The organism is Vibrio harveyi NBRC 15634 = ATCC 14126 = KCTC 12724 (genome assembly GCF_001591145.1).
Classification (GTDB): domain Bacteria; phylum Pseudomonadota; class Gammaproteobacteria; order Enterobacterales; family Vibrionaceae; genus Vibrio; species Vibrio harveyi.
In genome coordinates, this window is sequence record NZ_BCUF01000004.1 from 115,344 (window position 1) to 170,662 (window position 55,319).

The 55,319-nt window shown below is 45.8% G+C and carries 65 protein-coding genes (2 of these 65 cut by a window edge); 21 read left to right on the forward strand and 44 right to left on the reverse strand.

Annotated features, from left to right (window positions below):
• The 3 genes from cgtA to rplU form a co-directional block, all read right to left on the reverse strand.
• On the reverse strand, window positions 1-776 hold the 5' portion of the coding sequence (gene cgtA, locus VHA02S_RS03510; RefSeq protein WP_005450476.1) for an Obg family GTPase CgtA. Its footprint begins 397 nt before the window's first position; 776 of the gene's 1,173 nt are visible here — the first part of the coding sequence; its start codon is at window positions 774-776; the stop codon falls past the left edge of the window.
• A gap of 211 nt (window positions 777-987) precedes the next feature.
• Entirely contained in the window at window positions 988-1,245 is a 258-nt protein-coding gene (gene rpmA, locus VHA02S_RS03515; RefSeq protein WP_005383095.1) for a 50S ribosomal protein L27, read from the reverse strand.
• Between the two features lie 20 nt (window positions 1,246-1,265).
• The gene (gene rplU / locus VHA02S_RS03520; protein ID WP_000271393.1) at window positions 1,266-1,577 is read right to left on the reverse strand and encodes a 50S ribosomal protein L21; all 312 of its coding nucleotides are present in this window, start codon (window positions 1,575-1,577) and stop codon (window positions 1,266-1,268) included.
• 257 nt (window positions 1,578-1,834) lie between these two features.
• Here rplU and ispB point away from each other — a divergent pair, with 257 nt between their 5' ends.
• Complete coding sequence (gene ispB / locus VHA02S_RS03525) at window positions 1,835-2,806, forward strand: octaprenyl diphosphate synthase (protein ID WP_038897762.1); 972 nt, start codon at window positions 1,835-1,837, stop codon at window positions 2,804-2,806.
• Window positions 2,807-2,880: 74 nt separating this feature from the next.
• On the opposite strand, the gene VHA02S_RS03530 is transcribed toward ispB, so the two are convergent.
• A complete protein-coding gene (locus VHA02S_RS03530; RefSeq protein WP_005430528.1) occupies window positions 2,881-3,072 on the reverse strand; it encodes a hypothetical protein in 192 nt (63 codons plus the stop codon).
• Window positions 3,073-3,205: 133 nt separating this feature from the next.
• Window positions 3,206-4,141, reverse strand: coding sequence for a malate dehydrogenase (gene mdh / locus VHA02S_RS03535; protein ID WP_005450494.1), 936 nt, complete (start codon window positions 4,139-4,141; stop codon window positions 3,206-3,208).
• 358 nt (window positions 4,142-4,499) lie between these two features.
• Here mdh and argR point away from each other — a divergent pair, with 358 nt between their 5' ends.
• From argR to VHA02S_RS03555, 4 genes are all read left to right on the forward strand, one after another.
• Window positions 4,500-4,970: a transcriptional regulator ArgR gene (gene argR / locus VHA02S_RS03540; protein WP_005430583.1), complete on the forward strand. Its 471-nt coding sequence runs from the start codon at window positions 4,500-4,502 to the stop codon at window positions 4,968-4,970.
• A gap of 384 nt (window positions 4,971-5,354) precedes the next feature.
• Complete coding sequence (locus VHA02S_RS03545) at window positions 5,355-6,323, forward strand: TAXI family TRAP transporter solute-binding subunit (protein ID WP_009698854.1); 969 nt, start codon at window positions 5,355-5,357, stop codon at window positions 6,321-6,323.
• Window positions 6,324-6,629: 306 nt separating this feature from the next.
• Window positions 6,630-9,209, forward strand: a complete 2,580-nt coding sequence (locus VHA02S_RS03550; protein WP_038897761.1) for a TRAP transporter permease — start codon at window positions 6,630-6,632, stop codon at window positions 9,207-9,209.
• Window positions 9,210-9,253: 44 nt separating this feature from the next.
• Window positions 9,254-9,691 carry a universal stress protein gene (locus VHA02S_RS03555; RefSeq protein ID WP_005450497.1) on the forward strand — a complete coding sequence of 146 codons (438 nt, stop codon included), beginning with the start codon at window positions 9,254-9,256 and terminating at the stop codon, window positions 9,689-9,691.
• Between the two features lie 94 nt (window positions 9,692-9,785).
• Here the strand turns inward: VHA02S_RS03555 and thiQ are convergent, their stop codons facing one another.
• The 5 genes from thiQ to mpl all read right to left on the reverse strand — a co-directional run bounded on the left by thiQ (window position 9,786) and on the right by mpl (window position 15,331).
• On the reverse strand, window positions 9,786-10,490 hold the full coding sequence (gene thiQ / locus VHA02S_RS03560) for a thiamine ABC transporter ATP-binding protein (RefSeq protein ID WP_038897760.1): 705 nt from the start codon (window positions 10,488-10,490) through the stop codon (window positions 9,786-9,788).
• A complete protein-coding gene (gene thiP, locus VHA02S_RS03565) occupies window positions 10,490-12,076 on the reverse strand; it encodes a thiamine/thiamine pyrophosphate ABC transporter permease ThiP (RefSeq protein WP_080640353.1) in 1,587 nt (528 codons plus the stop codon). Before thiP ends, thiQ begins: the two co-directional genes overlap by 1 nt.
• A 14-nt stretch (window positions 12,077-12,090) precedes the next feature.
• A complete protein-coding gene (gene thiB / locus VHA02S_RS03570; RefSeq protein ID WP_005450500.1) occupies window positions 12,091-13,083 on the reverse strand; it encodes a thiamine ABC transporter substrate binding subunit in 993 nt (330 codons plus the stop codon).
• A 251-nt stretch (window positions 13,084-13,334) separates the two neighbouring features.
• Window positions 13,335-13,973 (reverse strand): flavin prenyltransferase UbiX, encoded by a 639-nt coding sequence (locus tag VHA02S_RS03575; protein ID WP_005450501.1) that lies wholly within the window; start codon window positions 13,971-13,973, stop codon window positions 13,335-13,337.
• A complete protein-coding gene (gene mpl, locus VHA02S_RS03580; protein ID WP_009698860.1) occupies window positions 13,973-15,331 on the reverse strand; it encodes a UDP-N-acetylmuramate:L-alanyl-gamma-D-glutamyl-meso-diaminopimelate ligase in 1,359 nt (452 codons plus the stop codon). Before mpl ends, VHA02S_RS03575 begins: the two co-directional genes overlap by 1 nt.
• A gap of 314 nt (window positions 15,332-15,645) precedes the next feature.
• Here mpl and fbp point away from each other — a divergent pair, with 314 nt between their 5' ends.
• Both fbp and ppa read left to right on the forward strand, forming a co-directional pair.
• A complete protein-coding gene (gene fbp / locus VHA02S_RS03585; protein ID WP_005450509.1) occupies window positions 15,646-16,662 on the forward strand; it encodes a class 1 fructose-bisphosphatase in 1,017 nt (338 codons plus the stop codon).
• Window positions 16,663-16,787: 125 nt separating this feature from the next.
• On the forward strand, window positions 16,788-17,318 hold the full coding sequence (gene ppa, locus VHA02S_RS03590) for an inorganic diphosphatase (RefSeq protein ID WP_009698861.1): 531 nt from the start codon (window positions 16,788-16,790) through the stop codon (window positions 17,316-17,318).
• Window positions 17,319-17,381: 63 nt separating this feature from the next.
• On the opposite strand, the gene VHA02S_RS03595 is transcribed toward ppa, so the two are convergent.
• The 4 genes from VHA02S_RS03595 to tamA all read right to left on the reverse strand — a co-directional run bounded on the left by VHA02S_RS03595 (window position 17,382) and on the right by tamA (window position 23,864).
• A complete protein-coding gene (locus VHA02S_RS03595) occupies window positions 17,382-17,741 on the reverse strand; it encodes a DUF2799 domain-containing protein (RefSeq protein WP_005450511.1) in 360 nt (119 codons plus the stop codon).
• A 123-nt stretch (window positions 17,742-17,864) separates the two neighbouring features.
• Window positions 17,865-18,212: a gamma-glutamylcyclotransferase family protein gene (locus VHA02S_RS03600; protein WP_005450512.1), complete on the reverse strand. Its 348-nt coding sequence runs from the start codon at window positions 18,210-18,212 to the stop codon at window positions 17,865-17,867.
• A 28-nt stretch (window positions 18,213-18,240) separates the two neighbouring features.
• The gene (gene tamB, locus VHA02S_RS03605) at window positions 18,241-22,155 is read right to left on the reverse strand and encodes an autotransporter assembly complex protein TamB (protein ID WP_038897758.1); all 3,915 of its coding nucleotides are present in this window, start codon (window positions 22,153-22,155) and stop codon (window positions 18,241-18,243) included.
• A complete protein-coding gene (gene tamA / locus VHA02S_RS03610) occupies window positions 22,152-23,864 on the reverse strand; it encodes an autotransporter assembly complex protein TamA (protein WP_038897757.1) in 1,713 nt (570 codons plus the stop codon). Before tamA ends, tamB begins: the two co-directional genes overlap by 4 nt.
• Before the next feature lie 166 nt (window positions 23,865-24,030).
• Between tamA and msrA the strand changes: the two genes are divergently transcribed.
• Window positions 24,031-24,669: a peptide-methionine (S)-S-oxide reductase MsrA gene (gene msrA, locus VHA02S_RS03615; protein ID WP_038897756.1), complete on the forward strand. Its 639-nt coding sequence runs from the start codon at window positions 24,031-24,033 to the stop codon at window positions 24,667-24,669.
• Between the two features lie 48 nt (window positions 24,670-24,717).
• Here msrA and VHA02S_RS03620 read toward each other — a convergent pair whose 3' ends face one another.
• On the reverse strand, window positions 24,718-24,918 hold the full coding sequence (locus VHA02S_RS03620; protein WP_005450516.1) for a DUF1107 domain-containing protein: 201 nt from the start codon (window positions 24,916-24,918) through the stop codon (window positions 24,718-24,720).
• A gap of 215 nt (window positions 24,919-25,133) precedes the next feature.
• Here VHA02S_RS03620 and VHA02S_RS03625 point away from each other — a divergent pair, with 215 nt between their 5' ends.
• The 7 genes from VHA02S_RS03625 (at window position 25,134) to VHA02S_RS03650 (ending at window position 30,734) form a co-directional block, all read left to right on the forward strand.
• On the forward strand, window positions 25,134-25,685 hold the full coding sequence (locus tag VHA02S_RS03625) for a YtfJ family protein (protein ID WP_005450518.1): 552 nt from the start codon (window positions 25,134-25,136) through the stop codon (window positions 25,683-25,685).
• Window positions 25,686-25,890: 205 nt separating this feature from the next.
• On the forward strand, window positions 25,891-26,190 hold the full coding sequence (locus tag VHA02S_RS25190) for a DUF2607 family protein (RefSeq protein WP_080640352.1): 300 nt from the start codon (window positions 25,891-25,893) through the stop codon (window positions 26,188-26,190).
• Between the two features lie 94 nt (window positions 26,191-26,284).
• Window positions 26,285-26,971: a zinc uptake protein ZrgA gene (gene zrgA, locus VHA02S_RS03630; protein WP_038897755.1), complete on the forward strand. Its 687-nt coding sequence runs from the start codon at window positions 26,285-26,287 to the stop codon at window positions 26,969-26,971.
• A gap of 52 nt (window positions 26,972-27,023) precedes the next feature.
• Window positions 27,024-27,752 (forward strand): ABC transporter ATP-binding protein, encoded by a 729-nt coding sequence (locus VHA02S_RS03635; RefSeq protein ID WP_038897754.1) that lies wholly within the window; start codon window positions 27,024-27,026, stop codon window positions 27,750-27,752.
• Window positions 27,749-29,008, forward strand: coding sequence for an ABC transporter permease (locus VHA02S_RS03640; protein ID WP_005450526.1), 1,260 nt, complete (start codon window positions 27,749-27,751; stop codon window positions 29,006-29,008). The genes VHA02S_RS03635 and VHA02S_RS03640 overlap by 4 nt, the downstream gene beginning before the upstream one ends.
• 5 nt (window positions 29,009-29,013) lie before the next feature.
• Window positions 29,014-29,508 (forward strand): DUF3299 domain-containing protein, encoded by a 495-nt coding sequence (locus VHA02S_RS03645; protein WP_005450528.1) that lies wholly within the window; start codon window positions 29,014-29,016, stop codon window positions 29,506-29,508.
• Between the two features lie 320 nt (window positions 29,509-29,828).
• Window positions 29,829-30,734 carry a TIGR03899 family protein gene (locus VHA02S_RS03650; protein ID WP_009698869.1) on the forward strand — a complete coding sequence of 302 codons (906 nt, stop codon included), beginning with the start codon at window positions 29,829-29,831 and terminating at the stop codon, window positions 30,732-30,734.
• Window positions 30,735-30,824: 90 nt separating this feature from the next.
• On the opposite strand, the gene cysC is transcribed toward VHA02S_RS03650, so the two are convergent.
• The 5 genes from cysC to cobA form a co-directional block, all read right to left on the reverse strand.
• Entirely contained in the window at window positions 30,825-31,442 is a 618-nt protein-coding gene (gene cysC, locus VHA02S_RS03655; RefSeq protein ID WP_005450533.1) for an adenylyl-sulfate kinase, read from the reverse strand.
• Between the two features lie 24 nt (window positions 31,443-31,466).
• Window positions 31,467-33,191: an SLC13 family permease gene (locus VHA02S_RS03660; RefSeq protein ID WP_038897753.1), complete on the reverse strand. Its 1,725-nt coding sequence runs from the start codon at window positions 33,189-33,191 to the stop codon at window positions 31,467-31,469.
• A 208-nt stretch (window positions 33,192-33,399) separates the two neighbouring features.
• Window positions 33,400-34,830, reverse strand: coding sequence for a sulfate adenylyltransferase subunit CysN (gene cysN, locus VHA02S_RS03665; protein WP_005528550.1), 1,431 nt, complete (start codon window positions 34,828-34,830; stop codon window positions 33,400-33,402).
• 18 nt (window positions 34,831-34,848) lie between these two features.
• Window positions 34,849-35,757, reverse strand: coding sequence for a sulfate adenylyltransferase subunit CysD (gene cysD / locus VHA02S_RS03670; RefSeq protein WP_005450539.1), 909 nt, complete (start codon window positions 35,755-35,757; stop codon window positions 34,849-34,851).
• A gap of 58 nt (window positions 35,758-35,815) precedes the next feature.
• Window positions 35,816-36,691 carry a uroporphyrinogen-III C-methyltransferase gene (cobA, locus tag VHA02S_RS03675; RefSeq protein WP_009698871.1) on the reverse strand — a complete coding sequence of 292 codons (876 nt, stop codon included), beginning with the start codon at window positions 36,689-36,691 and terminating at the stop codon, window positions 35,816-35,818.
• Window positions 36,692-36,966: 275 nt separating this feature from the next.
• Between cobA and cpdB the strand changes: the two genes are divergently transcribed.
• A complete protein-coding gene (gene cpdB, locus VHA02S_RS03680) occupies window positions 36,967-38,928 on the forward strand; it encodes a 2',3'-cyclic-nucleotide 2'-phosphodiesterase (protein WP_038897752.1) in 1,962 nt (653 codons plus the stop codon).
• Window positions 38,929-39,075: 147 nt separating this feature from the next.
• Entirely contained in the window at window positions 39,076-39,648 is a 573-nt protein-coding gene (locus tag VHA02S_RS03685) for a Crp/Fnr family transcriptional regulator (RefSeq protein ID WP_038897751.1), read from the forward strand.
• Window positions 39,649-39,715: 67 nt separating this feature from the next.
• Here VHA02S_RS03685 and dbpA read toward each other — a convergent pair whose 3' ends face one another.
• The gene (gene dbpA / locus VHA02S_RS03690) at window positions 39,716-41,095 is read right to left on the reverse strand and encodes an ATP-dependent RNA helicase DbpA (protein ID WP_038897750.1); all 1,380 of its coding nucleotides are present in this window, start codon (window positions 41,093-41,095) and stop codon (window positions 39,716-39,718) included.
• Window positions 41,096-41,241: 146 nt separating this feature from the next.
• On the opposite strand from dbpA, the gene VHA02S_RS03695 reads away from it, so the two are divergent.
• Both VHA02S_RS03695 and VHA02S_RS03700 read left to right on the forward strand, forming a co-directional pair.
• Entirely contained in the window at window positions 41,242-41,694 is a 453-nt protein-coding gene (locus tag VHA02S_RS03695; protein WP_038897749.1) for a GNAT family N-acetyltransferase, read from the forward strand.
• Window positions 41,695-42,555: a DMT family transporter gene (locus tag VHA02S_RS03700; RefSeq protein ID WP_038897748.1), complete on the forward strand. Its 861-nt coding sequence runs from the start codon at window positions 41,695-41,697 to the stop codon at window positions 42,553-42,555.
• Between the two features lie 76 nt (window positions 42,556-42,631).
• Here the strand turns inward: VHA02S_RS03700 and VHA02S_RS03705 are convergent, their stop codons facing one another.
• On the reverse strand, window positions 42,632-43,228 hold the full coding sequence (locus VHA02S_RS03705) for a LysM-like peptidoglycan-binding domain-containing protein (RefSeq protein ID WP_005450551.1): 597 nt from the start codon (window positions 43,226-43,228) through the stop codon (window positions 42,632-42,634).
• A gap of 231 nt (window positions 43,229-43,459) precedes the next feature.
• Between VHA02S_RS03705 and bamJ the strand changes: the two genes are divergently transcribed.
• Both bamJ and VHA02S_RS03715 read left to right on the forward strand, forming a co-directional pair.
• A complete protein-coding gene (gene bamJ / locus VHA02S_RS03710; protein WP_005450553.1) occupies window positions 43,460-44,080 on the forward strand; it encodes a BamJ family beta-barrel-assembly machinery protein in 621 nt (206 codons plus the stop codon).
• Window positions 44,081-44,231: 151 nt separating this feature from the next.
• The gene (locus tag VHA02S_RS03715; RefSeq protein ID WP_038897746.1) at window positions 44,232-44,711 is read left to right on the forward strand and encodes a DUF2780 domain-containing protein; all 480 of its coding nucleotides are present in this window, start codon (window positions 44,232-44,234) and stop codon (window positions 44,709-44,711) included.
• A 156-nt stretch (window positions 44,712-44,867) separates the two neighbouring features.
• On the opposite strand, the gene rplQ is transcribed toward VHA02S_RS03715, so the two are convergent.
• The 22 genes from rplQ to rplV all read right to left on the reverse strand — a co-directional run.
• Complete coding sequence (gene rplQ / locus VHA02S_RS03720; RefSeq protein ID WP_005383141.1) at window positions 44,868-45,248, reverse strand: 50S ribosomal protein L17; 381 nt, start codon at window positions 45,246-45,248, stop codon at window positions 44,868-44,870.
• Between the two features lie 26 nt (window positions 45,249-45,274).
• Complete coding sequence (locus VHA02S_RS03725; protein WP_005383143.1) at window positions 45,275-46,267, reverse strand: DNA-directed RNA polymerase subunit alpha; 993 nt, start codon at window positions 46,265-46,267, stop codon at window positions 45,275-45,277.
• Window positions 46,268-46,291: 24 nt separating this feature from the next.
• Entirely contained in the window at window positions 46,292-46,912 is a 621-nt protein-coding gene (gene rpsD, locus VHA02S_RS03730) for a 30S ribosomal protein S4 (protein WP_005383146.1), read from the reverse strand.
• Window positions 46,913-46,939: 27 nt separating this feature from the next.
• Complete coding sequence (rpsK, locus tag VHA02S_RS03735) at window positions 46,940-47,329, reverse strand: 30S ribosomal protein S11 (RefSeq protein ID WP_001118870.1); 390 nt, start codon at window positions 47,327-47,329, stop codon at window positions 46,940-46,942.
• An 18-nt stretch (window positions 47,330-47,347) separates the two neighbouring features.
• On the reverse strand, window positions 47,348-47,704 hold the full coding sequence (gene rpsM / locus VHA02S_RS03740) for a 30S ribosomal protein S13 (RefSeq protein ID WP_005450559.1): 357 nt from the start codon (window positions 47,702-47,704) through the stop codon (window positions 47,348-47,350).
• Between the two features lie 149 nt (window positions 47,705-47,853).
• Entirely contained in the window at window positions 47,854-47,967 is a 114-nt protein-coding gene (gene rpmJ / locus VHA02S_RS03745; RefSeq protein WP_000868186.1) for a 50S ribosomal protein L36, read from the reverse strand.
• A gap of 38 nt (window positions 47,968-48,005) precedes the next feature.
• Window positions 48,006-49,340: a preprotein translocase subunit SecY gene (gene secY / locus VHA02S_RS03750; protein WP_005435093.1), complete on the reverse strand. Its 1,335-nt coding sequence runs from the start codon at window positions 49,338-49,340 to the stop codon at window positions 48,006-48,008.
• 20 nt (window positions 49,341-49,360) lie between these two features.
• Window positions 49,361-49,795 carry a 50S ribosomal protein L15 gene (gene rplO / locus VHA02S_RS03755; RefSeq protein ID WP_005450562.1) on the reverse strand — a complete coding sequence of 145 codons (435 nt, stop codon included), beginning with the start codon at window positions 49,793-49,795 and terminating at the stop codon, window positions 49,361-49,363.
• A 5-nt stretch (window positions 49,796-49,800) separates the two neighbouring features.
• Window positions 49,801-49,977 (reverse strand): 50S ribosomal protein L30, encoded by a 177-nt coding sequence (gene rpmD, locus VHA02S_RS03760; protein ID WP_005450564.1) that lies wholly within the window; start codon window positions 49,975-49,977, stop codon window positions 49,801-49,803.
• A 7-nt stretch (window positions 49,978-49,984) separates the two neighbouring features.
• Window positions 49,985-50,488: a 30S ribosomal protein S5 gene (gene rpsE / locus VHA02S_RS03765; protein WP_005435090.1), complete on the reverse strand. Its 504-nt coding sequence runs from the start codon at window positions 50,486-50,488 to the stop codon at window positions 49,985-49,987.
• A 14-nt stretch (window positions 50,489-50,502) separates the two neighbouring features.
• The gene (gene rplR, locus VHA02S_RS03770) at window positions 50,503-50,856 is read right to left on the reverse strand and encodes a 50S ribosomal protein L18 (protein ID WP_005435088.1); all 354 of its coding nucleotides are present in this window, start codon (window positions 50,854-50,856) and stop codon (window positions 50,503-50,505) included.
• A gap of 9 nt (window positions 50,857-50,865) precedes the next feature.
• Window positions 50,866-51,399, reverse strand: a complete 534-nt coding sequence (gene rplF, locus VHA02S_RS03775; RefSeq protein WP_005450565.1) for a 50S ribosomal protein L6 — start codon at window positions 51,397-51,399, stop codon at window positions 50,866-50,868.
• Window positions 51,400-51,411: 12 nt separating this feature from the next.
• Window positions 51,412-51,804, reverse strand: a complete 393-nt coding sequence (rpsH, locus tag VHA02S_RS03780; protein WP_005450567.1) for a 30S ribosomal protein S8 — start codon at window positions 51,802-51,804, stop codon at window positions 51,412-51,414.
• Between the two features lie 29 nt (window positions 51,805-51,833).
• Window positions 51,834-52,139, reverse strand: coding sequence for a 30S ribosomal protein S14 (rpsN, locus tag VHA02S_RS03785; RefSeq protein ID WP_004410442.1), 306 nt, complete (start codon window positions 52,137-52,139; stop codon window positions 51,834-51,836).
• Window positions 52,140-52,156: 17 nt separating this feature from the next.
• Complete coding sequence (gene rplE, locus VHA02S_RS03790; protein WP_005450569.1) at window positions 52,157-52,696, reverse strand: 50S ribosomal protein L5; 540 nt, start codon at window positions 52,694-52,696, stop codon at window positions 52,157-52,159.
• Window positions 52,697-52,719: 23 nt separating this feature from the next.
• Window positions 52,720-53,037, reverse strand: a complete 318-nt coding sequence (gene rplX, locus VHA02S_RS03795) for a 50S ribosomal protein L24 (protein ID WP_005435084.1) — start codon at window positions 53,035-53,037, stop codon at window positions 52,720-52,722.
• Between the two features lie 13 nt (window positions 53,038-53,050).
• On the reverse strand, window positions 53,051-53,422 hold the full coding sequence (rplN, locus tag VHA02S_RS03800) for a 50S ribosomal protein L14 (protein WP_004410450.1): 372 nt from the start codon (window positions 53,420-53,422) through the stop codon (window positions 53,051-53,053).
• Between the two features lie 165 nt (window positions 53,423-53,587).
• The gene (gene rpsQ / locus VHA02S_RS03805; protein WP_005450571.1) at window positions 53,588-53,842 is read right to left on the reverse strand and encodes a 30S ribosomal protein S17; all 255 of its coding nucleotides are present in this window, start codon (window positions 53,840-53,842) and stop codon (window positions 53,588-53,590) included.
• The gene (rpmC, locus tag VHA02S_RS03810) at window positions 53,842-54,033 is read right to left on the reverse strand and encodes a 50S ribosomal protein L29 (protein WP_004410456.1); all 192 of its coding nucleotides are present in this window, start codon (window positions 54,031-54,033) and stop codon (window positions 53,842-53,844) included. The genes rpsQ and rpmC overlap by 1 nt, the downstream gene beginning before the upstream one ends.
• Window positions 54,033-54,443: a 50S ribosomal protein L16 gene (gene rplP / locus VHA02S_RS03815; protein ID WP_005379577.1), complete on the reverse strand. Its 411-nt coding sequence runs from the start codon at window positions 54,441-54,443 to the stop codon at window positions 54,033-54,035. Before rplP ends, rpmC begins: the two co-directional genes overlap by 1 nt.
• An 11-nt stretch (window positions 54,444-54,454) precedes the next feature.
• Window positions 54,455-55,153, reverse strand: coding sequence for a 30S ribosomal protein S3 (rpsC, locus tag VHA02S_RS03820; protein ID WP_005435080.1), 699 nt, complete (start codon window positions 55,151-55,153; stop codon window positions 54,455-54,457).
• Window positions 55,154-55,171: 18 nt separating this feature from the next.
• A protein-coding gene (rplV, locus tag VHA02S_RS03825; RefSeq protein WP_005383164.1) for a 50S ribosomal protein L22 crosses the window boundary here: on the reverse strand, window positions 55,172-55,319 show its end. 185 nt of this gene lie beyond the right edge of the window; only the last 148 of its 333 coding nucleotides appear in the window; its start codon lies off the right edge, out of view; it ends in the stop codon at window positions 55,172-55,174.

The following is a 55,319-nucleotide window of genomic DNA, read 5'->3' on the forward strand; positions in this document are numbered from 1 at the left end:
GCATTTTGGATTGGATCTGACTGATCGATTGGCATGATATCGATCATGTGCAGCAACACACGACAACGTTCTAGGTGCTTAAGGAAGCGAATACCTAGACCAGCACCGTCAGCTGCGCCTTCAATTAGACCTGGAATGTCTGCAACAACAAAGCTTTTCTCAGGTACGACACTCACTACACCCAAGCTTGGGATTAACGTAGTAAATGGGTAATCAGCTACTTTTGGTTTTGCTGCTGATACTGCGCGGATAAAGGTTGATTTACCTGCATTAGGCAGACCAAGCATACCAACATCAGCCAATAGCAATAGTTCTAAACGGATCTCACGGATTTCACCTTTAGTACCCAGCGTTCTCTGACGAGGTGCGCGGTTTACTGAAGATTTGAAACGCGTGTTACCAAGACCGTGCCAGCCGCCTTTAGCGACCATCACTTTCTTACCGTGTTCTGCTACTTCGGCAACGATTTCGTTAGTGTGGATATCAACTGCGCGAGTACCTACTGGCACGCGAAGTGTGATGTCTTTACCACGTTTACCAGTACAGTTACCACCGCGACCGTTTTCACCGCGTTCTGCTTCGTAAAAGCGTTGGAAACGGTAATCGATCAGGGTATTTAGGTTTTCATCGGCTTGGATGTATACATCACCACCATCACCACCGTCGCCACCATCAGGGCCACCTTTAGTGATGAATTTTTCACGCCAGAAACTTACAACGCCGCTACCGCCGTCACCAGCCTGAACTTTTACTACCGCTTCATCTACGAACTTCATCTTTTACTCCGACTACTTCGTGCGTGGATTAAATCTGATTTGCCATCAAACAATTTTAGCAGATGACAGATCTAAGCTCCCAGATTCCAACCGTGATGGGCTAAAACGAGAAACTTGAATATGCCGACTGCTACAAATAAAAAACCCCGCCGAATCGGCAGGGCTTTTGAATTCAGCTATAAAGCTTTAGTAATTAACCAAAAAGGTAAAATTACTCAGCTTCGATGCTTACAAACTTACGGTTCTTAGGACCTTTAACCTCGAACTTCACCTTACCTTCAGTAAGAGCGAATAGAGTGTGGTCTTTACCGATACCTACGTTGTTACCAGCGTGGAACTTAGTACCACGTTGACGAACGATAATGTTACCTGCAAGAACAGATTCACCACCGAAACGCTTAACACCTAGACGTTTGCTTTCTGAATCGCGGCCGTTACGAGTAGAACCACCAGCTTTTTTGTGTGCCATTGTTAAACTCTCCTAATAGATTAAGCGTTGATACCAGTGATCTTCACTTCAGTGAACCACTGACGGTGACCCTGTTGCTTACGAGAGTGCTTACGACGACGGAACTTAACGATTTTAACTTTATCGCCACGACCGTGTTGTACAACTTCAGCAACAACTTTGCCGCCCTCTACAAGAGGAGCACCAACTTTGATGTCTTCGCCGTTAGCAACAAGAAGAACTTTATCAAATTCTACAGTTGCACCAGTTTCAACGTCTAATTTCTCTAAACGAAGAGTTTGACCTTCGCTTACACGGTGTTGTTTACCACCAGATTGGAAAACAGCGTACATATTTTACTCCGCTTTTTCCGCACAGCCTTTTCATGAGGGTGTGCGCTAAACTAATCATCAATAGGGCGCAGATTCTACAGAAGAGATGCCCCTATGACAAGCCATATTTTGAAAAAATTGGCGAAAAGCTAATCGCCAAAGAAAAGTGCGGCAATCATGCCCTTTAGTAATGTATTAATCAACGTTTTTTAGTGTATTATTCGACAATTATATAAATCGAATAAGCCTTGCAGGGTCTAACTTCAGCCGGATATACGATGGATTTTAAAACTATCCAAGCGCTTACTGCCGATGACATGGCAAAAGTGAATGAAACAATTCAAGCCCAACTAAATTCTGATGTCTCTTTAATCAACCAACTCGGTTTCTATATCGTGAGTGGTGGAGGCAAACGCCTGAGACCACTTCTGGCGATATTGTCAGCTCGTGCTCTTGGTTACCAAGGTAACGGTCATACCATGGCTGCGGCGTTTATCGAGTTCATCCATACTGCGACTCTGTTGCACGATGATGTAGTTGATGAATCTGACATGCGCCGTGGTAAAGCGACAGCGAATGCTGCGTTTGGTAATGCCGCGAGCGTGTTAGTTGGGGACTTTATTTATACTCGCTCATTTCAAATGATGACTGAGCTAGGATCAATGAAGATCCTTAAACTGATGAGTGATGCAGTTAATGTGATCGCAGAAGGTGAGGTTCAGCAGTTAATGAACTGTAATGATCCTGACACGACTGAAGAAAGCTATATGCAGGTCATCTACTCAAAAACTGCGCGTCTGTTTGAATCAGCAACACAGATTGGTGCCATCTTAAATGACGCACCAGAAGAAGTAGAAGTGGCATTGCAAAACTACGGCAAATACCTTGGCACCGCATTCCAACTGATCGATGACGTGATGGACTATACGTCAGACGGTGAGGATATGGGTAAGAATGTTGGTGACGATTTGGCTGAAGGCAAACCAACGCCTCCTCTATTGCATGCGATGCGCAATACCACGCCAGATAACGCAGCGATGATTCGTGAAGCTATCGAGAAAGCTAACGGTATGGATCGACTAGAAGATATCTTAACGGTTATGCAGCAAGCTGGTTCTCTTGAGTACACAACACAAAAAGCGTTAGAAGAAGCCGATAAAGCCATTGCTGAGTTGGCGGTGCTGCCTGAATCCGACTATAAGCAAGCACTAATTACACTCGCTCATATGTCTGTGAAGCGCACTAGCTAACAAAAAAGAAAGACCCAAAAGTAAAAAGGAAGAGCCTGCTCTTCCTTTTTGTTATCTTTTACTGGCAACAGACCCTAGTAATATTGATCGCAGTTACCATGCAACTGTGGGTTGTCTTCTATTTCATCAAAGCTTACCGCAAGCTGCTCTTCTGACCCCTGCTTCGCCAATAGAACGGTTTCAGCTTCTTGATCAACGACCAAGATGGTTCCAACACCTTGCTGACACTCTACAACCATACCTTTACGGATTCGACTCGCTTCCATCATCTTCTCCTTCACAAAGTTGTTTGGTTCTGACTCTGATACGGCAAGCCAAAAGAAAGGATCAAAAAAGCCGATCCTAAGATCGGCTTTCTTTGCTATTTGTCTTGTTTACATGCTTTGTATGTAGAGACGCTTATTTTGCGAATTCAACACCAATGTTGATATCACCATTTAGCGTTTCTAGCATGCCATCAAGTGCCGACTTCTCGTAGTCGCTTAATGCGCCGTAGCTTAGAACTTCTTCTACGCCATCTTTACCTAGCTTCACAGGTTGCGCGAAGTAAGGAGCATGCTCGCTATCGCCTTCAACATATGCACACTCGATCACGCCTTCTTCACCTTGAAGAGCACGAACTAGCGCTAGACCAAAGCGACATGCCGCCTGACCCATAGACAGAGTTGCACTACCGCCACCCGCTTTTGCTTCTACAACTTCTGTACCTGCGTTTTGGATACGCTTCGTCAGAGCTTCTACTTCTTCAGCCGTGAACTCAACACCTTCAACTTGAGAAAGTAGAGGAAGAATCGTTACGCCAGAGTGACCACCGATAACAGGCACGCGGATATCACCTGGATCTTTGTCTTTTAGCTCAGCAACGAATGTTTCTGAACGGATAACATCTAGCGTCGTTACACCAAACAGCTTGCGCTTGTCGTAAACGCCTGCTTTTTTCAACACTTCAGCAGCAATTGGCACCGTTGTGTTCACTGGGTTAGTGATGATACCTACACATGCTGTTGGACATACAACGGCAATCTTCTCTGCTAGCGATTTAACGATGCCAGCATTTACGTTAAACAGATCCGCGCGATCCATGCCAGGCTTACGAGCCACACCAGCTGAGATTAGCACCACGTCCGCACCTTCAAGTGCAGGCGTTGGATCTTCACCAGCGTAACCTTTGATAGAAACTGGAGTTGGGATATGGCTAAGATCAGCAGCCACACCAGGAGTTACTGGAGCAATATCGTATAGGGCTAAATCAGAACCTGCAGGAAGACGGTTCTTAAGTAGAAGGGCCAGTGCTTGACCGATGCCGCCAGCGGCACCAATAACGGCTACTTTCATGTAGTTCTCCTTGAGAGTATTTCTCTTATAAACGTATTCGTAGGGTATTTTGTAACCAGCTGAAATAAAGCTATCGGAATCACAACTTGATTACAATCAATTAACGCCAGCTTTGCGACCTCGCGCAACTCACTGTTACCGTGCTACAAACAAAGGTCTGATTATTCTTTTATTCTGTTGAAATGACAAGAAATTCAACACAATAAATAGGTCAACGATTTCATACTTAAAGAATTCTATCCTGTTTAGGGTTTACAGTGATGGAATTAACATAATGTCGTGACTTTTTGGCACTGCATGAATATCTATGCGAGAATATGCAAAATTGCTGACCCTTGATAAGAGAATCATAACGACTATGCGCAATTCAGAAAAACAAGATAACTTAGTTCGCGCTTTTAAAGCCTTATTAAAAGAAGAGAGTTTTGGCTCACAGGGCGAAATCGTTGATGCACTAAAACAACAAGGTTTTGAAAGCATCAACCAATCTAAAGTCTCTCGCATGCTAACCAAGTTTGGTGCTGTCCGTACACGCAACGCAAAAATGGAGATGGTTTACTGTCTGCCTGCTGAGCTAGGTGTACCAACAGTGAGCAGCTCTCTACGCGAGTTGGTATTAGATATTGATCATAACGCCGCTTTGGTTGTCATTCATACAGGTCCAGGTGCTGCTCAACTGATCGCTCGCTTGCTTGACTCTCTTGGCAAATCTGAGGGTATTCTTGGTGTCGTTGCGGGCGATGACACTATCTTCATTACCCCAACAATGCCAGTATCTACAGAACAACTGTTCAAATCTGTGTGTGAACTTTTCGAATACACAGGCTAAGTAACTGTTTGTGGGCTATGAAATTAATTGAATTTTGTAGCCCATTAAAAATGTAAATTTTTTGATTTTACAGCTTATTTTTCACCCAGCAATTTTGTGATCAACATCACGCTATTGGTTTTTTTAACACCTCTTCTCAAACTCATCATAAGTATTTGTTCTAGAAAGAATTAACTTACAAATTTATCTCCACTCTCAGTCGCAACATTTAGACTTATTCGCTATAACTTTTAACAATCGGATAATTTTCTGCCAATTTTTTGTTATGATTCGCTCGCTTTTTCAAACGATTGGATTGGAAAAGATGCCGTTTCCAAATAGGAAACTCCTGAAGTAATTTATGGTTATTTCCGGGTTAATAATGAATATAAGGAAGGGAAATTCATGGCATTTAACAAACTTCTTAAAGTAGGCGCTATCGCTGCAGCAGTTATGGGCGCAGGCGCAGTTAACGCTCAAGAGTTTATTACTATCGGTACTGGCTCTGTTACAGGTGTTTACTACCCTACTGGTGGTGCTATTTGTAAATTGGTAAACAAAGGTCGTAAAGATCACAACATTCGTTGTTCAGTAGAATCGACTGGCGGCTCAATTTACAACGTCAACACAATCCGTGCTGGCGAGCTAGACTTTGGTATCGTGCAATCGGATTGGCAGTACCACGGCTACAACGGTACGAGCAAGTTTGCTGAACAAGGTCCGTACAAAAAACTACGCGCAATGTTCTCTCTTCACACAGAACCTTTTAACATCATTGCACGTGCAGATTCTGGTATCGAAAACGTTAAAGACCTGAAAGGTAAACGTGTAAACATCGGTAACCCAGGTTCTGGCGACCGCGCAACAATGGGTGTAGTGATGGATGCAATGGGCTGGACTAACGACAGCTTCAAGCTAGCATCAGAGCTTAAAGGCTCAGAGCGTTCACAAGCTCTATGTGACAACAAGATCGACGCGTTCATCTACATGGTTGGTCACCCGAATGGTTCAATCAAAGAAGCAACAACCTCTTGTGACGCGAAACTGATCCCTGCGACAGGCCCAGAGATCGACAAGATCGTTGCTGAAAACCCTTACTACGCGTTTAGCACAGTACCTGCTGGTATGTACCGTGGTACAGACAAAGACGTAAACAGCTTTGGTGTTGCGGCAACAATGGTAACAACATCAGACGTTTCTGATGATGTCGCTTACAACGTGGCAAAAGCGGTGTTTGAAAACTTCGACACATTCAAACGTCTACATCCTGCATTTGCAAACCTGAAGAAAGAAGACATGGTGAAAGCTGGTCTTTCTATCCCTCTTCACCCAGGTGCAGTGAAATACTACAAAGAAGTAGGTCTGCTTAAGTAAGCAACTACTGACTTCAAGCTCAGGCAGAAACGGATCGCTTTCTGCCTGATTGAGTATGCTGGCGGGACAGCCCCATCAGCATACTTTGTTCAATTTGCTTTATGCAATCTGCCGATTTCTTTCGGAAGTCGCGCTCATACCTAAGAAAAAGAAAACGCACCTTTACCACTCTCATCGTTCAATGAGTTTAAGGGTTATCGCGGTTCAATCGAAAGCAAACTTCGCTCTATTCACTACACTGTTATAGCGAAGCGAGGTTCTCGAAACACAAAACAGACAGGACCATCAATAATAAGGAAAAAGTACATGGCGACGAACAACACTCCGTCACAAGATGTGCAAGAGATGGTGGCTCAGGCAGACACAGGTGCGCGTAGCCCAATGGGCTTGCAAGGTCGAATCCTATGGTTCGTACCACTGTGCTGGTCGCTATTTCAATTATGGTATGCCTCTCCGCTACCATTTATTTTTAATTTTGGCGTACTCAATGACACTGAAGCGCGAGCAATTCATTTAACTTTTGCTACTTTTCTCGCTTTCACTGCTTATCCAGCAATGAAAAACTCTCCGCGTGATCATATCCCTTTGATTGACTGGATATTGGCACTAGCGGGCAGTTTTGCGGCAGCTTACATTTATATTTTCTACACTGAGCTTGCCGGCCGTTCAGGCGCACCAACCACTGTCGATATCGTGGTATCAGTCACTGGTATGGCATTGTTGCTTGAAGCAACACGTCGTGCACTTGGTCCCCCTTTGATGGTCGTTGCAGCCGTATTCCTGACTTACACCTTCGCTGGTCCATACATGCCAGATGTTATTGCTCATAAAGGCGCAAGCTTAAACAAAGCGATGTCGCATCTGTGGTTAACAACAGAGGGTGTATTCGGCGTAGCGCTTGGCGTATCAACGTCTTTCGTATTCTTGTTCGTACTGTTTGGTGCCATGCTAGAGCGCGCAGGTGCTGGTGCTTACTTCATCAAAGTTGCTTTCTCACTGCTTGGTCACATGAAAGGTGGTCCAGCGAAAGCCGCAGTGGTTGCATCAGGTCTATCCGGTCTAGTTTCAGGTTCATCCATCGCTAACGTAGTAACGACAGGTACGTTTACGATTCCATTGATGAAGCGAGTTGGCTTCCCTGGAACAAAAGCGGGTGCTGTTGAAGTTGCAGCCTCTACTAACGGTCAGCTCACACCACCTATCATGGGTGCAGCGGCATTCTTGATGGTAGAGTACGTCGGTATCTCTTACGTTGAAGTCATCAAAGCTGCTCTACTTCCAGCACTGATTTCTTACATCGCCTTGATTTACATTGTTCACCTAGAAGCATGTAAAGCTGGCATGACAGGGCTTCCTCGTCGCCACAACCCAACAATGCTACAAAGCCTATTGTCATTTACTGGCACTATTCTCGGTTTGTGCGTTATCAGTGCCTTGGTTTACTACGGTGTGGGTTGGACTAAAGACGTATTTGGCGATGCTGCTACAACCATCGTAACCATCGCGTTATTAATTGTTTACGTCGGTCTGGTGAAGATTTCAGCCAACCACGCCAAAGATGGTGCAATCGAAATTGATGCGGAACTCACTGAGGTCCCAGATCCAGGTCCAACAATTAAATCTGGCTTACATTTCCTATTGCCTATCGTCGTACTGGTTTGGTGTTTGACCGTTGAACGCTTTTCTCCGGGTCTATCGGCATTCTGGGCAACGGTATTCATGATCTTTATCTTGCTGACGCAACGTCCATTGATCGCATTACTGTCAAAACAAGGTGACTTGGTTGAACAAACTAAAGACGGCTTTGTTGACCTCGCAGAGAGCTTGGTGTCAGGCGCACGTAACATGATCGGTATCGGTGTCGCAACAGCAGCGGCAGGCACTGTAGTTGGTGTGGTCACCCTTACTGGTATTGGCTTGGTGATGACAGACTTCGTCGAGTTCATCTCTGGTGGTAGTGTCATACTCATGCTGCTGTTTACTGCGGTTATCAGTTTGATTCTGGGTATGGGTCTGCCAACAACTGCAAACTACATCGTTGTATCAACACTAATGGCACCGGTTATCGTAACTCTGGGGGCAGCTCATGGCTTGATCATCCCACTGATTGCGGTGCACTTATTCGTGTTCTACTTCGGTATATTGGCTGACGATACCCCTCCAGTAGGTTTGGCTGCATTTGCAGCTGCTGCAATTGCCAAGTCAGATCCGATTCGTACTGGTATTCAAGGCTTTACCTACGATATTCGGACTGCGATCCTGCCATTTATGTTCGTCTTCAACACTCAACTTCTATTGATGGGGATCGACACTTGGTGGCACTTAGCGCTGACCGTAATCTCTTCAATCATTGCCATGTTGATTTTCTCTGCGGCGACGCAAGGTTGGTGGTTCACACGTAACAAATGGTGGGAAACGGTCCTACTATTAGTATTAACGTTCTCTTTCTTCCGCCCTGGTTTCTGGTGGGACATGCTCTACCCAGCGAAAGTTCTTTCCCCTGGTGTTGAGATAGCTCAAATCACAGAAGGGCTAAATGTAGGAGAATCCCTAGAGTTACGTGTCGCTGGTGAAAACTTAGAAGGCGATTACATAGAGAAAACGGTACGTCTTCCGTTCGAAGATAAAGCGGCAACCGCTGAAGAGCGTATTTCTTCAATGGGTCTAATGCTGACCGAGAACGACGGCAAAATGATCGTAGACATGGTTGAATTTGGCAGCCCGGCAGAATCTTCTGGTATCGACTTCGATTGGGAGATCAAATGGGTAGTTCAAGACGCCGATCGACCGATGAAAGAGTGGGTATTTATCCCTTGTTTGATGATTTTGCTGGTACTTGCCCTGAACCAAAAACGTCGTGCTCGTAAGGAACAGTTGAGCGCATAACCGATTTGGCCTCGAGGATACGGGGCCTTAATGAGAGACATTGAATGTACAAACAAATTCTTGTTCCGGTTGATCTAAATGACCAAGGCTTTTCTGACCGCGCCGTTGAATTGGCGGTATGGCAGGCGAAGCAAGCCAATGCTGAAGTGCACCTGCTGACAGTATTGCCAGGCATCCATATGTCAATGGTCGCGAGTTACTTTCCGAAAGATGCCGCTGCAAAAATGAAGCAAGACGTAAAGCAGCAGCTAAAAGCGTTTGCTGATCAGCATATGGACGACGAAGTGATTTACAAGGTGCATGTTGCGGAAGGTAAAGCTTACGCAACCATCTTAGATTACGCAGAACGTTTAGGTGCAGACCTTATTATTATGCCAAGCCACAAACGTTCGAAGATCAACAAAGTGATGCTGGGCTCTGTAGCGAGTAAAGTAGTAGAGAACTCACCAATCAACGTTATGGTGGTGAAGCCTCAAGGCTAACGCGCTCATTCAAACTCAAAATGAAAGAAAAGGTTGATGCTCGCATCAACCTTTTGTTTTTCTAACGCCCAGTTCACCAAAGATAAACGGCGCTCTACCCTGCCGCTCGCACAAACGCTGTTAAAACATCGCTAGAGTGCGATACCGCTAATTCATCAATGTGACCTGACGCTTCGACCTGACCACCGGCGACAAAAGCAAAATGACTCGCAATCGCTCTCGCATCACTCAAATGGTGCGTCACCATTAACACGGTAATACCACGATCAGTCGCAAGCTGTTTCACCAGTGTCAGCATCTCTTCACGCAGCACGGGGTCAAGTGCAGAAAAAGGCTCATCGAGTAGCCACATCGGATGCGGCTGAACAAAGCAACGTGCGAGTGCCACACGCTGGCGCTGACCACCAGAAAGGTGTTCCGGTAAGCGATCTAAATACTCAGCAACGCCGACTTGCTTGGCTGCTTGCTCGACAAGAAGCTTTTGGTCTGCCGTAAGCTTTAACCCCGGATGCAGCCCTAAACCAATGTTGTCCCTTACTGACAGGTGGGCAAACAGATTGTGTTCTTGGAACAGCATTGAAAACGGGCGCTGATACGGCTCTTTACTCACGATAGATGTGCCATCAACCAAGATATCGCCTAGGTCAGGATTAATGAATCCAGCAACCAAAGCGAGCAACGTTGATTTACCTGCACCGCTCGGTCCCATCAGCGACACGATTTGTCCGCGTTTAATCTCTAAATCAAAGCGAAATAGCTCACGTTGATAGGTGTACTGAACATCATCCAACACTAACATTATGCTTTCCCCTTTGTTTTTAATACTTTTTCAATCACAGCAAAGCAGCCTACGCTGAGTAATAGCAAGGTAACCGACACAACCGCTGCTGCATCCATTTGATAACTGCCCAGTAGTTGGAATAAATACAGCGGTAAGGTTCTAAATTCTTGCCCGCCAAACAAGGCGATCGCACTTAAGTCACCAATCGCAAACATAAAGCTGATAGCAAAAGCATGTGCAAACGGCTTACGCAGTGCTTGCCACTCCACGACTTTAAATCGTTGCCAACCACGCATACCTAAGCTGGCACACACGTACTGATATTGCTGCTCAATGTGCAACATGGGTTGAGATAAAGTTTTAATGACATAAGGCAATGCCATCAAGCCGTTAACCAAAATAACGACAAAAAACGCTAAGCTGAATACATCGGTAAACGATCGTAGTAACAGGAACAATCCCGTACTGATCACCAATCCCGGCGTTACTAAGATAATGGTTCCGATAAGCTCGATTTGGTCGGCGCGAGTGTTTTTGCACTGCAATCGCCAACGTCGGCTGGTCAGTAAAATCGACACGCCAGCAGCAACAGCAAGAGAGCTAGCGAGAACAGCGACTTTGATTGAATTAAGCAACGCGGACCAAAAACGCTCATCGGTCAATACCGTCCCAACTTGTTGGTTGATCCCACTGAACACCACCATCAAAAGTGGCGGTATTACTAGTAAAAAGGCACCTATGATCCAAAAGCTATCCCAAGCTTTTGACCACCCATGATCCTTCGTTAAATATTGCTGTACTGATGTACTGCCAGCGCTTACTGATACTGGCTTCGTCAACTTCTGTACGCCAATTGCTAACAAGCCACATAACAGCATTTGCCATAGTGCCAAAAGTGCCCCTGCCTGCAGATCAAAATCGAACTTAATTGCCTGATAAATGGCAAGCTCAATAGTGGTCGATTTCGGTCCTCCACCCAGCGCCATCACGGTGGCAAAGCTGGTAAAGCAAAGCATGAACACTAAGCCGCTTACGTGTGGTAATTGCTGCCTTAGACGTGGCCATTCCACCCAGCGGAATTTTTCCCAATGGCTCATTCCAAGGTGCGCGCACAGTTTATGTTGCTCTGCGGGGATCGACTCTAATGCTTGCAAAAGTAGGCGCGCCGCATAGGGCATATTGAAGAACACATGCGCAAGTAAAATTCCGTTCAGACCATAGATGGAAAACGGCAGCTCAGCGTCGATACTTTTTAGCCATTGAGCCAATAAGCCGCTATTACCGTAAATCGCCAATAAGCCAAATACACCAACCAACACAGGCAGAACTAAGGTAGACGCAAACAACTTTAATAGTAGAGACTTACCATAGAACTTACGTCGAGAAAGCGCGTGCGCCACAGGGATCGCCAAACCGACACTCAAAATCGTAGAGAGGAAAGCTTGGTAGAAGCTGAACTTGGTGACGTGCTGATAGTATGGATCTCCCCACACTATAGACACATCAAGAGAAGGCGCTTGGACAATCAAAGCACCTAGGGCAGAAATAACAAAGGTCGCGATAATCATCGCGACCCCTAACCCTATTTTCGGAACAGAATTCAAAAGTAGAACCTATCTTAGAACGTCAATGCGCTTTGCCATTCACGAATCCAAGTCTTGCGCATTTTTGCTACTTCGTCTGCACTAAAGCTCAATGGTTTACTTGGTACGCTTAAGGTTTCAAAGCCTTTTGGTAATTCAACGTCAGTCACTGGGTACATCCAGTTGCCTGTTGGCATTGCCGATTGGAACTCATCACTCAAGATGAAATTCATAAACTCATCAGCAAGTTCCGCATTCTTTGAGCCTTTAACCTTAGCCGCTACTTCTACTTGCATGTAGTGACCTTCAGAAAAATCTGCGCTCGCATATTTCGCATCATCTTCTGCAATCAAATGGTACGCGGGAGAAGTCGTGTAAGACAGCACGAGATCGGACTCACCGTTCAAAAACATCGAGTAAGCTTCTGACCAGCCTTTCGTAACCGTAACTGTTTTCGTTGCCAGTTGCTTCCACGCTTGAGTCGCATCATCGCCGTAGATGGACTTCATCCACAGCATCAAACCTTGACCCGGCGTCGAAGTACGAGGGTCTTGGTAAATCACTTTCAGATCATCACGCTCTTCCACTAGCTCTTTCATGCTTTTTGGAGGATTCGCCAACTTCTCCTTGTTGTACACAAACGCAAAGTAGCCGTAATCGTACGGTACGAAGGTCTTATCATCCCAACCATTAGGCAAAGTCGTCTTCGATGTATCAACATTGTGCTCAGCCAGAAGCCCAGTCTTTTTCGCTTCCGCCATCAGGTTGTTATCCAAACCTAACACGATATCCGCTTTGCTATTGTTTCCTTCCAAGCGAAGGCGGTTAAGGATTGAAACACCGTCATCCAGAGCAACGAAATTAACGTCGCAACCGCATTTGGCTTCGAACGCTTTTTCAACTTTAGGACCAGGTCCCCAATCGGCAGCGAAAGAGTCGTAAGTGTAGACAGTTAGGGTGTTTTCAGCGGCAAACGCTGAAGTAGAAGTGATGGCTGCAAGGGCAATCAGACTAAGAGTGGTTTTCACTGCTCGCTCTCCATTTGCATTAGTAAACATGAGTTGAGCGGCACAGGGTTGAGGCGGTATCTAGGACTTCCAATATCCAGACTCAATTCCTACGCCAGCATTATCTGGTTCAGGTAATACGGGTCCCTGTTTGCTCAACAACGTTAAGCGATTAGGTCTCAGCACCCAATGGTATTGATAAGGTCAATGCCAAATGGGTTTGCTCCCCGATGAGTTGGATGGATTGTAAAGGTCTTTTATTGATTACACAATCAACGTTGGTCATAACCCCAACGTGGCACCAAGCCTTGCTCAATGCCCAAGTGATCAAGAATTCTTGCCACCATAAAATCCACTAAGTCTTCAATACTCTTTGGTTGATGATAAAAACCAGGAGCCGCAGGCATAATGGTGACGCCCATCTGAGAGAGCTTGTGCATGTTTTCAAGATGCAGCGTAGAGAAAGGCGTTTCACGCACCACAAGTAATAACTGTCCGCGCTCTTTCATTACCACATCCGCAGCGCGTTCAATCAAGTTATCCGACATGCCATGTGCAATGGCCGCAACACTCCCCGCAGAACATGGGCACACTACCATTTGCTTTGGTGCAGCAGAGCCCGATGCTACCGGAGAGAACCAATCGTCTTTGCCACAAACGGTGATGTTATCTGGATTGCAGTTGAGATGCTCAACTAACGCCTTTTGTGCCGCTTCAGGGCCGCTTGGTAATTTCAGATCATGCTCGGTTGCCATTACTACACGTGCAGCCGAAGAGATCAGCACATACACGTGATAATCCGCGGCAACCAAGCATTCAAGAAGACGAAGCCCATACGGGGCACCAGAGGCGCCCGTTAGTGCTAATGTGATGGCTTTTTTAGGGGTTACTTTTTGCTGCATAGATGTCATTAAGCTTTTTGTTTAAGTTGTTGCAGAAGCTTGCCGTGGATACCACCAAAGCCACCGTTACTCATCACGAGGATTTGGTCACCCGGCTGCGCTTGCTCTACGATTTTTGCGACAAAGCTGTCCATCTCTGCATCCACAAAAGCAGGTTGTTTACACTGGTCTGCAATCTCTTGTACCGACCAATCAATGTTGTCTGGTTGGAAGAGGAACACCTCATCAGCATTGTGCAATGAAGCCGCCAAAGTATTTTTGTGAACGCCGCGCTTCATCGTCGCAGAGCGAGGCTCTAAAACGGCAAGGATACGTTTTTCGCCAACCTTGTTACGTAAACCACCCAATGTCAGTTCAATCGCCGTTGGATGATGAGCAAAATCATCATAAACCGTCACGCCTTGCTCTTCTCCTTTGAGCTCCAAGCGACGTTTGGTGTTAATAAAGCGACCGAGAGCCTGACAAGCCAGTTCTGGTGCAACACCAACATGACGTGCAGCTGCGATGGCCATCAAAGCGTTATCCACGTTGTGGTCACCAACAAGCTCCCAATCTACGACGCCTACTTTCTCGCCTTGCAGCGACACTTCAAATTTCGAGCCATCAACAACCAGTTTGTGTGCTTGCCAATCACCATCGACACCTGAGAACTGCTTTTCAGTCCAACAACCGCGCTCGATCACATCTTGCAACGACTGATCTTGCTTCGGTGCCAAGATCAAACCGTTCCCCGGAACAGTACGCACCAAATGATGGAATTGACGCTTTATCGCCTCTAGATCGTCAAAGATGTCTGCATGATCGAACTCAAGATTATTCATGATCAGTGTGCGTGGGTGATAATGAACAAACTTAGATCGTTTGTCGAAAAAAGCACTGTCATATTCGTCAGCTTCGACGACGAAGAACATACTTTCACCCAAGCGAGCTGACACACCGAAGTTACCTAACACACCACCAACAAGAAAACCGGGTTGGTAACCGCAATCTTCTAAGATCCACGCCAACATACTTGAAGTGGTGGTTTTACCATGGGTACCCGATACCGCTAGAACCCAGCGATCGTGCAATAAGAACTCTTGTAACCATTGTGGGCCAGAGGTGTAACGCATATTGGTATTCAGCACATGCTCAACACATGGGTTACCACGGCTCATCGCGTTACCAATCACCACAAGATCTGGTTGAGGGTCAAGTTGAGAAGGGTCAAAGCCTTCAATAATTTCAATACCTTGAGACTCCAACAGGGTACTCATTGGTGGATAAACATTGGCATCCGAACCCGTCACTTTATGACCTAGCTGACGCGCTAAAATTGCCGCACCGCCCATAAACGTGCCGCAGATACCCAAGATATGAATGTGCATAAACTTAACCTTGTAATGCGTTCTTTAATCCTTTCATTATCGTGATAACCACCAGAAAAGCGAGAGCCTTTCGCTGTGTTCTTGCAGTCTCTTTCACAAATCTGACAGGGCTTAGCACTGACTGACCAAGCATTAACCAAGTGACAGACTTCTTATGCAATAAGACAAATAAATTGAGATCTCAGTCGGTTACTTCATTACCATTAATAAGATCCACGTCATAAACTTACATCTAGCGCAATCGTTTAACATCCATAAAGAGATGACCCCATTGCGCGACACCCCCAACGAAATGAAAAATGTAAGGATAAACCATGTCAGGACTGCGCACCCTAGGCGAATTCATTGTTGAGAAACAAGCGGATTTCCCCCACGCTAGCGGTGATCTTTCATCTCTCTTAGCTTCCATTCGTTTAGCTGCAAAAATTGTTAACCGTGAAATTAACGCGGCAGGTCTTGGTGATATCACCGGCGCTGTAGGTACGGAAAACGTACAAGGCGAAGATCAGCAAAAGCTTGATGTATACGCGAACGACAAGTTCAAAGCAGCACTCGAAGCACGTGACCAAGTGTGTGGCGTTGCAAGTGAAGAAGAAGATGAAGCGGTTGCGTTCAACAAAGAACTCAACCAAAACGCAAAATACGTTGTACTAATGGACCCACTCGATGGCTCATCAAACATCGATGTGAACGTATCAGTCGGTACGATTTTCTCTATTTACCGTCGAGTTTCTCCTATTGGTACCCCACCAACAGAAGAAGACTTCCTACAGCCTGGTCACAAACAAGTGGCAGCGGGCTACGTGATTTACGGCTCATCTACTATGTTGGTTTACACCACAGGTAATGGCGTAAACGGCTTCACTTACGACCCATCGATTGGCAGCTTCTGTCTATCTCATGAAAACATGATGATCCCAGAAGACGGCAACATCTACTCGATCAACGAAGGTAACTACATCCGCTTCCCGCAGGGCGTGAAGAAGTACATCAAGTACTGTCAGGAGAATGTGCCTGAAGATGGTCGCCCATACACTTCTCGCTACATCGGCTCACTGGTTGCGGACTTCCATCGTAACCTGCTTAAAGGCGGCATTTACTTGTACCCAAGCACGCAAAGCCACCCTCAAGGCAAACTGCGTCTGTTGTACGAGTGCAACCCAATGGCATTCTTGATTGAGCAAGCTGGCGGTCTGGCATCTGACGGTGTAAACCGCATTATGGATTTGAAACCTACCGAACTGCACCAGCGTGTGCCTTTCTTTGTGGGTTCAAAGAACATGGTCAACAAAGTCGAAGAGTTTCTTGAGCTGAATCGCGAAGAAGACTAATTTCAGACCTTTGTCCAACGCGGCAGGTGTTTACCTGCCGCGTTTTTGTCGTTAAAGTGAACTGCGTAAATGTTAGCCAGATTAAGCCTCTCAACGCTTAATCCTCAATGAAAAGGAATATTCAAATGAGCTTAAACAACGTACCAGCAGGTAAATCTTTGCCTGAAGATATCTATGTCGTTATTGAAATCCCAGCTAATGCGGATCCAATCAAATACGAAGTAGATAAAGACACTGGTGCTGTATTTGTCGACCGTTTCATGTCTGCGCCAATGTTCTACCCATGTAACTACGGCTATGTGAACAACACCCTTTCTCTAGATGGCGACCCAGTGGACGTACTGGTTCCGACCCCTTACCCATTAATGCCAGGTTCTGTGATTCGCTGCCGTCCAGTCGGTGTATTGAAGATGACGGATGAATCCGGTGAAGATGCGAAAGTCTTCGCTGTACCGCACTCTAAAATCTCAAAAGAGTACGAAGGCATTCAAGATGTTGACGATATTCCAGAGCTACTCAAAGCCCAAATCACACAGTTTTTTGAACGTTACAAAGAGCTTGAAGCAGGTAAGTGGGTGAAAGTGGATGGTTGGGCAGATGTGGCTGCCGCAAAAGCAGAAATCCTAGAATCTTACGAGCGTGCGCAAAACAAGTAATTGCGAACGCCAGAAAGCAAAAGAGCTGCAAATTAGCAGCTCTTTTCTGTTATATCGTTTTGACTAATACTCGCCAGCGGTAGAAGTTCGACCCGATTCATAATTTTGTTTGAAAAACGGGTCAATATCATCACAAATGCCAAAGTAAGGCATATCTCGTACGCCAAGCATATAAGCACTTTGCTCACAGTACTCTTTTTTACCTTCTTGGTAACCAGATTGATAAGCCATGATCAGTTCCGGTGTAGCACGATTTGTATCATCAAGCTTGACGATACGGTCTTCCGATAATTCAATCAGACCATCGAGAGCAGATTGCTTACCGAAGTCCTGCCAATCTGTTACGTTCACTGAATCTGGTAACCTTGTTTGCGCACAAGCGGTGAGAAAAAGCAGCATGGCGCCGATGATGATGGATCTCATAAGTTCTCCTTGGGCTTATACAAAAGACCGTCGGAAACTCACTTTCATACCCCTTTATCGAGTACTCATTCGACAGTCATACACTTTCACTACAAATGCTTACGCGTACTCGCGGAGTATGGTTCACACTCTCTGACACCAATCACCAGATGCAATCTCTTCACTCAACTGCTCAGTGTCTTGATACAAGTAGATCCAAGCTTGGCCAAAAGGTGTAGTAATGCTTTCTCGACGATACTCAACCGGTACGTCTTCTAACTTATCAAGTTCCTGCAGCGTGTCATTATCAATCAAATAAACTTCGCCCTGTATCGCATTTTGTCCGACCGACAAAGCCGGGTAAGGACCTAAATCATACAGAGCGAATTGGGCATCTGTTTCATGATGACCAAGAAACTCAGCAGTGCTTAAAAAGTGATGATTGCACTCTCCTTTGCGCAAAGTTCCATACACAAACACTAAATGTTGCATAGCCGCTCCTTCTGCTTACAAGCTAAGTTTAGTTGAATTCGAATTGATAGAGCAGGTCAACAGCACTATCAACACCTGAAACTGCCTCTAGGTACAAGTCTTTCATCAAACGATAACGCACTGTGAACTCACCTAATGAGGTAAAGATACCCACACCATATTTCACCTGTAAACCAGGAAGAATATAGCCGCTCACCGTTACTTGAGAATCGTCACCTGAGCCTGCTGTATCCAGTTGCAGATCTTGTACGCCAAAGGCTTCACCGATTTCGCCTACGACTTTACCGCTCTTCGCTAAACTCAAGCCAATAAGGGTCGTTGTCATCGCATTACCGCCCGATTCTGCATCGATATCTTGACCTCGCAACAGGTAAGAAAGTGCATTCGCTTGCGGCATTGCCGGATCAGAGAAGATTTCCACCGTAGGATCACTTGCAGGACCAGTCACACGTACACCCGCTGTCACATCATCTTGCGTGTTGTCCGGATTACGAATCGCTTTGATCGAGACATAAGGCTGATCCGCTGGTCCATTCATCATGATCTTACCTTCTTGGATGACCAAGTCTTGCCCAAATGAGCGATAAGAACCGTCAATGATGTTCACCTCACCGACAATAAACGGACCTTTGTCTTTTTGCGTCACGTTGAGGTTACCTTGCAAGTCACCTTTTAGACCAAACGCAGACAACTGGAAATCATCGCCGATTTTGATGTTAATGTTGGTTTCAACGTTAAACGGCAACGCTTGCTCACCATCAACAGGCTGCATGTCTTTGTTCAAAATAACTGTGTCGCTTGAAACACCAACCGCACTTGGTGGCAGTTCATCAATTAAGATACGTCCCCAAGGTAGATTAATACTGCCTTCGACCTTGGCAAGTTGAGGCGTCACATCAATAGTCATATCCGGTTTGACTTTGATTCTCACCATCGGTGGCATATCCACTTTAAGCTCTTCAGCGAACACACGAGCCTTAGTGTGCCAATTTTCTAGGTCACGCCAATCAGCATCGCCTTTAATCTCTAGCTTGCCATCTGGCGTAATGATCCCAGCATCTAAATCAGCTTGATGACCTTTAAAGTTAATCGCCACTTGTCCTGAATTGATATCAATTGGCGTGACTTCACCTTGCAGTTTCATTTGATCAATCAAGAACTGACCATTCACCTTTGGATGCATTACATCACCAGATAGAGCAAGGTCAGTGTTCATGTTGGCTTTAAACAGGCTGTATTCGCCAATCAAGGGCGCTAAGAAGTCCAAGTGGAATGTCGATAGCGACACCTTACCGTCAATCGTCGGCTTCTCGGACGACACATCATTCAGGGCGACTTTACCAGACAAATCACCGTTATCCGTTACATCAAGCAACCACTCAGCATCTAGCTTATCTTGTGCCAACTTGGCTTTAAAACTCACACTTTCCCAACCGACTTTCACTGGTTGTTCTAGCGTTTGTTCTACCTGACCTTTTGGCATATCGACATTCACCGTGACTTCCGGTTTCATGTCTGGCGCCCATTTCGCGAAAGCATTCGCGTTCACAGAACCTTGCAGTTTGGTTTCTGGCGGTAAGAATTGTTTGATTTGGTCGAAGTCAAAGTTAGTAATGGCTAACTTCGCTTCACCGCTTTTACCAACGCTGATGTCTTCACTTAAACACACGCTTGATTTCGACTGTAACCAACAGTGTGCTTGCACATCAGCAATCTGCTTGTCGATGTTCACTTTGACTGCCGTCGACTTTTGCAATGCCCATGGACCTTGAGGCGTGCTCAGCGTTAAGCGGCGTAGTGCACCATCCCAAATCATTTCTGGCTTTTGCTTAAAGGTGCCTTCGATCTCTAAACTGCTCGAAACAATGTCTGAAACCACGTCGAGTGTCAGTTGGTGTAGCTTTTCATCGCCACTCACTTCCAAATCTGCACTGTCAATTTTAATGTCGTCGTAGGTGATGTTCTTCGCAATTAGGCTAACATCGGCTTTTGGCGCAGGCAGTGGTGTAACATCCCCTTTTAGAGTGATGGTTTCCACCTTGGCTTGCTGCTGCCAATTCAGCTGGTTCAGCGCGAGATCTAAATTAATGTCCGGCTGTTTCAAACTGCCGCGAAGAGCAACCGTACCATTCATCTTACCAGCAAGATCCGGTACGCTTTTCGCAAAATCAGGGAAATTAACATCAACATCCATCAAGATTTGTTTGTCGATTTTACCCTTTGCTCGCAAAGAGTTGGGACCATGTGACAAAGCTAAACCTTGCGTGTTCAATTGAATATCTTCACCTTTACCGTTCTTATCTGAGGCTTCTAATTGACCTTCGATATGCAAAGGGTAGCCACGTAAAATACCGTCAATATCCAATTTAGGTAGACTCACTTGCCAGCCACCTTGTGCGGTTAATGACCCCGACGTCGACAAGCTGCCACTGATATCGCCTTCCGCTTCTTCCCACTGTAAGCCCGGTTGAATATTTTTTAAGTTCAGATCGGCTTGCCAGTTGATAGGTGCAGCCCAATTCGCCATGACTTTACCTGCAAGCTCACCACCCAGCGTTTTGACAACTAAGCTGCCTAAGTCAATCTGTTCTAAAGTACCTTTTCCGTTTAACACCACATCAACTGCTGGAATATCTTTACCAGACGCCTTAGTTTCCAAGGCAACCGTGTAACCTTGTAAAGAGCCTTTCGCTGCAAGACTCGGGACCGATACTTGGTAATCACTCTTACCACTCAATGGCCATTGCGCCTCAACATCTTTCAATTTGATATCAAACGGCAACTCAGACTTAAGAGGTTGAATTTGCCCCTGAATCTTGGCTTTCACCAAATCAGATAACGTGGCATCCAGTGATAAATCACCAACCGAGCCAGATGCCGTCAGTGACAATTTCTGACCTTTTACATCCGCTTGTTTAACCAATGCGTCAATTTGGGCTTGAATTGGGTAGTCACCTGATAATGTCACTTGAGTGCTTAACTGCCCTTTCACTTCTGGCATGTCAAGCTCAAGGGTTTTGACATCAACTTGGTCACCACCCGCTTTGGCTTCTAACCCTAAATGATGAACGATAACCGGTGTGTCGCCAGCCAACTTAAAGTCATGAATATCGAGGCGCTGTGCTTCAATAGTGAGCGGAATCCAGACTTCAGGTAGAGCGATACCATTTGATTCAGGCTTAACATCTAACTTCTGTTCATCAGGCTTTGAACCTTTGTTAGCAGCAACATTTTCTGCACCTTGCTGCGATGGCTTTTTAGACGCGTCTGAATTGAGCGATGTTGACGACTGGACTTCCGCGTCTTGCTCAACTTGAGCTTGATGGTTCGTTTTAGTGTCTTGAACTGGCGGCTGTTCCACACCCTCTTCACTTGGTGCAAGTGCCACATTAATGGTTTTCAATGCCGTAGGGGCAATCACCAAACGATCACCTTGCATTGATAATGCGGTTGAAAAATCTTGCCAATCAATCTTATTCCCCAAGATATTCAGATTGATATCATTAAAGCTGACTTTATTGACAAAAATAGGCACTGGCGTACTGATAGAGCGCAATGGTGGCGTTTCTTCTTCAGGCTCGTCAGATGCCGGAGGGAGCTCTGGCATCTGAAAGTTCACCCCTTTCAGTGCCAACTCATCGACACACACTTTCGGATCGAAGAAGCAACGGAAGTTGATAGCAAGCGTTACGCTTTCAACCTTAGCATCGACATGTAAGGATTCATCGACAAAGCTGACGTTACGTAAAGCAAAACGCGGAAAAAGCGAACCTTGAACTTCTTCCACTTTGAGTTGCGGTAAGGCTTTCTCTGCCCCCCACAGCGCAAGTTTTAAACCCGGATGGGTGAAAAGCAATGTGCCAACAAAAACCGTCAGCAGCAATAATAGACTCAGCAGACCGATTGAGAGCCATTTCGTCCACTTCAGAGTTGTTTTGATCATAGTTCAGGCCCCAACGAGAAGTGAATGCGGAATTCTGGATCAGGCTCGGAGTCGAGCCCCCAAGCAAAGTCAAAGCTCACCGGACCAACCGGTGACGCCCAGCGGATACCAACACCCGCACCAGCCTTCCATTCTGGGGTTTCATTAAATGCATCACCAATATCGTAGAAAGCAGCGCCCCACCAGTTGCCGTAGACACGGTATTGATATTCAAGGGTGCTGGTCACCATATACTTAGCACCCGTCAATGCACCACTGGCATCTTTTGGTGAAATAGACTCATAGCCATAACCACGAATGTTGTTATCACCACCAGCAAAGAAACGTAGTGATGGCGATAGTTTTTCAAATTCATCCGTAATGTTGGCACCGCCCTCTAAACGGAACAAACCACGGTGGTTTTGGCCAATACCGCGAATCCAAGATGTGCGTCCTAACAAGCGCAGTACTCGTGTTTCTGACAGCAAAGCAGTATCGCCATATTCAACGGTCACACTCTGCTTATCCCCCCACATTGGCATATTGCCACCACGGGTCCGGGTTCGAGAAAAAGAAGCACCAGGCAAGACAAATTGCACACCATCTTCTTGCAAACCTTGCGAGAAGTTTTCGTACAGGTGGCGAACATACAAAGTCTTATGCCAACCACCGTCGGTGATCCAGTGGCGTTCTACCGCAAGATTCGATTCCAAACTTTCGGTATCTCGGTTATCAAGATGCTTGAGACCAAACTGCAATTGGTAGTATTCGTGTAGAACGTCATCAAGAGGGATTTTGTAGCCTGCTGTGATAGTTTGTTCAGGCTTGGAAAGAGAAAGAGCAGTATCAAAACTATGACCACGTGCGCTTACCCACGGTTTTTTCCATTTCAGCGTACCGCGAACACCCGTATCGGTCGAGTAACCAATACCAGTCTCAAGTTGGTTTTTAGCTGCAGGGGCAAGTGAGACTTTGATTGGCAGCTCGCGACCATCGTCTAGCTTACTTAAATCTGGCTCAACAAATACTGACGAAAACCAATCGGTATTAGACAGGTTTTGGTTGTATTCCCCAACTTCTGAAACCAAATAAAGTTCACCAGTTTTAAATGGACGCAGAGACTCAACACGGTCTTCCCAAATCTGACTTCCAAAAATCTCCACCGAGCCAAAGTGATAACGAATACCACTGTCATAATGAAGACGCACATTCGCTTCGTTAAGTTCGGGAACCACCTCAAGACGGCTTAAAGTGAAATCTCCATTAAAGTAACCACGTTGCAACGCTAAGTTACGAATACTTGATTTCAAGCTGTCGTATTCACCTTGATTTAAGATGCGTCCTACCTTCAATGGTGATTTTTCAAGAAGCTTAACGAATGCTTCGTCTTGGTTTGCCTCACCTGAAATCACCACATCCATCAGTTTCACCCTTACAGGCTCACCCGGTTGGACATTGACGATCAATTCATCATTATCTTTCGTAATAGTGTATGAAATTTTCGCATGATAATAGCCGAGCGCATTGAGCGCTTCAGTGATACTTTGTTCCAATCGCGCCTGAAAACGCAGGGACGTGGAATAATCGTCTTCAGGAATGGAAGACAAATAAGCGTTCACATTATCTTCTAGCGCACCATCGATCCCTTTAATTTTTAAGGAAACATCGGCATAAGCGCTATGAGAAAAGGCAAGTAGGCTGACAATGATCGGAGTAGCTTTTCTTATCATGCTTTTTAGCTGGACGAGGTTAAATAAACGTAAACAATAATAACGCCAAATAAAGGCTAAGTCTGTAATATTAATAGGTTTAACGCGGTCTATGTCATCACAACATCATATTCAGACTGAATAGATTTTTTCGCAAAATTAAGACACGTATTAAAGGACAAATACCATGCTCAACAAACAGACAATGATCAGTATAGAAGATGCACTGCCCGGTAGAGAGGCATCAATGCAGATCGACGACACTCATTTTGTCAATCAATCGAGTTTAACGGCGCAGCCACAAGCTAACCAGCAACAGATTTTGTTTGGCATGGGATGCTTTTGGGGAGCTGAACGCCTGTTTTGGCAACTCGATGGCGTGCTCTCAACATCGGTCGGTTACGCTGGCGGTTATACTCCAAATCCAACTTACGAAGAAGTCTGCTCTGGAAAAACCGGACACACAGAAGTTGTTCGTGTCGTATTCGATGAAGCGGTAATTTCTGTAGAGCAGTTACTTGCGGCATTCTGGGAAAAACACGACCCAACTCAAGGTATGCGTCAAGGCAACGATTTGGGTACTCAATACCGCTCAGCGATCTACACCTACTCTCAAGAACAACAAGATGCCGCTGAAAAATCAAAAGCTCAATATCAACAAGCACTGCAAGAAGATCAACGTTCAGCAATCACTACAGAGATCCAAGCAGCAGGTCCTTATTACTTTGCTGAAACTTACCACCAGCAATACCTAGCGAAGAACCCTAACGGTTATTGTGGTTTAGGCGGTACGGGCGTGTGCTTCCCACCAAACCTACAAAGTTAACCACAACGAAAAAGAGCGACAAAAGTCGCTCTTTTACAATTCTTGTCATCAAACTGGAAGAGATAAAATCGCTTGGTTTACTTCTCTAAATACAGAGAGTTGCTTGGGATTTTTGACATCAGGTAATAGCACTTTTCCGTTGTCAAAACGGAACTCACCAATACCTGCAATTGAGAATTGACCTTTGAATAAAGTCTTAACGAAACGCGCCACCTGACGTGGACGGTACACAGCAAACTCACGTAGCATAACCAACCTCAACATCCTTTTGAGAAAACACCGATTGCTCTTTCCTTGGCAACCTTTATGCGCAATTTGCGACGAACTTCATTCTATCAAATTCCAACGTGAACGCAACATTATTAGATGGCATACGTTAAATAATTGTTATGTCGGGTTCTACATTTTTATGCACCGTACGTATATACTTGGTGAGTCTCACAACCTATATGGAACATAACAACATGAAAACTAAGACTCTCCTCCCTCTTCTACTCGCTCTTGCTCCGGGTCTGGCTCTGGCTCATAACCTATCTGTTGGTGAGAGTGTACCCGCAGCAAAAGTCGATGCTTATGGTGAAATCGTACTGCAAGGCGAAGGTGTCGCTTACCAGCCTTGGGCAACTCAAAACATGCTGGGTAAAGTTCGTGTCATTCATGCAATTGCAGGACGCAGCAGCTCAAAAGCGATGAACGCACCACTAATGACAGCGCTAACTGAAGCGAAATTCCCAGAAGACGCTTACCAAACGACTACCATCATTAACCAAGATGATGCTGTTTGGGGAACAGGTTCATTTGTAAAATCATCGGCGCAAGACAGCAAACAAGAATTCCCTTGGTCTTCAATGGTGCTGGATGAAAACGGTGTTGTGGCAAACACATGGGCACTGCAAGAAGAAAGCTCTGCAATCGTAGTCCAAGATAAGCAAGGTAAGATTTTGTTTGTAAAAGAGGGCGCATTAACGCCTGACGAAATCACTCAAGTGCTTGGCTTAATCAAACAGAATATTTAGATCTGTTGATATATACCCAAGTAACCTCGAGATGCTTGGGTATACAGCTCTCCGCTCATTACACACTTTAAGCAAAGAGCCCCCTATTTTCCTGAGCGTAAGCTCTTATTTCACCTAGATAATTTACCCAAAACGAACAAAAGAGTGAACTTTTAACGAAAATGGGTGTTATATTATAACACTAGGTATCGTTTCAGGTTTTAAGATGCATTCTCGTTGGCAAGTCACCACACATCATTGGCGTCGCACTGTCATATTACTCAGTGTTGCGCTGCTGCTTACCTGGAACTTTGCAACCATCGCGCATCAACTTGATCTCATCCCAGAACATCATAGCCATCATCATTGCCAGCTGTTTGCTGGTGCACAACATGGTTTGGTCAAGCAGTTACCGGAGATAATCCCTCCAACCTACCAGCGCGCCGCACACTCTGACGCCATAGAACGGCAGTTCAGCCTTAGCGACGTGCGTTATACTGCGCGTGCACCTCCTATTTTTGCTTAAACTTAAGAAGTCCCCTTATAAGAAATTAAGGTTGCTAGTCGCACGATTTGAACTGCAACCACATCAGAAAATTAAGCAAAATTAGGATAAGAAAATGCCATCTAAACACGCTCTAGCTCTTGTTATCGGTCTATCACTAACCGCTACTGCTAACGCTGAAGAATACCGTCAACATGAAGCACACGTGCACGGTCACGTAGAATTCAATATTGCTCAAGACGGTAAAGACCTATTGATCGAAATCACATCTCCAGGTGCTGACGTAGTGGGCTTTGAGCATGCACCAGAAAACGCAGAACAAGAAAATGCACTGAATAATGCTATTGCTGCTCTAAAAGACACGAACAAACTGTTTGCTATCAACCAGCAAGCAAAGTGTGTAATTGAAGATGTACATGTAGCTCACACGCTAGGAGAAGAGTCACACGAAGGTCATGATCACCACGACCATGGAGGTCACGATCATGATAAACATGACCACGAAGGGCATGATCACGATAAACATGACCATGACAAGCATAAAGACCATGATCATGATGACCACCACGATCATGACGGTCACGAGCATCACGAAGGTCATGACCATGAACACGGTGGTCATGGTGAATTCACCGTAGAGTACCGCTACCACTGTGATTCAGTTGCAGACCTAAACAGCATAGATACGACTTGGTTTAAGCAATTCCCAGCAACGGAATCTATCAGTGTGAACCTGTTCACTGACACCACTCAGTCTGCGACTAACCTAAGCAAAGACAACGCAAAGATCGCAATTAAATAACTCATATGGCGTGTAAGTACCCACTTACACGCCATTGCTTTGGTGATTTACTATGACTGAAACCACGTCAAACGTTGTTGAGCTATCTAACGCCCAGTTTGTCTGGCCCGGCTCAGAAAACGCGACCATTAACATCCCGCAACTTCACATTGCTCAAGGCGAGCATGTCTTTATCAAAGGTCCTAGCGGCTGTGGTAAATCGACTCTGCTTGCTTTGTTAACTGGCATCAACACACTCACATCTGGCTCACTGTCGGTATTGGACAGTGATATCGCCAGCCTAAGAGCAAGCCAAAGAGACAAATTTCGTGCCGATCACATTGGCTATATCTTCCAACAATTCAATTTGTTGCCTTACCTAAATGTGATTGAGAATGTCCTAATTCCATGCCAATTCAGCAGAATTCGCCGCGACCGCGTTGCTCCAAATGCTTCTACGGCATCACTGGAGCAACAAGCAACAACGCTATTAGAGCGCTTACGTTTACCAAAAGCACTGCATGACAAGCCGGTATCAGAACTCAGCATTGGTCAGCAACAACGTGTCGCAGCCGCACGCGCTTTGATCGGTCAGCCTGAATTGGTGATTGCCGATGAACCGACATCTGCATTGGATCATGACAACCGTAAGGCTTTCATTGAACTATTAATGGAACAAGCCAACCTTGCTAACGCGACACTGGTTTTTGTCAGCCATGACCCGACGCTAGAGTCCTTGTTTGACCGAACACTCAATCTGCCTGAAATCAATCAAGCGCAAACCCTAGGAGCCGCATCATGAGTGCAGTTGTAAAGCTCGCTTGGAAAAGCCTGATGAACCGCAAGGCGACTGCTATTCTCACCATCATGACAGTCGCTATTTCTGTTGTTCTACTATTGGGTGTAGAACGCATTCGAACCCAAGCAAAAGACAGCTTCGCTAACACCATTTCTGGTACAGACTTAATTGTCGGAGGTCGCTCAGGGCAAGTGAACCTATTGTTGTACTCGGTATTCAGAATTGGTAATGCCACAAACAACATTGACTGGAAGAGCTACCAAGAGTTTGCTAACCACCGCGCCGTAGATTGGGCGATTCCAATCTCGCTGGGTGATTCACACAAAGGCTTTCGAGTCATGGGGACCAACCACAGCTACTTCGAACATTATAAGTACGGAAGTAAGCAACCACTAACCTTCTCTGAAGGTAGAGAATTCAATGGTTTATTTGAAACCGTACTTGGCTCTGATGTTGCGAAACAACTTGGCTATAAGATTGGTAGCGAGATCATCATTGCTCATGGCATCAGTGATGTCGGCTTCAGTCGACACGATAACTTGCCATTTAAAGTGGTGGGGATTCTTGCGCCTACTGGCACTCCGGTGGACAAAACTGTCCATGTTTCTCTAGAAGCGATTGAAGCGATTCACGTCGGTTGGGAAAGCGGGGCTCGCTTAGGTCCGACACCAAGTGCGGCTGAGCTCAAAGCCAGAGACTTCCAACCTAAACAGATCACTGCCATGTTGGTTGGCTTGAAATCACGCATTCAGACTTTTGCTCTGCAAAGACAAATTAATACTTACCCGAAAGAGCCGCTTAGCGCCATCATGCCGGGCGTCGCTCTGCATGAATTATGGGGCATGATGTCGGTTGCAGAACAAGCACTGATGGCAGTCTCAGGCTTCGTAGTCGTTGCAGGTTTATTGGGTATGTTGAGTAGCTTGCTAACCAGCTTACAAGAACGCCGCCGTGAAATGGCAATTCTGCGTGCGATGGGGGCAAGACCTAAACACGTCTTCTCATTACTGATCAGTGAAGCGAGTTTACTGACGTTTGCAGGCATCATTACTGGTGTTGCGGGCTTGTATTCCATTCTTGCCCTCTTGCAACCAATAATCCAACAAAGTTATGGTATACACCTAACCTTAACGGCACTGTCGCCGTATGAATGGATGTTGCTTGGCTTTGTACAGTGTGCAGGTATTGTGATTGGCTTCATCCCAGCATTCCGCGCTTACCGACAATCGCTCAGTGATGGAATGACAATTAGGATTTAGTAAAAATGTGGAAAAAGATACTCGCTAGCTGTTTGCTACTAATTTCCTTCACTGCGCCAGTAATGGCAAGTGATGAACCATTAACGCTCGATTGGATTGATCTTGTACCAGAGAATGAGCGCAAGATGTTCGACAGTGTTGGCATGCCAGCCACTGACCACAATGGTGGTGCGGCACTTCAATCTAAGATTGGTAATGTTCGCCCTGAGCTTAACGGCAGCAAAGTGAAAATCCCGGGCTTTGTCATCCCATTAGAAGGTGATGCGAATACGGTGACGGAATTCCTACTGGTGCCATATTTTGGCGCTTGTATCCATGTTCCGCCACCACCACCAAATCAGATCATCTATGTAAAATTCCCGAAAGGAGCCCCAGTGCAGGAGCTTTGGGATGTCATTTATGTGGTGGGAACGTTAAAAACCGAGACCATTGAACATGAGTTGGCAGAAACTGCCTACGTGATTGAAGGCTCATCAATCGAACCCTACGATGACATGTAATGTCTGCTTGATTAAATAAATACACTAGGCGTCGGTTCGGCGCCTTTTTTATGCCTGCTGTTTATACGATGTAACGAGATAAATACGCTAACACGCCAACATACAAAACCAAAAGTAGCGCTATCGACAGGTGTTTTCTCAGTTTGCTTGCGTCTGAATATTTCATCACCCCTCCAAAATAACGATAACAATTTTAACAACTCATTATCATTTTGAATAGTCCTTATTCTGTCAAAATCCGGACATGCCTCTCTGGTCGAGAAAACAGGAAAGGTGTAAATTTAAGCAAGCGCTAATCGCCAGTCTTGGTAGGAAATGAAATGGCAGAACCAACAAAGCAACCTGTTGTTATCGAACACGAACCCACACAACAAAAACATACTCATCATGAAAAGAAGTCTGGCTACATTAAAGACAGTGCAAGCCGTGTTCAAAGCATTGCCCAAATCTACGGGTTAGACGCATTGTTGCAAAGTGATCCTCCAGCTAAAACCGCACTAGAACGCGCTCAATTGCGTGAACAACGCCGCCAAGAGCAAAGACAAAAGAACTTAGAGCAGATCCTAAAACTGGCGCACAGCTCATGTCGAGATGAGACCGCAGGTGAACCTGACCAAGACTGGTTGTATCGTTTTTTCGATATGGCTCAGGACATCCACAACAGCTCAATGCAAAAGTTGTGGGCACAAGTCATGAAGCGCGAAGTGACCAACCCCGGCTCAACATCGATGAAAGCGCTTAAAGTCCTTAAAGATATGTCGCCGAGAGAAGCACAGACTCTGCAACGGGCAGCCACACTGGCATGCAGCTTCGGTGGAGATACCAGTCGCAAACTGCTGATTGGCTACAAAGCGCATGGCGGGATGTTCAGCTTTGGCAAACGCGATACCACTAGCAATCTTAATATGGGCAGCTTCCAGCTTCCTTATTCAAGCTTGTTAGTGTTGATTGAATTGGGACTGCTGCACAGCACTGAATTAGAGTCCGGAGAAATTGGCATTGAAACGCCTTTGATGCTCACCTATCAAGGTAAAAACTTATCACTGCAGGTAAATACGAAAGGCGTGCGCCTGTTGTACTACCGCTTTACCCCAACAGGTAATGAGTTGTGTAAACTGCTCGGAAATAAACCTAACAACCAGTATTACGATCAGATGTTAGCGCTTTTAAATCAGAGATTTAGCGTTCATAGTGAAGCAAAACCTACGGTGAATCACACCGTTTAGTACAGCAAAAAGAGCTTTTGGTCACCTATGATCCAAAAGCTCTTTTATCTGCTCAATGACTTTTTGGCCACCTATGATCCAAATGCTTTTTTATCGGATCACGCCACGTTGTTTAAGGTCGATTAAACACAACTCCACCAGCTCTTCGACACTCTTTTCGCCCGCAGGCAAATCAATTTCTGGGTTTGCTGGTGCTTGGTATTCTGAGTCAATACCGGTGAAATTTGGGATTTCACCTGCGCGTGCTTTTTTGTACAAGCCTTTTGGATCGCGACCTTCACATACTTCTAGAGACGCATTGACGAACACTTCAATAAACTCACCCTCAGGCAGTAGATCACGCACCAATTGACGCTCAGCGCGGTGAGGAGAAATAAACGCTGACAAAACAATCAACCCCGCATCTGCCATCAGTTTTGCTAACTCACCAATACGGCGAATGTTCTCGCGACGGTCTTGCTCAGAAAAGCCTAAATCGCTGCACAAGCCATGGCGCACATTGTCGCCATCGAGCAAATAAGTGTGATAACCCAATTCGGCTAAGCGATTTTCCAATGCGCCCGCCACCGTTGATTTACCTGCACCTGATAGCCCAGTAAACCAAAGTACCGCAGGCTTCTGCTTTTTTAATCCAGCACGAAACTGTTTATCAACCGAGTGCTGATGCCAAACGATGTTTTCATCTTTTACCGGAGTTTCGGCAGTCATAACGTATCCTTGTAAATTTACAGATTAAAACGGAAAGAAGACCGGAATCAGCGTCAGTACTAGCACTGAATACACAATGGAAATCGGCACGCCAATTCGCACATAATCGGTCAATTTGTAATTCCCTACGCTGTATACCAACAAGTTGGTTTGGTATCCGTAAGGAGAGATAAAACTGGCACTGGCACCAAACAGCACCGCCATAATGAAAGGCATTGGGTCAACGCCATAGCCTACCGCCATGCTATAGCCAATAGGGAAAGACAGCGCCGCCGCCGCATTATTGGTGACAAGTTCCGTTAGCACCAGAGTCATGATGTAAGTTGCAACTAAAGCGCCAAACACGCCCCAGCCATTAAAGGCTTCGATAAACATATTGCCCATACGCACCGACAAGCCGGATGAAATCATCAATTGCGCAATAGATAACGCAGAGCCAACAATCACCACGATATCAATTGGGAAGCGACGACGAAGTTCAGAAAGTTGAATCACACCAAAGGCAAGTAGCGCAATCAAATACGCCGCCAGACCTTTGATAATAGGTACGAGTTCCAACAACGCACAGCCAATCACTGCAGCAAAGCCAAACAACACCAAGGCCGATTTATTCGCATCCAAACGTGCACTCGAATCTAAATCGTTCACCAACACGAACTCTTTACGATGCGCGCGGCGTTCTGCTTCAAAGCGCTTACCGGGAACTAAAACTAACGTATCACCTGCGGCTAAAGTGATATTGCCTAAGCCACCTTCAAGACGCTCATGACCACGGCGAATCGCCACGACCACCGCATCAAATCGATCTCGAAAACGGCTCTCTTTAAGCGTTTTATGGCAGAAGGTCGCCGATGAGCTCACCACCACTTCCATAAAATTTTGTCCGTTGAGGTGTTGATGACCAAACAACGTTAAACCTGGGATCTCTTGTAGCGTCGCAACACTCTCTACATCACCACAAAATAGTAATCGGTCTTTAGCATTAAGCACAAAATCAGGACCAACAGAAGGCACACTGACACCATCGCGTATCACTTCAGCCAAAAATAGTTTTCTCAGTGCGCGTAAGTTATTTTCCGTAATAGTACGTCCAACCAGTGGCGAGCCCGGTTCGACACGAGACTCTAAGAAGTAAGGCAAGTCTTCTTGGCTTTGGTCATCGTAATTAGGCAAAAGGTAACTTAGCGGAATCAGAATCAGCACACCGCCCACCAGCACCGCCAAACCAATCATAGTCGGAGTAAAGAAATTCAGGCTTGGTAAGCCCGCATCCTCAACAAAGCTGTTGATGATTAAATTGGTCGAGGTACCAATCAGCGTCAGCGTGCCACCAAAAATCGCCGCATAAGAAAGGGGAATTAAAAGCTTAGAAGGCGCGTGCTGTTGATTACGTTTTATCGCACCAATTAATGACACCACCACCGCTGTATTGTTAGTGAAAGAAGAAAGCAAAGCAGTAGAAAAGCCTAATTTGGCAATAACACTACCCAAATTACCTTCAGAAATACTGCGACTGACCCAACTAATTAATAACGTTTTTTCTAATGCGCTTGATGCAAGAATTAATAGCACTAAGGTCAGAAGTGAAGAGTTAGTAAAGTTTGCCGCAATGGTATTGAGCTCTAACATACCAGCCATAAAAGCAATAAAGGCTGCGCCAGCAAACACATAACTAGGTTTAAGTTTGGTTACGAGTAAACAAGTGATAATGCCAAGCAAAATCGCTAATACAAATCCTTGTTCCCACATAGCCAATCCTTACCAATAAACCCAATACGGGCACAACAACTCGTGCAAACTTAGCTGCACGGAGTGACAAACGAGTAACCAGACAAAAAAGCAAAGCAAGCGAAAAAGAACGCCAGAATGCTCGGTTTCTTGGGCTTCCGGAGCATCCTGGATTCGGGGGAAATCAGCCTGACGGGTTTCGCAACCCCATCAGGCTTGATGAACCAAATTACTTCTTCAGTAACTGGCTTAGATCTTTGGCTTCCCAGTGTGGGAAGTGCTTACGAACGAGAGCATTGAGTTCAAGCTCGAACGCAGAAACATCCGCAAGACCACGCTCAACAGCAGCCAAGCTTTCTTTCACCATGCCCGCCCCAACCGTTACATTGGTTAGACGGTCGATGATGATGAAGCCGCCGGTATCGGCACAATCTTGGTAGTTATCCAACGCGACAGATTCGTTCAGCGACCACTCACACAAGCCAATGCCGTTAAGCGGCAACTCCGCTGCGCCGTGAGTCGAAAGGTTGTTGATGTCGTACTGGTGACGAATCGCTTCAACGTGACCCACCGTCTTCTTACCAGCAATCTTAATGTCGTAATCACGACCCGGTTGCAGCGGTTGCTCTGTCATCCACACAACGTCAGCCAACAAGTGGTTGGTTGATTCTACTTGCGCATTTTCCAGTACCAATAAATCACCACGACTGATGTCGATTTCGTCATTCAGAGTCAAGGTCACAGCCAGACCTGCTTGTGCTTCCTGTACATCACCATCAAAGGTCACGATGCGTGCAACGGTTGAGGTTTTGCCTGATGGCAGTGCCTTAATCGCATCACCGACTTTCACCGAGCCCGATGAAATCGTGCCCGCAAAACCACGAAAATCGAGGTTAGGACGGTTTACATACTGAACAGGGAAACGGAAGTCGCCTTCGCCTTTCTCGTGGTCAACGTCAACAGTCTCAAGTAGCTCAAGCAGAGATGGACCTTCGAACCAGCTTAGGTTCTGTCCTTTCTCTACTACGTTGTCGCCTTCTAGCGCTGACAACGGAATGATTTGGATATCCGTCTCACCCGCTAGGTTCTCTGAAAACTGTAAGTATTCATCGCGGATCTCTTCAAACCGTTCTTGTGAGTAATCCACCAAGTCCATTTTGTTGATCGCCACAACGAAGTGTTTCAAACCCAGTAGGTTAGAAATGAATGAGTGACGACGCGTTTGGTCCAACACACCTTTGCGTGCATCAACCAGAATCACAGCCAAATCACAGGTCGATGCGCCTGTTGCCATGTTACGCGTGTACTGCTCATGCCCTGGTGTATCAGCAATGATGAACTTACGCTTCTGCGTTGAGAAGTAACGGTAAGCCACATCAATGGTGATGCCCTGCTCGCGCTCTGCTTGTAGACCATCTACCAGCAATGCCAAATCTGGCTTTTCACCCGTGGTGCCTACGCGTTGGCTATCCGAGTGAACTGCCGCTAGCTGATCTTCATAAATTTGTTTTGAGTCGTGGAGTAAGCGACCGATTAGGGTACTTTTACCGTCATCTACCGAGCCACAAGTCAGGAATCTAAGTAACGACTTGTACTGGTGTTGTTTTAAATAGCCTTCAATACCAAGCTCGGCTAATTGAGCTTCAACTGCACTGTTCATTATCTTTCCTTAGATCCTTTAGAAGTAACCTTGACGTTTCTTAAGCTCCATCGATCCTGACTGATCGTGGTCGATCGCACGACCTTGGCGCTCACTTGAGGTTGCCACCAGCATTTCTTCGATGATGCCTGTTAGCGTGTTTGCTTCAGACTCAATCGCGCCAGTCAGCGGGTAACAACCCAAAGTACGGAAACGTACACTCTTCTCTTCAATCACTTCACCTGGTTCTAGCTCCATGCGGTCATCGTCTACCATGATCAGCATGCCATCACGCTCAACAACCGGTCGCTTGTCTGCAAGGTAAAGAGGCACGATCTCGATGTTTTCTAGGTAGATGTATTGCCAGATATCCAGCTCAGTCCAGTTTGAAAGTGGGAACACGCGAATGCTCTCCCCCTTGTTTACTTGACCGTTGTATGTTTTCCAAAGCTCCGGACGTTGGTTTTTCGGATCCCAGGTATGGTTCTTATCACGGAATGAGTACACGCGCTCTTTTGCACGAGACTTCTCTTCATCACGACGTGCACCACCGAATGCTGCATCAAAACCATACTTGTTCAGAGCTTGCTTCAAACCTTGAGTCTTCATGATGTCAGTATGCTTAGAAGAGCCGTGTACAAATGGACTGCAGCCCATTGCTAGACCCTCTGGGTTCTTATGAACCAAAAGCTCAAAGCCGTATTTCTCAGCGGTACGATCACGAAACTCGATCATCTCGCGGAATTTCCAATCCGTATCTACGTGCAGTAGTGGGAATGGAATTTTGCCTGGGTAGAAGGCTTTACGCGCAAGATGCAACATGACTGATGAATCTTTACCAATCGAATACATCATGACTGGGTTATCGAACTCAGCCGCAACTTCGCGGATGATATGAATACTCTCCGCTTCGAGTTGTTTAAGGTGAGTTAAACGTTGTTGGTCCATGTTTTGTCTTTCCTTTTTAAGCTTGAAGGCTCATTAGTCCCTAATCTTTGGTCTGAAATTATATGGAGCTGGCAATAGCACTTTTGTTGAATTCAGTACTAGACAAAAACCAGTCCAACTTTTGAGACAGACGCACAACTTCGCCGACAACAATCAAAGACGGAGCTTGAGCTTCTTTAGATAATTCAGATAGTTGAGAAAGTTCTCCGGTGAAAACTTTTTGCTGGATTTGCGTACCGCGCTCGATGATGGCGATAGGGGTTGAGGCTGCCCTACCATGTTTGATGAGCTGATTCTGAATATAGTGTGATTTCATCAGTCCCATGTAGATCACTAAAGTCTGATTCCCGCGCGCTAATGTCGACCAGTCCATGTCGTCACTTTCTTCTTTAAGATGACCCGTAACAAACAGTGCTGACTGCGCGTAATCACGATGCGTCAGCGGGATCCCGGCATAAGCAGTCGCACCCGCAGCGGCAGTAATGCCCGGAACTACTTGGAAACGAACACCGGCATCAGCCAAAACTTCCAATTCTTCACCACCGCGACCAAACACAAATGGATCGCCACCTTTAATGCGCACCACTTTGTAGCCTTGCTTGGCAAAGTCCACCAGCAATTGGTTAGTCTTTTCTTGCGGCACACTGTGGTGACCAGCACGTTTACCCACGCACACCAAAATGGTTTCGCTTGGAATTAGCGCCATGATCTCGTCAGACACTAGGTAGTCGTAAAGCACGACGTCAGCTTGTTGTAGGCAGTTAAGTGCTTTCAGTGTTAACAGCTCAGGGTCGCCGGGACCGGCACCAACAAGGGCAACTTCACCCGGTTGAAGAGATTGCTTGCTAAAACGCGGAAGATCGGCAGCTCGGTTATTCGAAACCAGCCGGGGCTTGTTGATTGGAAAATTCGTTACTGAATCGTTAACTGCCATGTGCTTGCTCATCATCCATTGATATCGTTATGGATGGCATTATGGCGGTGGGTTTATATTACCGGAAATTCTAAAATTTCATTTTTTATTCAAAAAACTGCTAAGAAGCTTTTGTTAGGTCTCATTCAAAATGGTGAAAAAGGCATCACTTTGACACTTTCCTCCGCATTTAATTGCCTAATGTTCACAGTTTTCTGCATCTTAGCCTGAGCTTGCACTAATATTTGTTACATTACGCTGTACGACCCCTCTATCCCATTTAATTGGAGCACCTCATGAAAATGGCAGTTAATCCCGCATCCGTCGCAGTTTTAAGCGGTATGTTTACGCTTGCAGGTCCAGCAATGGCGGACACTATTAAGCTACGTATTATCGAAACCACCGATATTCACACCAATGTGATGGATTACGACTACTACAAAGATCAGCCTTCTCAACAAATCGGTCTTAGCCGTGCGGCAACACTGGTTAAGCAAGCTCGTGAAGAAGCTGTAAACAGTGTATTGGTCGACAATGGCGACTTGATTCAAGGCAGCCCGATGGGCGATTACATGGCAGCGAAAGGGATTAACGCTGGCGAAATCCACCCGGTATACAAAGCGATGAACCAGTTGGATTACGATGTGGGTAACATTGGTAACCATGAATTCAACTACGGTCTTGAGTTCCTGAAAAACTCTATCGACGGTGCGAACTTCCCTTATGTTAGTGCTAACGTTTTCGACAAGAAGACAGGTGAGCACTACTTCAAACCTTATCTCATTAAAACGCACACGTTCAAAGACACTGATGGTCAAAGCCACGAAATCAAAGTGGGCTACATCGGCTTCGTACCACCGCAAATCATGGTGTGGGATAAGAAAAACCTAGAAGGTAAAGTTTTCGCTGAAGACATCACTGAGACTGCGAAAAAGCTGGTTCCTCAGATGAAGAAAGAAGGTGCTGACGTGATTGTGGCGATTCCACACTCGGGCATTTCTACTGACCCATACAAGCTCGGCGCTGAAAACTCGGTTTACTATCTCACAGAAGTTGAAGGCATTGATGCGATTGCGTTTGGTCACTCTCACGCCGTGTTCCCAGGTAAAGACTTTGCCAAGCTGCAAGGTGTCGACAACGCAAAAGGCACAATTAATGGCGTAACCGCAGTCATGCCAGGTCGCTGGGGTAGCCACGTTGGCGTAATGGACTTGATGCTGAAAGAAAAAGACGGCAAATGGCAAGTTGTTGAGGGTCAATCTGAAGCTCGCCCTATCTTCGACAAAGCCAACAAAAAGTCGTTGGCGGAAGCCGATAAAGGCATCGTGGATGCACTTGTTGATGACCACAAAGGCACACGTGAATTCGTCAATCAGCCAATCGGTAAAGCAAATGATGTGATGTACAGCTTCCTAGCGCTTGTACAAGATGATCCAACGATTCAAATCGTAAACCTTGCTCAAAAAGATTACGTGGAACGCTTTATCCAAGGCGACCCAGATCTTGCAGACATTCCAGTACTAAGCGCAGCTGCACCATTTAAAGTGGGCGGACGTAAAGACGATCCAAATGGCTTCACGGAAGTAGAGTCCGGTCAGCTGACTTTCCGTAATGCCGCGGATCTTTACTTATACCCGAATACGCTGGTAGCAATGAAGGTTAAAGGCAAAGAAGTTCACGAATGGCTAGAGTGTAGCGCGGGTCAGTTCAACCAGATTGATGTCAACAGCACCAAACCTCAGTCTTTGTTGAATTGGGATAACTTCCGCACTTATAACTTCGACGTGATTGATGGTGTGAACTACCAAATCGATGTCACTCAACCACCGAAGTACGATGCAAGTTGTAACGTGATCAACCCAGACTCACAACGTATCGTGAACCTGACTTATAACGGAAAACCGGTTGATCCGAAGCAAGACTTCATCATTGCAACCAACAACTACCGTGCTTACAGCGCGACTTTCCCAGGCACTGGTCCGGATTTCATCGCATTTGATTCTCCAGATGAGAACCGCTCAGTAGTTGCTGCTTACATCTCTCGCATCAGTAAAGAGCAAGGTGAAGTAACACCAAGTGCAGATAACAACTGGTCTTTCGCGCCAATCAAATCGGATAACAAACTTGATGTTCGCTTTGAAACCTCACCAAGTGATAAAGCTGCGCAGTTCATCAAAGAGAAAGGGCAATACCCGATGAAACGTGTCGCAACTGACGAAGTTGGTTTCGCGATTTACCAAATCGACCTGAATAAATAAGGGGTATGCCCAAGTAACCTCGAGATGCTAGGTTCTGCGAGAATGACTTGGGTATACTTGACAATGATTTCAAGCGGCTCTCATGAGCCGCTTTTTTGTTATCAGTAAAAACCGTTAGAATGAGAAAAACCGTTTCTGAGTTATCACATGCACAGCGATCTTTTTTCAGACTTAATCAATCATGGCTTCCTCGAAAATGAGGCAAATCAGCTTATTGAACATGGGCAACAGCTTGAACTGCCAACGCGCCATATTCTCAATCACCAAGGTGAGTTCAGCTCGCACATCTACTTTGTATTAGAGGGATTGTGTCACGCCAGTTATCTGACCGACAAAGGGAAGGAATTCAGTAAAGAGTTCTACTGGGAAAAAGATTGGGTGATTGGCTTTGAAGGGCTTATCAAGAATCAGACTTCGCCATATTTATTGGAAACACTGACGCCTTGTCATCTGTTTTGCTTACCGGTTGAAGTACTACATCAGTGGCGTTCAGAAAAGCATCCTATCTACTTAAAGCTGCTCGAAGCGCAACTGATGCATAAAGAAAACAAAGAACGTTTTATGTTGCTTTACTCACCAGAAGAACGTTACCAACTGTTTTGTCAACACTATCCAGACTTAGAACAGCGCATTACCGATAGCCAGATTGCCGCTTACTTGGGGATTACCGCGATCAGTCTTAGCCGAATTAAGTCGCGCTTAAAGAAAGGCAATGAATAAGGTCAGATAGGCTGGAAAAAACAAAGGCGCTCAATGTCGAGCGCCTTTGCATTAAATGAGGTTCTGCTTACTTCAGAATACGAGCACGGAATTGACGACCTTTCATCTTACCGTTACTGATAGTTTGCAGTGCTTTCTTCGCCACAGATTTCTCTACCGCAACGTAAGAGCGCATCGCCATTAACTGGATCTTACCCACTTGTGCACCCGTGATACCATTTTTACCAGTCAAACAGCCAAGGATGTCACCCGCACGTACTTTCTGTTTCTTACCACCATCGATATTAATCGTCACCATCTTCGCTTGGTATGGCTGCTGAGTTGATTTCGCTGGCAGTGTTGCTGGTACCACATCCATATCTAGGTACTCTTCAATACGAGCTACACGTAGACCATCTTTCTCACCAAAGAAGCTGAACGCCAGACCTTTGCTGCCCGCACGACCAGTACGACCAATACGGTGAACGTGTACTTCAGGGTCACGAGACAGTTCGAAGTTAAATACTGCATCAAGGTTGTCGACGTCTAAACCACGCGCCGCCACGTCTGTTGCAACAAGGATAGACACACTCTTGTTAGCAAACTGTACCAGAGCTTGGTCGCGTTCACGTTGTTCTAGATCGCCATGAAGGTCCACCACACTGAAGCCTTTGTGATGCAGTTCATCTGCCACATTCTGTACTTCTTTCTTGGTATTACAGAACACTACTGCTGACTCTGGCTGGTGCGTCAGTAGTAGGTTTGCCAGAGCTTCATCGCGTGCTTCTGAACCTTCAACGTTGTAAAAGTATTGCGCGATGCTCGACGTATCATGTGTCGATTCTACTTTGATCATCTCTGGCGATTTCATAATACGTTGAGCAATCTGTTCGATCTTCTCTGGGAAAGTCGCACTGAATAGCAGTGTTTGACGTTGCTTCGGTGCTGCATCAATGATCGCATCGAGTGCGTCTTGGAAGCCCATTTCCAGCATGCGGTCTGCTTCATCTAGGACCAGCGTGTTTAGCTCTTCTAGGTTAATGCGACCTTTCTCTAGGTGATCAAGGATACGACCGGGCGTACCTACCAGAATATGCGCGCCATGCTCTAGTGAACCGATTTGCGGTCCCATTGGCATACCACCACACAATGTCAGTACTTTAATGTTGTGAATACCACGACCTAACGTACGGATCTCTTTCGCCACCTGATCAGCCAGTTCACGCGTTGGGCACAACACCAAAGATTGTACACGGAAGCGCTTCACGTTTAGGTTGGACAATACGCCCAGACCAAATGCCGCGGTTTTACCTGAGCCTGTTTTGCCCTGACCAATCACATCACGCTGATTCAAAATCGCAGGTAAGCTCAACGCTTGAATTGGCGTCATATGGGTGTAGTTCAATGATTCAAGCGTCTCTAGTAGCGCTGGATTAAGCCCTACTTGGTCAAAAGTTTGTTTGCTCACAGGGAAATATCCTCAGGTGGGATGAAAAAGAGGGCACATTATCGCCAGATTTGTCACGAAGACCAGTGAAAATTAACCATTGTTAATGAGTAATAGCAGAAAACGACGTAAAGTCAGCTGCATTCGCCCATTAATGGATATTGAAAATGATCAACTGGACTGCCCTACCTTTCTCTCAACTGACGACGACACAACTCTACGAGATGCTGCGATTGCGCGTTGATGTCTTTGTGGTGGAGCAAACCTGTCCTTATCCAGAGCTAGATGGAAAAGATACACTGGAAGGCGTTTTTCACCTATTAGGTTACAAAGGAGATGAACTGGTTGCCTGTGCTCGCCTATTGCCTGCAGGTACCACCTACGACAATGTCAGTATTGGTCGTGTAGTAACCAAGCAAAGCGCTCGTGGTAGTGGTCTTGGACATGAACTGCTTGAGCAAGCCCTGCAACATTGCCAACAGCTTTGGGCAGGTAAAACGATAGATATCGGCGCACAGGAACACCTGATGGCTTTCTATGCGAGTCATGGTTTTGAAGTTATTTCCGAAAGCTACCTTGAGGATGGTATCCCTCATGTGGATATGCGCCGAGTAAGCTAAATGTCACCCCACCATCTGGCGTTACTATTACTGGTTATCGGCAACTTGGCGGCGTCACTCTCCGATGTCGCCGTTAAACTGATTGAAGGCGGCATTAGCCCGTTCCAATATATGTTTGTGCGCCAGTTGGCTTCACTGCTGCTCATCCTACCTTTCTATCTCAGACAACAACCGGATAAACGTAGCCTAAAGCAAGCACCTATTACCTTGTTGCGAGCGCATCTAATATTAATTGGTAGCGGATGTATGATGGTTGCGGTGACTCACCTCCCTCTGGCAACTGCAAACGCGGTTTTTTACGCAGCGCCGATTTTAATGTTGCCGCTGTCGATATTGTTCCTCAAAGAGCATCCTCCACTAAGTAAAATCTTGCTCACTTGCTTCGGGTTCCTTGGTGTCCTAGTGGTACTCAGACCGGATCATTTTCATTGGGCTGCATTGTTTGCACTCGGCACGGCGACCACATTGGCGATGTTTAATATATTGGTAAGAAAGCTACCCAGTGAACAGTCTGTGGTCACCACACTTTGGTGGACCACGCTGTTCTCGTTGCCTATATCGGCGATAATGGCTTGGTTTTATTGGCAGCCGATTAGTTGGCAAGAACTGACACTAGTTATCGCAAGTGCAGTGTGCATCTTAAGCTATAACGGCTTGGCAGTAATGGCATATCAAAAAGCTCCAGCCGGAGAAATTGCTTTAGCAGAATACTCTGGCTTAGTGTTCGTAACACTCTTTGGGATATGGTGGTTTGACGAGATTCCAGATTGGCTGACTGCAATAGGGATCCTGATGATCGTATTACCGCTCTTACCATGGAATAAGAGAAGACAACATGCCAATCAACAGGGACAAGATTGAGTTCCAGCAGCAAGTAAGGTGACAGACATAAAAAAGACGCGAATCATCGCGCCTTTAGAATGCTTGCTAGTGAACGTTATTTATTACGTCCGAATGTCCCGTCAGATAAACGGAAGAACATGACCGACTCACCACTTTTCTCAAGTTGAAGCATATCTAATTTGCCATCGTCAGCGAGCTTGAAGCGCACCAATTGACCTTGCTTGATTCGACTTAAAGGTTTGTCGCTACCTTCAATTTTAACTAGGGCGTTTAAGTCCGCCATTGGCAGTTGATTACTGCGGAATACTTGGGCCAGTGTATCGCCGTTCTTTACCGTGTACTCTTTCCATTGCTCAGACTTTGGTTCTGAGTTTTGTGCAGAACGCTGCTCACTCAAGCTTTGTGCATTCAATTGAATGGCAACACGTTGATTCTCAACTTGAGTATCATCGATAAGTGCTTCAGTATCTTTTGGCACTGGAATGATCAGAAGCACCAACACCACAGGCACCAATACCATTAGTGCACGTTGATGTAGTTTTGGAAGACGGTGCCAAAACTGAGTGACAGGCTCGATCCTCTCCTGCCACTTCTCTTTGCTAAACGGCTGCTTCCAATCGATAGCAGCGAACTTTTGTTTCATCAATTCGACGTGGTCGACTTGCTGCTTTTTCTTTCTGCGACGATTCATTCTGATGAGTCCCTTAATACTTCTAATCTCAGTATAAAAATACCAGCGCGGAGAGTATATGTTTTTCGCCAAAGTAAAATGTAATTTGGCGTAAATTAGCAGAAATTTCACTTGGAGTAAGAGATAAGTCACACCCTCTGCTCCAGAATGCGACATTCGAGCTCAATCATTTAAACCGAGGCTCGAACCTGATATCCTGTGCCTTTATCACTCCTAACAAGAGCGACATTCATGTCTGAAATTAAATTTGAAACTGCAGAACAGAAAGCTAGCTACGGTATTGGTCTGCAAATGGGTCAGCAACTAGCTGGTTCTGGTCTAGAAGGTCTTAGCGTTGACGCTATCGCTGCTGGTATTGCAACGGCACTAACTGGTGACATGCCATCTATCGAAATCGATGAGATCAACAACGCGCTTCAAGAGCTACACACTCGTGCAGAAGCAGCTCGTCAAGAAGCAGCTAAAGCAGCAGCAGCTGACGGCGAAGCGTTCCTAAAAGATAACGCTCTACGTCCAGAAGTAAACGTTCTTGAGTCTGGTCTTCAGTACGAAATCATCACTGAAGGTACTGGTGAAATCCCAACAGCGGCGTCTCAAGTACGTGTTCACTACCACGGTGAGCTAACTGACGGCACTGTATTCGACAGCTCTGTATCTCGCGGTCAACCTGCTGAGTTCCCAGTAACTGGCGTAATCAAAGGCTGGGTTGAAGCTCTTCAACTAATGCCTGTTGGCTCTAAGTGGAAACTATATATCCCACAAGACCTAGCATACGGTGAGCGTGGCGCAGGTGCTGCAATCCCTCCATTTGCAGCTCTAGTATTCGAAGTAGAACTACTAGACATCCTATAATTGAGACCATTCTCAATAGCAAATTCGAAGCGGCGCACACTAGCGCCGCTTTTTTTGTCTAGAATAAACAGACTTGAGCTCAATAACCTTACGTCTCAGTAATCTCAAGAAGTAAACAAACAATAATAATCGCAAGCCACATGGAGGTATTATGCGTAAAACACTCCTCACCTTAGCTCTGCTGTCAATGAATATTGGTACAGCTCACGCTTTTCTTGATGCCGTGACCGACAAAGATAACCAAGAAGGTTTAATGGACATGGTTAGCCAAGGTATGAATGCGGAGTCCTCTCCAATCACAGATTTACTAACGAGCCAATTACCAGTTTCGACTGAACAAGCCGCTGGCGGCACAAGTGCATTATTAGCTTTGGCACAAAGCCAACTGTCAGATCAAAATAGCAGTGAACTAGAATCTCTGATCCCAGGGATGTCGAGTTTGGATAGCGCACAAAGCTTGCTAGGTAATATCGAAAGTTTAAGCGCGGTACAAAGCACTTTTGACAAATTGGGGTTAGACCCTTCAATGATCAGTCAATTTGCGCCGGTGATACTGGGCTATTTGGGCGACCAAGGGGCAAGCGAGGGCTTACTCAAGTCACTAAGTGGATTGTGGGGTTCAGGCAGCTAAGAAGTTTCGCCTAAACATAAATTAAGACTAAAGATTCGATTATCAAAGATTAGTTTGAGAGGGGAGACGGAAAACTCAATTTGTTTCGCTTTCAAATACGACAGATACAAAAAAGCCGAGCTAATGCTCGGCTTTTTTTGTTCTTACGAACTGAGATTACTCAGCAGCTTCTTCAGCAGCTGGGCGATCTACAAGCTCAATGTAAGCCATTGGAGCTTTATCACCAGCACGGAAGCCAGCTTTTAGGATACGAGTGTAACCGCCCTGACGAGCAGCAAAACGTGGACCTAGTTCGTTAAACAGTTTTGCAACTACTTCGTTGTCACGAGTACGTGCAAATGCTAGACGACGGTTAGCAACACTGTCAGTCTTAGCTAGTGTAATCAAAGGCTCAACTACGCGACGTAGCTCTTTTGCTTTTGGCAAAGTAGTCTTGATAACTTCATGACGTACTAGAGAGCTAGCCATGTTGCTGAACATCGCTTTACGATGTGAGCTGTTGCGGTTGAGTTGACGACCACTCTTACGATGGCGCATGACCTAATCCTTCTAACTAGTATCGATTAATCTTCAGCGATTGATGCAGGTGGCCAGTTTTCTAGGCGCATGCCCAGAGACAGACCACGTGACGCAAGTACGTCTTTAATCTCAGTAAGAGATTTTTTACCAAGGTTAGGCGTTTTAAGTAGCTCAACCTCAGTACGTTGTACTAGATCACCGATGTAGTGAATCGCTTCTGCTTTCAGACAGTTAGCAGAGCGAACTGTTAGTTCAAGATCGTCTACAGGACGCAGTAGGATCGGATCGAATTCTGGCTTCTCTTCCTTCTCCTCAGGTACACGTACATCACGAAGATCTACGAACGCATCCAATTGTTCAGCTAGGATAGTAGCTGCACGACGGATTGCTTCCTCAGGTTCTAGAGTACCGTTTGTTTCCATATCGATAACAAGCTTGTCTAGATCAGTGCGCTGTTCTACACGAGCTGCTTCTACAGCGTAGGCAATTTTGTCTACTGGGCTGTAAGTAGCATCTACTAGTAGGCGACCGATTGGACGCTCGTCTTCTTCGTTATGGATACGCGCAGAAGCTGGAACATAACCACGACCACGTTCAACTTTGATACGCATTGCGATCTCAGCGTTGTCATCCGTTAGGTGACAAATAACGTGTTCAGGGTTAGCGATCTCTACATCACCGTCATGGGTGATGTCACCTGCAACCACAGGGCCCGAGCCTGATTTGTTCAAAGTAATGAACACTTCATCTTTGCCTTCAGCTACGCGCACTGCCAAACCTTTAAGGTTTAGAAGGATTTCAAGAATATCTTCTTGTACGCCTTCTTTAGTGCTGTACTCATGAAGTACGCCTTCGATTTCTACTTCTGTCACTGCACAACCAGGCATAGAAGATAGAAGAATGCGGCGAAGTGCATTACCTAGAGTATGACCAAAGCCACGCTCTAATGGCTCAAGAGTTACTTTTGCGTGAGTCGAGCTGATTTGTTCGATGTCAACTAGACGTGGCTTAAGAAATTCTGTTACAGAACCCTGCATTGTGTCCTCTCTTTAGTTTAAACCTTACTTAGAGTAAAGCTCGACGATCAATTGTTCGTTGATGTCAGCTGATAGATCAGAACGCTCAGGCATACGCTTGAATGTACCTTCCATCTTGCCACCATCTACTTCAATCCAAGTTGGTTTTTCACGTTGTTCAGCAACTTCTAGAGCTGCTTTGATACGAGCTTGCTGTTTAGCTTTCTCGCGGATAGAAACAACGTCATTAGCCGCTACTTTGAAAGAAGGAACGTTTACAACTTTACCGTTAACTAGGATAGCTTTGTGGCTAACTAGCTGACGTGCTTCTGCGCGAGTTGCGCCAAAGCCCATGCGGTAAACTACGTTATCAAGACGACCTTCAAGAAGCTGAAGTAGGTTTTCACCTGTGTTGCCTTTAAGACGCGCAGCTTCTTTGTAGTAGTTACGGAATTGTTTTTCTAGAACGCCGTACATACGACGAACTTTTTGCTTCTCACGAAGCTGAACGCCATACTCAGATAGACGACCGCGACGAGCGCCGTGTACACCTGGTGCGTTATCAATTTTACACTTGGTATCGATCGCGCGAACACCAGACTTAAGGAATAAGTCAGTGCCTTCACGACGGCTAAGCTTCAGCTTAGGACCCAAATATCTTGCCATGATCTTTCTCCAGTAATCTAAAAAACGTTATACGCGACGTTTCTTAGGTGGACGACAACCGTTATGAGGGATTGGTGTAGCATCAACGATGTTTGTGATGCGGAAACCAGCAGCGTTCAGAGCGCGAACAGTAGATTCACGACCTGGACCAGGACCCTTAACCATAACTTCCAAGTTCTTTAGACCGTATTCTTTAGCCATTTCAGCACAACGCTCAGCAGCAACCTGTGCAGCGAACGGAGTAGACTTACGAGAACCACGGAAACCAGAACCACCTGCAGTAGCCCAAGCTAGAGCGTTACCTTGACGGTCAGTAATGGTTACGATTGTGTTATTGAAAGAAGCATGGATGTGCGCAACGCCATCTGCAACTTGCTTGCGTACGCGCTTACGAGCGCGAGTTGGTTGTTTAGCCATTGTACTCTACCTTCCCGATTATTTCTTGATCGGCTTACGCGGACCCTTACGGGTGCGAGCGTTGGTTTTAGTACGCTGTCCACGTAGTGGTAGACTGCGACGATGACGAAGACCACGGTAACAGCCAAGGTCCATAAGACGCTTGATGTTCATAGATACTTCACGACGTAGATCACCTTCTACAGTGTACTTAGCTACACCATCACGCAGTTGATCGATCTGCTCTTCAGTTAGTTCACTGATCTTAACATCTTCAGCAATACCCACTTCAGCTAGGATAGCTTGAGAGCGAGTTTTACCGATGCCGTAGATCGCCGTTAGAGCGATTACAGCGTGTTTCTGATCAGGAATGTTAATGCCTGCTATACGGGCCATTATTCACTCCTAAGTGTTTCTATAAAAGAATTAGCCGCAGCAAAGCCCGTTATGGATACGCTGCGGAGTACTACTTCTTTTGCACGCAAAAGGTAGGCCGAGGAATATACTCGACCTAACCTTCATTTTCAAGTAAAAATTTCTGCTAATTAGCCTTGGCGCTGTTTGTGCTTTGGCTCACTGCAAATCACGCGAACAACACCGTTGCGCTTGATTACTTTACAGTTACGGCAGATTTTTTTAACGGAAGCACGAACTTTCATTGCTAAACTCCGTAATTGAAACTGAGTCTACCGTCGAATTAACGACCGTAGCCTTTCAGATTCGCTTTCTTCAACACAGAATCATACTGTTGAGACATCAGATGAGTCTGTACCTGTGCCATAAAGTCCATGATAACAACTACTACGATAAGTAGTGATGTACCGCCGAAGTAGAAACGTACGTTCCACGCGACCATCATGAACTCGGGAATCAGACAGATAAAGGTAATGTACAGTGCACCCGCTAGGGTTAAACGTGTCATCACTTTATCAATGTACTTAGCTGTCTGCTCACCTGGGCGGATACCGGGTACGAATGCACCGGACTTCTTCAAGTTATCTGCTGTTTCACGCGGGTTGAATACCAACGCCGTGTAGAAGAAACAGAAGAAAATAATCGCTGCTGCATAAAGCATTACATACAGCGGTTGACCTGGGCTAAGAGCCAAAGACACGTCAGTTAACCAACCGAACGCGCTGCTCTCACCGTTCTGACCAAACCACTGAGCCAGTGTTCCTGGGAACAGGATAATACTTGATGCAAAAATCGCTGGAATAACACCCGCCATATTAATTTTAAGTGGCAAGTGCGAGCTTTGCGCAGCAAATACTTTACGACCTTGTTGACGCTTAGCGTAGTTAACGACGATTCGGCGTTGACCACGTTCCATGAAAACAACGAAGTAAATTACTGCAAAAGCTAATACCGCGATTAGCAACAGAAGAAGTACATGCAATTCACCTTGACGCGCTTGCTCGATTGTTTGACCGATTGCAGAAGGCAATCCAGCAACAATACCTGCAAAAATCAGAATGGAAATACCATTACCGATTCCTCGCTCTGTAATTTGTTCACCTAACCACATTAGGAACATGGTACCAGTTACTAAACTTACGGTAGCAATTAGCGTAAACATGGTTTGGTTCATAACAACCAGATTATCGACCATGTTTGGTAAGCCTGTTGCAATACCAATAGCTTGGAATGTTGCAAGTACAAGCGTGCCGTAGCGTGTATATTGGCTGATCTTACGACGGCCTGCTTCACCCTCTTTTTTGAGTTCCGCTAACGCTGGATGAACTACAGTTAGCAATTGGACAACAATAGAAGCCGAAATATACGGCATGATGCCCAACGCTAATATAGATGCACGCTCAAGAGCACCACCGGAGAACATGTTAAACATTTCAACGATGGTACCTTTTTGCTGTTCGAACAAATCGGCAAGTACAGCAGCGTCAATACCAGGAATCGGCACAAAAGAGCCGGCTCGGAATACTAAAAGTGCACCAATTACGAATAACAAGCGCGACTTTAGTTCACTTAAGCCGCTCTGAGCACTACGAAAATCTTGTCCTGGTTTCTTAGCCATCTGTACCTCGTTCCTCGAGATTATTCCTCGATTTTACCGCCTGCAGCTTCGATTGCAGCTTTAGCGCCTTTAGTCACACGTAGACCTTTAACAGTCACTGCTTTGTTAATCTCACCAGAAAGAACAACTTTTACAAATTCGATGTTCTTAGTGATGATGTTAGCAGCTTTAAGGCTGTTTAGATCAACCACGTCACCAGAAACTTTCGCTAGCTCAGCTAGACGAACTTCAGCAGACACTAGGCTCTTACGAGAAGTGAAACCGAATTTTGGTAGACGTTGTTTCAGAGGCATTTGACCGCCTTCGAAACCTGGACGAACTTTACCGCCAGAACGTGATTTTTGACCTTTGTGACCACGGCCACCAGTTTTACCTAGGCCAGAACCGATACCACGACCTACACGCTTAGGAGCGTGCTTAGAGCCAGCAGCCGGTGCAAGAGTATTCAAACGCATTCTGATTACTCCTCAACTTTAACCATGTAGAAAACCTTGTTGATCATACCGCGTACACACGGAGTATCTTCAAGTTCTACTGTATGGTTGATTTTACGAAGACCTAGACCACGCAAAGTAGCTTTGTGCTTTGGTAGGCGGCCAATTGAGCTTTTAGTTTGAGTTACTTTAATAGTTGCCATGGTGTTCTTACTCCGAAATAGCTTCAACAGTTAGACCACGTTTAGCAGCAACCATTTCTGGCGACTTCATGCTACCTAGTGCATCGATCGTTGCACGAACGATGTTGATAGGGTTCGTAGAACCGTATGCTTTAGATAGTACGTTGTGTACGCCAGCAACTTCTAGTACTGCACGCATCGCACCACCTGCGATAACACCAGTACCTTCTGCAGCAGGCTGCATGTAAACTTTAGAGCCCGAATGGCGACCTTTCACTGGGTGGTGAAGAGTGCCTTCGTTTAGCGCGATAGTAGTCATGTTACGACGCGCTTTTTCCATTGCTTTTTGAATCGCTGCAGGTACTTCACGAGCTTTGCCGTAACCGAAACCTACACGACCGTTACCGTCACCAACTACTGTTAGTGCAGTGAAGCTCATGATTCGACCGCCTTTAACCGTTTTAGAAACACGGTTAACTGCGATTAGCTTTTCTTGCAAATCATTCGCTTGAACTTGTTGTTCTTTAGCCATCTTCCAACCCTACCTTAGAATTTCAGACCAGCTTCGCGAGCAGATTCTGCTAGCGCCGCTACTCGACCGTGGTATTGGAAACCAGAACGATCAAATGCAACTGCAGTTACGCCTTTTTCAAGAGCGCGCTCAGCAACAGCTTTACCTACTGCTTTAGCTGCATCAACGTTACCAGTGTATTTCACTTGCTCACGGATCGCTTTTTCTACAGTAGAAGCTGCTGCGATAACCTCAGAGCCATTAGCCGCGATAACCTGTGCGTACACGTGACGAGGAGTACGGTGTACAACTAGGCGAGTCGCACCCAGTTCTGCAATCTTACGACGTGCACGTGTAGCACGACGGATGCGAGATGCTTTCTTATCCATAGTGTTACCTTACTTCTTCTTAGCTTCTTTAGTACGCACATTTTCATCTGCGTAACGAACACCTTTACCTTTGTAAGGCTCAGGTTGACGGTAAGAACGAATGTCAGCCGCAACTTGACCAACTAGTTGCTTATCACAACCAGTGATGATGATTTCAGTTTGGCTTGGACATTCAGCTTTAATACCCGCTGGCAACTCGTGCTCAACTGGGTGAGAGAAGCCTAGTGTTAGACCTACAGCGTTGCCTTTGATAGCAGCACGGTAACCAACACCTTTAAGAGTTAGCTTCTTAGTAAAGCCTTCAGTAACACCAACAACCATGTTGTTAACTAGAGCGCGAGCTGTACCAGCTTGTGCCCATGCGTTAGCAACACCTTCTTTAGGACCGAAAGTTAGGTTGTTTTCTTCCTGAGCGATTACTACAGCGTTGTTAAGAACGCGAGATAGTTCGCCCTTAGCACCTTTTACAGTGATTTCTTGGCCGTTTAGTTTCACCTCTACGCCAGCTGGAATAGCGACAGGTGCTTTAGCAACACGAGACATATTCTACTCCTATTAAGCTACGTAGCAGATGATTTCACCACCAAGACCTGCTTTACGTGCAGCGCGGTCTGACATAAGACCCTTGGAAGTAGAAACGATAGCAATACCAAGACCACCCATTACAGAAGGAAGTTGATCTTTCTTCTTGTAAACACGTAGACCTGGACGAGAAACACGTTTAAGTTGCTCGATTACTGGTTTAGCTTGGAAGTACTTAAGAGTAACTTCTAGCTCAGGTTTTGCTTCGCCTTCAACAGCGAAGTCAACGATGTAACCTTCAGCTTTTAGTAGTGCAGCGATTGCAACTTTAAGCTTTGAAGAAGGCATTTTAACAGCAACTTTGTTTGCTGCCTGACCGTTACGAACACGGGTCAGCATATCCGAAATCGGATCTTGCATGCTCATATGATTTACTCCAAATGATTAAGTGGCAATTACCAGCTAGCCTTACGAAGACCCGGAATCTCGCCTTTCATGCAAGCTTCACGAACCTTAATACGGCTTAGACCGAACTTACGTAGGTAACCGTGTGGACGACCAGTTTGGTTACAACGGTTGCGCTGACGTGATGCACTTGAATCACGTGGAAGAGATTGCAGTGTAAGAACCGCATTCCAACGATCTTCTTCAGATGCGTTTACATCGCTGATGATAGCTTTTAGCGCTGCACGCTTTTCAGCGAACTTAGCTACTAGCTTCGCACGTTTTGCTTCACGTGCTTTCATTGAATTTTTAGCCATAACAGTAACCCTTCACCTTACTTACGGAATGGGAAGTTAAAGGCAGCCAGCAGAGCACGGCCTTCCTCATCAGTACCAGCAGACGTCGTAATAGTGATGTCTAGACCGCGTACTCGATCAACTTTATCAAAGTCGATTTCCGGGAAGATGATTTGCTCGCGAACGCCCATGCTGTAGTTACCGCGACCGTCAAAAGACTTAGCGCTAACACCACGGAAGTCACGTACTCGTGGAAGAGCGATCGAAATTAGACGCTCAAGAAAATCCCACATACGTTCGCCACGCAAGGTTACTTTACAACCGATAGGGTAGCCTTCACGGATTTTGAAACCTGCAACAGATTTACGAGCTTTAGTGATAAGTGGCTTTTGACCAGAGATCGTTGCCATATCAGCAGCTGCGTTTTCTAGCAGTTTCTTATCGTTGATTGCTTCACCAACACCCATGTTTAGGGTGATTTTCTCGATTCTAGGGACTTGCATGACGCTTGTGTAGCTAAACTGTTTGGTCAGTTCAGCGACTACAGACGACTTGTAGTAATCATGCAGTTTCGCCATAGTAGAACTCCAAATTACTTCTATTAGTTAGAAACGATTTCGTTGTTAGACTTAAAGAAACGAACTTTCTTACCATCTTCAAAACGGAAACCGATACGGTCAGCTTTACCAGTAGCTGCGTTAAAGATCGCCACGTTAGAAACGTCGATTGCTGCTTCTTGCTCTACGATACCGCCTTGGATACCTAGTGCAGGAACAGGTTTCTGGTGTTTCTTAACAAGGTTGATACCTTCAACGATAACTTTACCAGTTGCTAGGACCTTAGTTACTTTACCTTTCTTGCCTTTGTCTTTACCAGCAAGAACGATTACTTCGTCATTACGACGGATTTTAGCTGCCATTTCTACGTGCTCCTTACAGAACTTCTGGAGCCAGTGAAACGATCTTCATGAACTTATCGCCACGAAGTTCGCGTGTCACAGGACCAAAGATACGTGTACCGATTGGTTGCTCAGTGTTGTCGTTCAACAATACACAAGCATTTCGGTCGAAGCGAATGACAGAACCGTCAGGACGACGTACGCCTTTACGGGTGCGCACTACCACCGCCTTCAGAACGTCACCTTTTTTAACTTTACCGCGAGGAATTGCTTCCTTAACAGTAACTTTGATAACGTCACCGATATGTGCATAACGGCGGTGAGAGCCACCCAGAACCTTAATACACATTACGCTGCGTGCGCCTGAGTTATCAGCTGCGTCCAGCATACTTTGCATTTGGATCATGTTAGTGCTCCGCTAAATAATAAAAAAACTAGACCCTCTCGGGTCGGGCTGCCTCTTTAAAAGGGACGCGAATTGTACCACCCTTTTTTGTGATTGGGTAGTCAAAAAATAAACGGCTCCAAAAATAATTTTTGGAGCCGTTTGTCAATCATAGATTGGGGAAGATTACATCTTCGCCTTTTCTACAACTTTAACCAAAGTCCAAGACTTAGTCTTAGACAGTGGACGACACTCTGCGATTTCAACTTTGTCGCCTAGGCCACATTCGTTGTTCTCGTCGTGTGCGTGTACTTTAGTCGTGCGCTTTACGAATTTACCGTAAATTGGGTGTTTAACCATGCGCTCGATAGCAACTACGATAGACTTGTCCATCTTGTCGCTAACAACACGACCTTGTTGAGTACGTTTTACTTCGCTCATTATGCGCCTGCCTTCTCAGTCAAAACAGTTTTCACACGTGCGATATCACGGCGTACAGCTTTCAGAGTATGAGTTTGCTGTAGCTGACCAGTTGCAGCTTGCATGCGCAAGTTGAACTGTTCACGTAGCAAATTCAATAGCTCAGCGTTAAGCTCTTCAACGCTTTTCTCGCGTAGATCTTGTGCTTTCATCACATCACCTGCTTAGTTACAAATGTAGTTTTGAATGGCAGTTTACGAGCCGCTAGGCGGAACGCTTCACGAGCCAATTCTTCAGGTACACCACCCATTTCGTACATAACCTTACCAGGTTGGATTTGGGCTACCCAGTACTCAACGTTACCTTTACCCTTACCTTGACGAACTTCAAGTGGTTTTTCTGTGATTGGTTTGTCTGGGAACACACGGATCCAGATTTTACCTTGACGCTTAACGTGACGTGTCATTGCACGACGTGCCGCTTCAATTTGACGAGCAGTTAGACGACCACGGCCAACAGCTTTAAGACCGAATTCGCCGAAGCTTACATCAGTACCTTTAGCTAGACCACGGTTACGACCTGTCTGAACCTTACGGAACTTAGTACGTTTAGGTTGTAGCATCTGTCGACTCCTTACTTACGGCCTTTACGCTGCTTCTTAGGCTTGTCGCCTTTAGGCTCTACAGCGTTAGCTGCTGGCATACCACCTAGGATCTCACCTTTGAAGATCCAAGTTTTAATGCCGATCACACCGTATTGAGTGTGAGCCGAAGAAGTTGCGTAATCAATGTCTGCACGTAGAGTGTGTAGAGGTACACGACCTTCACGGTACCACTCAGAACGTGCGATTTCAGCGCCGCCTAGACGACCGCTTACTTCTACTTTGATGCCTTTAGCACCTAGACGCATTGCGTTTTGTACCGCGCGCTTCATAGCACGACGGAACATAACACGACGCTCTAGTTGAGACGCGATGCTGTCACCAACAAGTTGTGCATCAAGTTCAGGCTTACGTACTTCAGCGATGTTAATTTGCGCTGGTACACCTGCAATTTTTGCTACAGCTGCGCGTAGTTTCTCAACGTCTTCACCTTTCTTACCGATTACAACGCCTGGACGAGCAGTGTGAATAGTCACACGGATGCTCTTAGCAGGACGCTCGATAACGATGCGTGAAAGAGACGCTTTTTGTAGTTCCTTAGTTAGGAACTGACGTACCTTGAAGTCGCCGTCTAGGTTGTCAGCGAAATCTTTGGTGTTAGCAAACCATGTAGCATTCCAAGGCTTAACGATGCCAAGACGAATACCATTAGGATGTACTTTTTGACCCATTGCTTACTCTCCTAGTCTCTAGCGATCTGCTACAACAACAGTGATGTGGCTTGAACGCTTCAAGATACGATCCGCACGACCTTTAGCACGAGGCATAATACGCTTCATGGTTGGGCCTTCATCTACAAAGATTTTTGCGACATTCAGATCGTCAATATCTGCACCT

Bases quoted from the DNA above. Each gene is read 5' to 3' on its own strand.
- rpmA (WP_005383095.1), bottom strand. From the start codon at position 1,245: ATGGCACACAAAAAAGCTGGTGGTTCTACTCGTAACGGCCGCGATTCA.
- rplU (WP_000271393.1), bottom strand. From the start codon at position 1,577: ATGTACGCTGTTTTCCAATCTGGTGGTAAACAACACCGTGTAAGCGAA.
- ispB (WP_038897762.1), top strand. From the start codon at position 1,835: ATGGATTTTAAAACTATCCAAGCGCTTACTGCCGATGACATGGCAAAA.
- VHA02S_RS03530 (WP_005430528.1), bottom strand. From the start codon at position 3,072: ATGGAAGCGAGTCGAATCCGTAAAGGTATGGTTGTAGAGTGTCAGCAA.
- mdh (WP_005450494.1), bottom strand. From the start codon at position 4,141: ATGAAAGTAGCCGTTATTGGTGCCGCTGGCGGCATCGGTCAAGCACTG.
- argR (WP_005430583.1), top strand. From the start codon at position 4,500: ATGCGCAATTCAGAAAAACAAGATAACTTAGTTCGCGCTTTTAAAGCC.
- VHA02S_RS03545 (WP_009698854.1), top strand. From the start codon at position 5,355: ATGGCATTTAACAAACTTCTTAAAGTAGGCGCTATCGCTGCAGCAGTT.
- VHA02S_RS03550 (WP_038897761.1), top strand. From the start codon at position 6,630: ATGGCGACGAACAACACTCCGTCACAAGATGTGCAAGAGATGGTGGCT.
- VHA02S_RS03555 (WP_005450497.1), top strand. From the start codon at position 9,254: ATGTACAAACAAATTCTTGTTCCGGTTGATCTAAATGACCAAGGCTTT.
- thiQ (WP_038897760.1), bottom strand. From the start codon at position 10,490: ATGTTAGTGTTGGATGATGTTCAGTACACCTATCAACGTGAGCTATTT.
- VHA02S_RS03575 (WP_005450501.1), bottom strand. From the start codon at position 13,973: ATGACATCTATGCAGCAAAAAGTAACCCCTAAAAAAGCCATCACATTA.
- mpl (WP_009698860.1), bottom strand. From the start codon at position 15,331: ATGCACATTCATATCTTGGGTATCTGCGGCACGTTTATGGGCGGTGCG.
- fbp (WP_005450509.1), top strand. From the start codon at position 15,646: ATGTCAGGACTGCGCACCCTAGGCGAATTCATTGTTGAGAAACAAGCG.
- ppa (WP_009698861.1), top strand. From the start codon at position 16,788: ATGAGCTTAAACAACGTACCAGCAGGTAAATCTTTGCCTGAAGATATC.
- VHA02S_RS03595 (WP_005450511.1), bottom strand. From the start codon at position 17,741: ATGAGATCCATCATCATCGGCGCCATGCTGCTTTTTCTCACCGCTTGT.
- VHA02S_RS03600 (WP_005450512.1), bottom strand. From the start codon at position 18,212: ATGCAACATTTAGTGTTTGTGTATGGAACTTTGCGCAAAGGAGAGTGC.
- tamB (WP_038897758.1), bottom strand. From the start codon at position 22,155: ATGATCAAAACAACTCTGAAGTGGACGAAATGGCTCTCAATCGGTCTG.
- tamA (WP_038897757.1), bottom strand. From the start codon at position 23,864: ATGATAAGAAAAGCTACTCCGATCATTGTCAGCCTACTTGCCTTTTCT.
- msrA (WP_038897756.1), top strand. From the start codon at position 24,031: ATGCTCAACAAACAGACAATGATCAGTATAGAAGATGCACTGCCCGGT.
- VHA02S_RS03620 (WP_005450516.1), bottom strand. From the start codon at position 24,918: ATGCTACGTGAGTTTGCTGTGTACCGTCCACGTCAGGTGGCGCGTTTC.
- VHA02S_RS03625 (WP_005450518.1), top strand. From the start codon at position 25,134: ATGAAAACTAAGACTCTCCTCCCTCTTCTACTCGCTCTTGCTCCGGGT.
- VHA02S_RS25190 (WP_080640352.1), top strand. From the start codon at position 25,891: ATGCATTCTCGTTGGCAAGTCACCACACATCATTGGCGTCGCACTGTC.
- zrgA (WP_038897755.1), top strand. From the start codon at position 26,285: ATGCCATCTAAACACGCTCTAGCTCTTGTTATCGGTCTATCACTAACC.
- VHA02S_RS03635 (WP_038897754.1), top strand. From the start codon at position 27,024: ATGACTGAAACCACGTCAAACGTTGTTGAGCTATCTAACGCCCAGTTT.
- VHA02S_RS03640 (WP_005450526.1), top strand. From the start codon at position 27,749: ATGAGTGCAGTTGTAAAGCTCGCTTGGAAAAGCCTGATGAACCGCAAG.
- VHA02S_RS03645 (WP_005450528.1), top strand. From the start codon at position 29,014: ATGTGGAAAAAGATACTCGCTAGCTGTTTGCTACTAATTTCCTTCACT.
- VHA02S_RS03650 (WP_009698869.1), top strand. From the start codon at position 29,829: ATGGCAGAACCAACAAAGCAACCTGTTGTTATCGAACACGAACCCACA.
- cysC (WP_005450533.1), bottom strand. From the start codon at position 31,442: ATGACTGCCGAAACTCCGGTAAAAGATGAAAACATCGTTTGGCATCAG.
- VHA02S_RS03660 (WP_038897753.1), bottom strand. From the start codon at position 33,191: ATGTGGGAACAAGGATTTGTATTAGCGATTTTGCTTGGCATTATCACT.
- cysN (WP_005528550.1), bottom strand. From the start codon at position 34,830: ATGAACAGTGCAGTTGAAGCTCAATTAGCCGAGCTTGGTATTGAAGGC.
- cysD (WP_005450539.1), bottom strand. From the start codon at position 35,757: ATGGACCAACAACGTTTAACTCACCTTAAACAACTCGAAGCGGAGAGT.
- cobA (WP_009698871.1), bottom strand. From the start codon at position 36,691: ATGGCAGTTAACGATTCAGTAACGAATTTTCCAATCAACAAGCCCCGG.
- cpdB (WP_038897752.1), top strand. From the start codon at position 36,967: ATGAAAATGGCAGTTAATCCCGCATCCGTCGCAGTTTTAAGCGGTATG.
- VHA02S_RS03685 (WP_038897751.1), top strand. From the start codon at position 39,076: ATGCACAGCGATCTTTTTTCAGACTTAATCAATCATGGCTTCCTCGAA.
- VHA02S_RS03695 (WP_038897749.1), top strand. From the start codon at position 41,242: ATGATCAACTGGACTGCCCTACCTTTCTCTCAACTGACGACGACACAA.
- VHA02S_RS03700 (WP_038897748.1), top strand. From the start codon at position 41,695: ATGTCACCCCACCATCTGGCGTTACTATTACTGGTTATCGGCAACTTG.
- VHA02S_RS03705 (WP_005450551.1), bottom strand. From the start codon at position 43,228: ATGAATCGTCGCAGAAAGAAAAAGCAGCAAGTCGACCACGTCGAATTG.
- bamJ (WP_005450553.1), top strand. From the start codon at position 43,460: ATGTCTGAAATTAAATTTGAAACTGCAGAACAGAAAGCTAGCTACGGT.
- VHA02S_RS03715 (WP_038897746.1), top strand. From the start codon at position 44,232: ATGCGTAAAACACTCCTCACCTTAGCTCTGCTGTCAATGAATATTGGT.
- rplQ (WP_005383141.1), bottom strand. From the start codon at position 45,248: ATGCGCCATCGTAAGAGTGGTCGTCAACTCAACCGCAACAGCTCACAT.
- VHA02S_RS03725 (WP_005383143.1), bottom strand. From the start codon at position 46,267: ATGCAGGGTTCTGTAACAGAATTTCTTAAGCCACGTCTAGTTGACATC.
- rpsD (WP_005383146.1), bottom strand. From the start codon at position 46,912: ATGGCAAGATATTTGGGTCCTAAGCTGAAGCTTAGCCGTCGTGAAGGC.
- rpsK (WP_001118870.1), bottom strand. From the start codon at position 47,329: ATGGCTAAACAACCAACTCGCGCTCGTAAGCGCGTACGCAAGCAAGTT.
- rpsM (WP_005450559.1), bottom strand. From the start codon at position 47,704: ATGGCCCGTATAGCAGGCATTAACATTCCTGATCAGAAACACGCTGTA.
- rpmJ (WP_000868186.1), bottom strand. From the start codon at position 47,967: ATGAAAGTTCGTGCTTCCGTTAAAAAAATCTGCCGTAACTGTAAAGTA.
- secY (WP_005435093.1), bottom strand. From the start codon at position 49,340: ATGGCTAAGAAACCAGGACAAGATTTTCGTAGTGCTCAGAGCGGCTTA.
- rplO (WP_005450562.1), bottom strand. From the start codon at position 49,795: ATGCGTTTGAATACTCTTGCACCGGCTGCTGGCTCTAAGCACGCTCCT.
- rpmD (WP_005450564.1), bottom strand. From the start codon at position 49,977: ATGGCAACTATTAAAGTAACTCAAACTAAAAGCTCAATTGGCCGCCTA.
- rpsE (WP_005435090.1), bottom strand. From the start codon at position 50,488: ATGGCTAAAGAACAACAAGTTCAAGCGAATGATTTGCAAGAAAAGCTA.
- rplR (WP_005435088.1), bottom strand. From the start codon at position 50,856: ATGGATAAGAAAGCATCTCGCATCCGTCGTGCTACACGTGCACGTCGT.
- rplF (WP_005450565.1), bottom strand. From the start codon at position 51,399: ATGTCTCGTGTTGCTAAAGCACCTGTCGCTATTCCAGCTGGCGTAGAG.
- rpsH (WP_005450567.1), bottom strand. From the start codon at position 51,804: ATGAGCATGCAAGATCCGATTTCGGATATGCTGACCCGTGTTCGTAAC.
- rpsN (WP_004410442.1), bottom strand. From the start codon at position 52,139: ATGGCTAAAAATTCAATGAAAGCACGTGAAGCAAAACGTGCGAAGCTA.
- rplE (WP_005450569.1), bottom strand. From the start codon at position 52,696: ATGGCGAAACTGCATGATTACTACAAGTCGTCTGTAGTCGCTGAACTG.
- rplX (WP_005435084.1), bottom strand. From the start codon at position 53,037: ATGGCAGCTAAAATCCGTCGTAATGACGAAGTAATCGTTCTTGCTGGT.
- rplN (WP_004410450.1), bottom strand. From the start codon at position 53,422: ATGATCCAAATGCAAAGTATGCTGGACGCAGCTGATAACTCAGGCGCA.
- rpsQ (WP_005450571.1), bottom strand. From the start codon at position 53,842: ATGAGCGAAGTAAAACGTACTCAACAAGGTCGTGTTGTTAGCGACAAG.
- rpmC (WP_004410456.1), bottom strand. From the start codon at position 54,033: ATGAAAGCACAAGATCTACGCGAGAAAAGCGTTGAAGAGCTTAACGCT.
- rplP (WP_005379577.1), bottom strand. From the start codon at position 54,443: ATGCTACAACCTAAACGTACTAAGTTCCGTAAGGTTCAGACAGGTCGT.
- rpsC (WP_005435080.1), bottom strand. From the start codon at position 55,153: ATGGGTCAAAAAGTACATCCTAATGGTATTCGTCTTGGCATCGTTAAG.